General features: G+C 53.8%; 40 protein-coding genes. 30 read left to right on the top strand and 10 right to left on the bottom strand.

Features of this window, described 5'->3' with window-relative positions:
- Positions 1-246 precede the first annotated feature (246 nt).
- Entirely contained in the window at positions 247-1422 is a 1176-nt protein-coding gene (ubiF, locus tag APU11_RS19235) for a 3-demethoxyubiquinol 3-hydroxylase (protein ID WP_058650500.1), read from the bottom strand.
- A gap of 135 nt (positions 1423-1557) precedes the next feature.
- On the opposite strand from ubiF, the gene miaB reads away from it, so the two are divergent.
- From miaB to rihA, 10 genes are all read left to right on the top strand, one after another.
- The gene (miaB, locus tag APU11_RS19230) at positions 1558-2982 is read left to right on the top strand and encodes a tRNA (N6-isopentenyl adenosine(37)-C2)-methylthiotransferase MiaB (RefSeq protein ID WP_058650499.1); all 1425 of its coding nucleotides are present in this window, start codon (positions 1558-1560) and stop codon (positions 2980-2982) included.
- 163 nt (positions 2983-3145) lie between these two features.
- Positions 3146-4192 (top strand): PhoH family protein, encoded by a 1047-nt coding sequence (locus tag APU11_RS19225; RefSeq protein WP_020684942.1) that lies wholly within the window; start codon positions 3146-3148, stop codon positions 4190-4192.
- The gene (ybeY, locus tag APU11_RS19220; protein ID WP_003858677.1) at positions 4189-4656 is read left to right on the top strand and encodes an rRNA maturation RNase YbeY; all 468 of its coding nucleotides are present in this window, start codon (positions 4189-4191) and stop codon (positions 4654-4656) included. Before APU11_RS19225 ends, ybeY begins: the two co-directional genes overlap by 4 nt.
- 89 nt (positions 4657-4745) lie before the next feature.
- The gene (corC, locus tag APU11_RS19215; RefSeq protein WP_013097576.1) at positions 4746-5624 is read left to right on the top strand and encodes a CNNM family magnesium/cobalt transport protein CorC; all 879 of its coding nucleotides are present in this window, start codon (positions 4746-4748) and stop codon (positions 5622-5624) included.
- Positions 5625-5629: 5 nt separating this feature from the next.
- Positions 5630-7168, top strand: coding sequence for an apolipoprotein N-acyltransferase (gene lnt, locus APU11_RS19210; protein ID WP_058650498.1), 1539 nt, complete (start codon positions 5630-5632; stop codon positions 7166-7168).
- Positions 7169-7568: 400 nt separating this feature from the next.
- Entirely contained in the window at positions 7569-8474 is a 906-nt protein-coding gene (locus APU11_RS19205; RefSeq protein ID WP_014883004.1) for an amino acid ABC transporter substrate-binding protein, read from the top strand.
- 155 nt (positions 8475-8629) lie between these two features.
- Positions 8630-9370, top strand: a complete 741-nt coding sequence (locus tag APU11_RS19200; protein WP_013097579.1) for an amino acid ABC transporter permease — start codon at positions 8630-8632, stop codon at positions 9368-9370.
- A complete protein-coding gene (gene gltK / locus APU11_RS19195; protein WP_013097580.1) occupies positions 9370-10044 on the top strand; it encodes a glutamate/aspartate ABC transporter permease GltK in 675 nt (224 codons plus the stop codon). The genes APU11_RS19200 and gltK overlap by 1 nt, the downstream gene beginning before the upstream one ends.
- Entirely contained in the window at positions 10044-10769 is a 726-nt protein-coding gene (locus tag APU11_RS19190) for an amino acid ABC transporter ATP-binding protein (protein ID WP_014831084.1), read from the top strand. The genes gltK and APU11_RS19190 overlap by 1 nt, the downstream gene beginning before the upstream one ends.
- A gap of 120 nt (positions 10770-10889) precedes the next feature.
- The gene (gene rihA, locus APU11_RS19185; protein WP_029882138.1) at positions 10890-11831 is read left to right on the top strand and encodes a pyrimidine-specific ribonucleoside hydrolase RihA; all 942 of its coding nucleotides are present in this window, start codon (positions 10890-10892) and stop codon (positions 11829-11831) included.
- A 149-nt stretch (positions 11832-11980) separates the two neighbouring features.
- On the opposite strand, the gene APU11_RS19180 is transcribed toward rihA, so the two are convergent.
- A complete protein-coding gene (locus APU11_RS19180; RefSeq protein ID WP_014831082.1) occupies positions 11981-12463 on the bottom strand; it encodes a zinc ribbon-containing protein in 483 nt (160 codons plus the stop codon).
- A 214-nt stretch (positions 12464-12677) separates the two neighbouring features.
- Between APU11_RS19180 and leuS the strand changes: the two genes are divergently transcribed.
- The 14 genes from leuS (at position 12678) to lipA (ending at position 27638) form a co-directional block, all read left to right on the top strand.
- Positions 12678-15260 carry a leucine--tRNA ligase gene (leuS, locus tag APU11_RS19175; RefSeq protein ID WP_058650497.1) on the top strand — a complete coding sequence of 861 codons (2583 nt, stop codon included), beginning with the start codon at positions 12678-12680 and terminating at the stop codon, positions 15258-15260.
- Positions 15261-15274: 14 nt separating this feature from the next.
- On the top strand, positions 15275-15844 hold the full coding sequence (gene lptE, locus APU11_RS19170) for an LPS assembly lipoprotein LptE (RefSeq protein WP_028028133.1): 570 nt from the start codon (positions 15275-15277) through the stop codon (positions 15842-15844).
- On the top strand, positions 15844-16875 hold the full coding sequence (gene holA, locus APU11_RS19165) for a DNA polymerase III subunit delta (protein ID WP_020685665.1): 1032 nt from the start codon (positions 15844-15846) through the stop codon (positions 16873-16875). Before lptE ends, holA begins: the two co-directional genes overlap by 1 nt.
- Complete coding sequence (gene nadD, locus APU11_RS19160) at positions 16868-17533, top strand: nicotinate-nucleotide adenylyltransferase (protein ID WP_020685664.1); 666 nt, start codon at positions 16868-16870, stop codon at positions 17531-17533. The genes holA and nadD overlap by 8 nt, the downstream gene beginning before the upstream one ends.
- Positions 17534-17801: 268 nt before the next feature.
- Positions 17802-18119, top strand: coding sequence for a ribosome silencing factor (gene rsfS / locus APU11_RS19155; RefSeq protein ID WP_003858696.1), 318 nt, complete (start codon positions 17802-17804; stop codon positions 18117-18119).
- Positions 18120-18122: 3 nt separating this feature from the next.
- Positions 18123-18590: a 23S rRNA (pseudouridine(1915)-N(3))-methyltransferase RlmH gene (gene rlmH, locus APU11_RS19150; RefSeq protein ID WP_003858701.1), complete on the top strand. Its 468-nt coding sequence runs from the start codon at positions 18123-18125 to the stop codon at positions 18588-18590.
- Between the two features lie 28 nt (positions 18591-18618).
- Positions 18619-20520 carry a peptidoglycan DD-transpeptidase MrdA gene (mrdA, locus tag APU11_RS19145; protein WP_060578701.1) on the top strand — a complete coding sequence of 634 codons (1902 nt, stop codon included), beginning with the start codon at positions 18619-18621 and terminating at the stop codon, positions 20518-20520.
- 2 nt (positions 20521-20522) lie between these two features.
- On the top strand, positions 20523-21635 hold the full coding sequence (gene mrdB, locus APU11_RS19140; protein WP_013097590.1) for a peptidoglycan glycosyltransferase MrdB: 1113 nt from the start codon (positions 20523-20525) through the stop codon (positions 21633-21635).
- A 16-nt stretch (positions 21636-21651) separates the two neighbouring features.
- Positions 21652-22764: an endolytic peptidoglycan transglycosylase RlpA gene (gene rlpA / locus APU11_RS19135; protein WP_060578700.1), complete on the top strand. Its 1113-nt coding sequence runs from the start codon at positions 21652-21654 to the stop codon at positions 22762-22764.
- Between the two features lie 139 nt (positions 22765-22903).
- Positions 22904-24115, top strand: a complete 1212-nt coding sequence (gene dacA, locus APU11_RS19130; RefSeq protein ID WP_013097592.1) for a D-alanyl-D-alanine carboxypeptidase DacA — start codon at positions 22904-22906, stop codon at positions 24113-24115.
- Positions 24116-24220: 105 nt separating this feature from the next.
- A complete protein-coding gene (gene ybeD, locus APU11_RS19125; protein WP_003858718.1) occupies positions 24221-24484 on the top strand; it encodes a DUF493 family protein YbeD in 264 nt (87 codons plus the stop codon).
- 94 nt (positions 24485-24578) lie between these two features.
- Positions 24579-25220, top strand: coding sequence for a lipoyl(octanoyl) transferase LipB (gene lipB / locus APU11_RS19120; RefSeq protein ID WP_038418901.1), 642 nt, complete (start codon positions 24579-24581; stop codon positions 25218-25220).
- A gap of 291 nt (positions 25221-25511) precedes the next feature.
- A complete protein-coding gene (locus APU11_RS19115) occupies positions 25512-26465 on the top strand; it encodes a YbeF family transcriptional regulator (protein WP_013097594.1) in 954 nt (317 codons plus the stop codon).
- Between the two features lie 207 nt (positions 26466-26672).
- Entirely contained in the window at positions 26673-27638 is a 966-nt protein-coding gene (gene lipA, locus APU11_RS19110) for a lipoyl synthase (RefSeq protein ID WP_013097595.1), read from the top strand.
- An 81-nt stretch (positions 27639-27719) separates the two neighbouring features.
- Here the strand turns inward: lipA and tatE are convergent, their stop codons facing one another.
- Together tatE and APU11_RS19100 are read right to left on the bottom strand one after the other, a co-directional pair.
- Positions 27720-27923, bottom strand: coding sequence for a twin-arginine translocase subunit TatE (gene tatE, locus APU11_RS19105; RefSeq protein WP_013097596.1), 204 nt, complete (start codon positions 27921-27923; stop codon positions 27720-27722).
- Positions 27924-28048: 125 nt separating this feature from the next.
- Positions 28049-28837, bottom strand: a complete 789-nt coding sequence (locus tag APU11_RS19100) for a deaminated glutathione amidase (protein ID WP_058650495.1) — start codon at positions 28835-28837, stop codon at positions 28049-28051.
- Between the two features lie 67 nt (positions 28838-28904).
- On the opposite strand from APU11_RS19100, the gene crcB reads away from it, so the two are divergent.
- A complete protein-coding gene (crcB, locus tag APU11_RS19095) occupies positions 28905-29288 on the top strand; it encodes a fluoride efflux transporter CrcB (protein ID WP_029882131.1) in 384 nt (127 codons plus the stop codon).
- A gap of 219 nt (positions 29289-29507) precedes the next feature.
- Here the strand turns inward: crcB and cspE are convergent, their stop codons facing one another.
- Both cspE and pagP read right to left on the bottom strand, forming a co-directional pair.
- A complete protein-coding gene (gene cspE / locus APU11_RS19090; protein ID WP_002439184.1) occupies positions 29508-29717 on the bottom strand; it encodes a transcription antiterminator/RNA stability regulator CspE in 210 nt (69 codons plus the stop codon).
- Positions 29718-29907: 190 nt separating this feature from the next.
- Complete coding sequence (pagP, locus tag APU11_RS19085; RefSeq protein ID WP_038418898.1) at positions 29908-30483, bottom strand: lipid IV(A) palmitoyltransferase PagP; 576 nt, start codon at positions 30481-30483, stop codon at positions 29908-29910.
- A 645-nt stretch (positions 30484-31128) separates the two neighbouring features.
- On the opposite strand from pagP, the gene dcuC reads away from it, so the two are divergent.
- The gene (dcuC, locus tag APU11_RS19080; RefSeq protein WP_058650494.1) at positions 31129-32496 is read left to right on the top strand and encodes an anaerobic C4-dicarboxylate transporter DcuC; all 1368 of its coding nucleotides are present in this window, start codon (positions 31129-31131) and stop codon (positions 32494-32496) included.
- Between the two features lie 93 nt (positions 32497-32589).
- Positions 32590-33399: a ribonuclease I gene (rna, locus tag APU11_RS19075; RefSeq protein WP_038418897.1), complete on the top strand. Its 810-nt coding sequence runs from the start codon at positions 32590-32592 to the stop codon at positions 33397-33399.
- On the opposite strand, the gene APU11_RS19070 is transcribed toward rna, so the two are convergent.
- Positions 33393-34010 (bottom strand): flavin reductase family protein, encoded by a 618-nt coding sequence (locus tag APU11_RS19070; protein ID WP_038418896.1) that lies wholly within the window; start codon positions 34008-34010, stop codon positions 33393-33395. The two genes, rna and APU11_RS19070, sit on opposite strands and share 7 nt — an antisense overlap.
- A 267-nt stretch (positions 34011-34277) precedes the next feature.
- Here APU11_RS19070 and rnk point away from each other — a divergent pair, with 267 nt between their 5' ends.
- Positions 34278-34688, top strand: coding sequence for a nucleoside diphosphate kinase regulator (gene rnk, locus APU11_RS19065; RefSeq protein WP_013097604.1), 411 nt, complete (start codon positions 34278-34280; stop codon positions 34686-34688).
- 106 nt (positions 34689-34794) lie between these two features.
- On the opposite strand, the gene APU11_RS19060 is transcribed toward rnk, so the two are convergent.
- A complete protein-coding gene (locus tag APU11_RS19060) occupies positions 34795-36033 on the bottom strand; it encodes a zinc-dependent alcohol dehydrogenase (protein WP_013097605.1) in 1239 nt (412 codons plus the stop codon).
- Positions 36034-36212: 179 nt separating this feature from the next.
- On the opposite strand from APU11_RS19060, the gene uspG reads away from it, so the two are divergent.
- Complete coding sequence (gene uspG / locus APU11_RS19055) at positions 36213-36641, top strand: universal stress protein UspG (RefSeq protein ID WP_013097606.1); 429 nt, start codon at positions 36213-36215, stop codon at positions 36639-36641.
- A 60-nt stretch (positions 36642-36701) separates the two neighbouring features.
- Here the strand turns inward: uspG and ahpF are convergent, their stop codons facing one another.
- Both ahpF and ahpC read right to left on the bottom strand, forming a co-directional pair.
- Positions 36702-38267: an alkyl hydroperoxide reductase subunit F gene (gene ahpF / locus APU11_RS19050; protein ID WP_029882129.1), complete on the bottom strand. Its 1566-nt coding sequence runs from the start codon at positions 38265-38267 to the stop codon at positions 36702-36704.
- Positions 38268-38455: 188 nt separating this feature from the next.
- Positions 38456-39019: an alkyl hydroperoxide reductase subunit C gene (ahpC, locus tag APU11_RS19045; protein ID WP_008501015.1), complete on the bottom strand. Its 564-nt coding sequence runs from the start codon at positions 39017-39019 to the stop codon at positions 38456-38458.
- Positions 39020-39657: 638 nt separating this feature from the next.
- Here ahpC and APU11_RS19040 point away from each other — a divergent pair.
- Positions 39658-40557, top strand: a complete 900-nt coding sequence (locus APU11_RS19040; protein ID WP_029882128.1) for a LysR family transcriptional regulator — start codon at positions 39658-39660, stop codon at positions 40555-40557.
- Positions 40558-40672: the final 115 nt, after the last annotated feature.

Genomic DNA, 40672 nt, shown 5'->3' with positions numbered 1-40672 from the left:
ATGCCGGATGACTTCTTCTGCCAGAGTGTTTACACTGGCACTATCAGGCAAGCAGCATCAGGCACAGACGGGTTCTGTCATACCTGAGTCTGGCAGAAGAAGTCATCCGGCATGAGCCCGGGAAAGTGAGACGGCTGAATATAGTTAACGAGATGAAAAAGCTGGGAAAAGAGTACAGTAATATGGTCATGGTGGCATGACCATATTACTGGGGATCCCTCAGCCCACGGGGAGAGGGTAAAAGGATTAGAGTCCCAGAGCGTATTTAAGCGCCTGACGCTTCAAGCCGCCAGCGCGTTCCGCCGCCATCAATCCAATGTTTCGCAGAATACGCACCGGGGCCAGATCATTGCTGAAACCGGCATAGAACAGATCCATCCCAGACTGCATGATGAAGTTATCCGCCATACGTCGCGTCTGGTAGCGCTTGAGTACGTGATGGCTTGACCAGGCTTCCGCATGCGCGCGTGCATTGCCCAGCACATCCAGTAAAGCGTCAACGTCACGATACCCGAGGTTCACGCCCTGCCCCGCCAGAGGATGAATGGTGTGCGCCGCATCGCCCACCAGCGCCAGCCCTTCACGGGCATACTGCAGCGCATGGCGACGTGTAAGAGGAAACGCCCCTGCGGCAACCGGCGTGATATGTCCCAGACGGGCCGGGAAGTGTTGCAGAATTTCACGCTGCAACTGCTCCATTGAAAGTCCCTGTAGCTGGCGAATGCGCGCCGGTTTGTCGTACCACACCAGCGATGCCCAGTTATCGAACAGCGGTAAAAAGGCATGCGGACCATTCGGGGTAAAATGCTGCCAGGTACTCTCTCCCGGCGCATTTTCACACTGAACGGTGATCAGCATACAGGACTGCTCATACTGCCAGGCATGAACACCGATGCCCGCCATCTGTCTGACCTGCGAGTGAGCACCGTCAGCCCCAATGACCAGCTTCACAGCCAGTTCATCGCCGCTGTCGAGCGTCAGCGTGTAGCCGCTATTGTGATGATGCAGCGCCTTCAGCGACGCAGGAACACGCAGCGTCACCTTCGGATGCGCCTCCAGCGCCTGCCAGAGCGCCCGCTGGAGGACGTTGTTTTCCACCATATAGCCCAGACGCGGCAGCTTCAGCTCGGCGGCATCAAACGCGACGTGGGCATTTTCCCATTCCCAGGTTTCAAGGCGACTGTAAGGGTGAGCCCGCATATCGAGCACCGCCTCCCAGACGCCCAGCCCGCGAAGCAAATCAACAGAGGCCGCGCTGATGGCGGAAATGCGGACATCCGGCTTTGCCGTCGGGTCAAACTCAGCAGGTGCCGCCTGCTCAATAACCGTTACCTCAAATCCCTGCTGCGCCAGCCCCAGCGCCAGCGCGCCGCCGACCATACCGCCGCCGACAACGGCAATTTCGGTGTGTTGGAGTGTCATGGTCACTTTTCCTTATTGGAGAATCCCTTAAGTTTACCGGATTTTTGCAGTCCTGAGACGCATAACCTTCATACTGGTCACAACCCCACCAAAGCATTACAATACACGGCTTGCAATCCTGAGCTGAGCAAGTCGATGACTAAAAAACTCCATATAAAAACCTGGGGCTGTCAGATGAACGAATACGATTCATCCAAGATGGCCGATCTGCTGGATACCACCCACGGATACCAGCTGACTGAAAATGCGAAAGAAGCCGATGTGCTGCTGCTGAATACCTGCTCAATTCGTGAAAAAGCGCAGGAAAAAGTCTTTCACGTTTTAGGTCGCTGGAAACTTCTCAAACGAAAAAATCCGGACCTGATCATCGGTGTGGGTGGTTGCGTCGCGTCGCAGGAAGGTAAGCTGATTCGTCAGAGAGCCCCCTATGTGGATATTGTCTTTGGCCCCCAGACCCTGCACCGCCTGCCGGAAATGATCAACAAGGTGCGCGGCGATCGTAGTCCGGTCGTTGATGTCAGCTTCCCGGAGATCGAAAAATTTGACCGTCTGCCCGAGCCGCGTGCGGATGGCCCGACCGCATTCGTCTCAATCATGGAAGGCTGCAACAAATACTGCACTTATTGCGTGGTGCCTTATACCCGTGGTGAGGAAGTGAGCCGCCCGGCAGACGATATTCTGTTTGAAATCGCGCAGCTTGCCGCACAGGGCGTACGCGAGGTGAACCTGCTGGGGCAGAACGTTAACGCCTGGCGTGGTGAGAACTACGACGGCACCACCGGCAGCTTTGCTGAACTGCTGCGCCTGGTGGCCGCGATTGACGGTATCGACCGTATTCGCTTTACCACCAGCCATCCAATGGAATTCACCGACGATATTATCGACGTTTACCGCGATACGCCGGAGCTGGTGAGCTTCCTGCATTTGCCGATTCAGTGCGGCTCTGACCGCGTGCTGAACCTGATGGGGCGTCCGCATACGGTGCTGGAGTACAAATCCACCATTCGTAAGCTGCGTGAAGCGCGTCCGGATATCCAGATAAGTTCCGACTTTATCGTTGGCTTCCCTGGTGAAACCGCTGACGACTTCGAGCGCACCATGAAGCTCATCGGCGAAGTGAATTTTGACGTTAGCTACAGCTTTATTTTCTCTGCGCGCCCTGGCACACCGGCGGCCGATATGGTTGACGATGTCCCGGAAGAAGAGAAAAAACAGCGTCTGTATATTCTGCAGGAGCGTATCAACCAGCAGGCCAACGCCTTGAGCCGCCGCATGCTCGGCACCGTGCAGCGTATTCTGGTGGAAGGCACCTCCCGTAAGAGCATCATGGAACTCTCAGGCCGTACCGAAAACAACCGCGTGGTGAATTTCGAAGGCACCCCGGACATGATCGGTAAATTTGTGGACGTCGAGATTGTGGAAGTGCTGACCAACTCGCTGCGCGGAAAACTGGTGCGCACCGAAGATGAGATGGGGCTGCGCATTGCGCAATCTCCTGAATCCGTCATTTCCCGCACGCGTAAAGAAAACGATTCTGGCGTTCGGGTTTACCAGCCATAATCCTTCAGGCCTGCCTTCCCGGCAGGCCTTGTATTTCCTCTCAACGTCCCCAATATCTTCCGCAACGCTTGCGCCTTTTTTCCATGGCGTGAATAATTTCGGTAATGACCGTTTTATTACGCCTGAGGGCGCCGGGCCAGTTAACCAATCAAAGAGGAACAGTTTGAACATAGACACGCTTGAAATTAGCCTAACGCCCGCAGACAACGCTCGCCTGCTGAGCCTGTGCGGGCCGTTTGATGACAACATCAAACAACTGGAGCGACGTCTGGGTATCGAAATCAATCGTCGCGATAATCATTTCAAACTCACCGGACGCCCTATCTGCGTCAATGCGGCTGCGGACATCCTGCGTAACCTGTATGTTGATACCGCCCCGATGCGTGGCGAAATTCAGGATATCGAACCGGAACAAATTCACCTCGCCATTAAAGAGGCGCGCGTGCTTGAGCAGAGCGCAGAAAGCGTGCCGGACTATGGCAAAGCCATCAATATCAAGACCAAACGTGGCGTCATCAAGCCGCGTACACCGAACCAGGCGCAGTACATTGCCAACATTCTCGACCATGACATCACCTTCGGCGTGGGTCCGGCGGGTACAGGTAAAACCTATCTGGCCGTCGCCGCTGCGGTTGATGCGCTGGAGCGCCAGGAGATCCGCCGTATTCTGCTGACCCGCCCGGCGGTTGAAGCAGGTGAAAAACTCGGCTTCCTGCCGGGGGACCTGAGTCAGAAGGTGGATCCTTATCTGCGCCCACTGTACGACGCGCTGTTCGAAATGCTGGGCTTTGAGAAAGTTGAGAAGCTTATTGAGCGTAACGTGATTGAAGTCGCCCCGCTGGCCTACATGCGTGGCCGTACCCTTAACGATGCGTTCATTATTCTGGATGAGAGCCAGAACACCACCATCGAACAGATGAAGATGTTCCTGACGCGTATCGGCTTCAACTCGAAAGCGGTTATCACCGGTGACGTCACCCAGATTGACCTGCCGCGCAGCACCAAATCGGGCCTGCGCCACGCCATCGAAGTGCTGGCTGAGGTGGACGAAATCAGCTTTAACTTCTTCCACAGTGAAGACGTGGTACGCCACCCGGTGGTTGCGCGTATCGTTAACGCCTATGAAGCCTGGGAAGAGGCCGATCAGAAGCGTAAGGCCGAACTGGCCGCAGAACGTAAGCGCGAAGCGCAGGAGCAAGAACAGAAATGAGTCAGGTGATCCTCGATTTACAGCTGGCCTGTGAAGATAATTCCGGCATGCCAGAAGAGGCGCAGTTTCAGAAATGGCTGGATGCTGTTATCCCCCAGTTTCAGGAAGAGTCAGAAGTCACGATTCGCCTGGTGGATGAAGCAGAAAGCCATGAGCTTAACCTGACCTACCGCGGGAAAGATAAGCCAACCAACGTGCTCTCTTTCCCGTTCGAAGCCCCACCGGGTATTGAAATGCCGCTGCTCGGCGATCTGATCATCTGCCGTCAGGTGGTGGAACAGGAAGCCAAAGAGCAGCAAAAGCCGCTCGAGGCCCACTGGGCGCATATGGTTGTCCATGGAAGCCTGCACCTGCTGGGCTACGATCATATTGAAGATGACGAAGCGGAAGAGATGGAGTCCCTTGAGACAGAGATAATGCTTGCTCTGGGCTATGAGGATCCGTACATTGCCGAGAAAGAATAGTCAGACAACCGACTGACTAACATGCCGCCGCGTAAGGAAATAGCGCGGCGGTAAACATTGAACTGACGAGAGAACCCTTAACAAACGCCATGAGCGACGACAATTCACACAGTAGCGACACGACAAACAGTAAAAAGGGATTTTTCTCCCTCATTCTGAGCCAGCTTTTCCATGGTGAGCCCAAAAACCGTGATGAACTGCTGGAGCTGATTCGTGATTCCGGGCAAAACGATCTTATCGACGAAGATACGCGCGAAATGCTCGAAGGGGTAATGGACATCGCCGACCAGCGCGTTCGCGATATCATGATCCCCCGCTCGCAAATGATTACCCTGAAACGTAACCAGAGCCTCGATGAATGCCTCGATGTGATTATCGAATCCGCTCACTCCCGTTTCCCGGTCATCAGCGAAGACAAAGATCACATCGAAGGGATTTTGATGGCCAAAGATCTGCTGCCGTTTATGCGCAGCGATGCCGAAGCCTTCAGCATGGAAAAAGTGTTACGCCAGGCCGTGGTTGTGCCGGAAAGTAAACGTGTGGATCGGATGCTGAAAGAGTTTCGCTCCCAGCGTTACCACATGGCGATTGTGATTGATGAATTTGGCGGCGTGTCAGGCCTTGTCACGATCGAGGATATTCTTGAGCTGATCGTGGGCGAGATCGAAGACGAGTATGACGAAGAAGAAGATATCGACTTCCGTCAGCTTAGCCGCCATACGTGGACCGTTCGCGCTCTGGCCTCCATTGAGGATTTCAACGACGCCTTCGGCACCCACTTCAGCGATGAAGAGGTGGATACCATTGGTGGGCTGGTGATGCAGGCCTTTGGTCATCTTCCTGCCCGCGGCGAAACCGTTGACATCGATGGTTACCAGTTCAAAGTGGCGATGGCCGACAGCCGACGTATTATACAGGTTCATGTCAGAACGCCGGACGACTCACCGGTGCCAAAACTGGAAGATTAATGTAAATGGCATTTGCCCCACTGCTTGAACGCCAGCGCGTCCGTTTGCTGCTGGCGCTGTTACTTGGAGCCAGCGGTACGCTGGCTTTTTCTCCTTACGATATCTGGCCTGCAGCCATTCTCTCCCTGATGGGGTTACAGGGGTTAACCCTGAATCGTCGTCCCGTTCAAGCTGCAGCCATTGGCTACTTCTGGGGGCTGGGGCTGTTTGGATCCGGCATCAACTGGGTCTACGTCAGCATCGCCCAGTTTGGGGGTATGCCGGGGCCGGTTAACGTCTTCCTTGTGGTTCTGCTGGCCGCCTATCTCTCGCTCTACACCGGTCTGTTTGCGGGCATTCTTTCCCGCCTGTGGCCTAAAACCAGTTGGCTGCGCGTTGCCATTGCGGCTCCCGTGGTCTGGCAGATCACCGAGTTTCTGCGCGGCTGGGTGCTGACCGGCTTCCCGTGGCTGCAGTTTGGCTACAGCCAGATTGACGGCCCGCTGAAAGGTCTGGCGCCAGTAATGGGCGTTGAAGCCATTAACTTCCTGCTGATGGTGGTGAGCGGCCTGCTGGTGCTGGCGCTGGTCACGCGTAACTGGAAACCGCTGGTGGTGGCGCTGGTTCTTTTCGCTCTACCCTTCCCGCTGCGTTATATCCAGTGGTATACCTTGATGCCAGAGCGCGCCACACAGGTATCGATGGTGCAGGGAAATATTCCGCAGGCGATGAAGTGGGATGAAAAAGAGTTGCTGAACACGCTGAAAATTTACGCCAACGCTACTGAAGAGGTGATGGGTAAATCACAGCTGATCATCTGGCCTGAATCTGCCATTCCGGATCTGGAAATTAACCAGCAGCCGTTTCTCAACATGATGAACGATCTGCTGCGCGCGCGCGGCAGTACGCTGATCACCGGGATTGTGGATGCGCGTCTGAATCAGCAGAACCGCTACGATACCTACAACACCATCATTACGCTCGGCAAAGACAGCGAGTACAGCTACACCTCGACTGACCGGTATAACAAGAATCACCTTGTTCCGTTTGGCGAGTTTGTTCCGCTGGAATCGATACTGCGTCCGCTGGCACCGTTCTTTGACCTGCCAATGTCCTCCTTCAGTCGGGGGCCGTATGTGCAGCCGCAGCTGCATGCACACGGCTTTGCCCTGACGGCGGCCATTTGCTACGAGATCATCCTCGGTGAACAGGTGCGCGACAACTTCCGTCCGGATACGGACTTCCTGCTGACCATCTCTAATGATGCCTGGTTCGGTAAGTCGATTGGTCCGTGGCAGCACTTCCAGATGGCGCGGATGCGTTCACTGGAGCTGGCGCGTCCGCTGTTGCGCAGCACCAACAATGGCATCACCGCCGTGATTGGACCGCGGGGAGAAATTCAGGCCATGCTCCCGCAGTTTACGCGCGACGTGTTGACGGCTAAAGTCACGCCGACAAGCGGCCTGACGCCATATGCCCGCACCGGCAACTGGCCGCTGTGGATCCTGACCGCCCTGTTTGGCTTTGGGGCTGTGCTGATGAGCCTTCGTCAGCGTCGTCGCTAATCTTACCTTCTGTTGCCGGGTGGCGCTGACGCTTACCCGACCTACATTTCGCTTCGTCGGTCGGGTAAGGCGTAGCCGCCACCCGACAGTTCCCTCCCAAATTTCAATTCTGGCACGCCTATTGCTTTGTTTATTCAGGTAAACGCAGTTTGGCTTCGTGTGCAACCTTGTCGCACCAGCATAGATCGCCGGTAGCACCGAAACGGTGCAACGAGAGATTTCTGCCTCGGAATGGTGCGGCGCGCTTCGCAAAAATAAACAATAACGCAGCAAAATCTTTACATTAAGCCAGACTAAATGTTAACAAGCTTGCATAACACTGCACTCGCATAGCGCGAGATATAACAACATCACAATGGGTATCAATGCGTCACTGACGCTGATAAGAAAGGAGTTGGGTATGCAATTACGTAAACTGGCCACAGCAATGCTGGTAATGGGGATGTCCGCAGGCGTCGTTCACGCTGAAGACGCGCCGGCAGCCGGCAGCACTCTCGACAAGATTGCCAAAAACGGCGTGATCGTGGTCGGCCACCGTGAATCTTCTGTCCCGTTCTCTTACTACGACAACACGCAAAAAGTCGTGGGCTATTCACAGGACTACTCTAACGCCATCGTTGAGGCCGTGAAGAAAAAGCTGAACAAACCCGACCTGCAGGTAAAACTGATTCCAATCACCTCGCAGAACCGTATCCCACTGCTGCAAAACGGCACCTTCGATTTTGAGTGTGGCTCAACCACCAACAACCTTGAGCGTCAGAAACAGGCCGCCTTCTCCGACACCATCTTTGTGGTGGGGACCCGTCTGCTGACCAAAAAAGGCGGCGACATCAAAGATTTTGCTGACCTGAAAGGCAAAGCCGTTGTTGTGACCTCCGGGACAACCTCAGAAGTGCTGCTGCACAAGCTGAACGACGAGAAGAAAATGGATATGCGCATCATCAGCGCGAAAGACCATGGTGACTCCTTCCGTACGCTGGAAAGTGGCCGTGCCGTCGCGTTTATGATGGATGATGCTCTGCTGGCTGGCGAACGTGCAAAAGCGAAGAAACCGGACAACTGGGATATCGTTGGTACCGCCCAGTCGAAAGAAGCCTACGGCTGTATGCTGCGTAAAGACGATCCGCAATTCAAGAAGCTGATCGATGACACCATCGCCCAGGTGCAAACCTCCGGTGAAGCGGAAAAATGGTTCGACAAATGGTTCAAGAACCCAATTCCACCCAAAAATCTCAACATGAACTTTGAACTGTCTGACGACATGAAAGCACTGTTCAAATCACCAAATGACAAGGCTCTTAACTAATTAGAACTACAGGGGCGGGATCTCCTGCCCTCTCGATTGTCGGGAAGCATGGACAGACTATACGTTGAGTGGTCGTTCCCCACTCAGCGCGAAAAATGAGCTTCTCACCAATCTTCGAGGGTAGCGCTGCTACCCTTTTTTTTCTGGAGTTTATTATGTCAATAGACTGGAACTGGGGCATATTTCTGCAACAAGCCCCGTTCGGCAACACAACCTATCTTGGCTGGCTGTGGAGCGGCTTTCAGGTTACCGTTGCGTTATCGATAACGGCGTGGATTATTGCGTTCCTTGTCGGTTCACTGTTCGGTATTCTGCGCACCGTCCCTAACCGTTTTCTCTCTTCTATCGGCACGCTGTATGTGGAACTGTTCCGTAACGTTCCGCTGATCGTGCAGTTCTTTACCTGGTATCTGGTCGTTCCTGAACTGCTGCCGGAAAATATTGGCATGTGGTTCAAGTCGGAACTGGATCCTAACGTACAGTTCTTTGTCTCCTCGATGATGTGTCTGGGGCTGTTTACCGCCGCACGCGTGTGCGAGCAGGTACGCGCCGCTATTCAGTCGCTGCCGCGTGGACAAAAGAACGCGGGTCTGGCGATGGGGTTAACGCTGCCGCAAACCTACCGCTACGTCCTGCTGCCTAACGCCTACCGCGTCATTGTTCCACCGATGACCTCAGAGATGATGAACCTGGTCAAAAACTCGGCCATCGCCTCCACGATCGGTCTGGTCGATATGGCGGCGCAGGCGGGTAAACTGCTGGATTATTCCGCCCACGCGTGGGAATCCTTCACGGCAATTACGCTCGCGTATGTTCTGATTAACGCTTTCATCATGCTGGTGATGAACCTGGTTGAACGCAAAATTCGCCTGCCGGGCAATCTGGGGGGCAAATAATGTACGAATTTGACTGGAGTTCCATTGTTCCTTCCATGCCGTACCTGCTGGATGGCCTAGTGATCACCTTAAAAATCACGGCGATCGCCATCATCGTCGGTATCGTCTGGGGCACCCTGCTGGCGGTAATGCGCCTGTCGAGCTTCAAACCGCTCGCCTGGTTTGCCACTGCCTACGTTAACGTTTTCCGTTCTATTCCGCTGGTAATGGTGCTGCTGTGGTTTTACCTGATTGTTCCCGGATTCCTGCAAAACGTTCTGGGACTATCACCGAAAACCGATATCCGCCTGATTTCCGCGATGGTTGCGTTCTCCATGTTTGAGGCCGCTTACTATTCCGAGATCATCCGTGCGGGCATACAGAGTATCTCACGCGGGCAGTCCAGCGCGGCGCTGGCGCTGGGGATGACCCACTGGCAGTCCATGCAACTCATTATTCTGCCGCAGGCGTTTCGCGCCATGGTTCCCCTCCTGCTGACCCAGGGCATCGTGCTGTTCCAGGATACCTCTCTGGTATATGTCCTGAGCCTGGCAGACTTCTTCCGTACCGCGTCCACCATCGGTGAGCGCGATGGTACGCAGGTTGAGATGGTGCTCTTCGCAGGTGCGGTCTATTTTGTGATTAGTTTAAGCGCGTCGCTGTTGGTCAGTTGGCTGAAGAAAAGGACGGTATAATGATTTCCCTGAAAAATGTTTCTAAATGGTATGGGCACTTTCAGGTGCTGACCGACTGCTCCACCGAAGTCAAAAAAGGTGATGTGGTGGTAGTGTGCGGGCCGTCCGGTTCCGGTAAATCGACGCTGATCAAAACGGTTAATGGTCTGGAGCCTGTGCAGCAGGGTGAAATTGTTGTTAACGGCACCAAAGTGAACGACAAGAAAACCAACCTTGCCCAGCTTCGCTCCCACGTGGGGATGGTGTTCCAGCATTTTGAACTGTTCCCTCACCTCTCCATCATCGAGAACCTGACGCTGGCGCAGGTGAAAGTGCTTAAGCGTGACAAAAAAGCGGCGCGTGAGAAAGGGCTGAAGCTTCTGGATCGCGTGGGGCTTTCTGCGCACGCCGATAAGTTCCCGGCACAGCTTTCCGGCGGCCAACAGCAGCGTGTGGCGATTGCTCGCGCACTGTGTATGGATCCGGTGGCAATGCTGTTCGACGAACCGACCTCCGCACTCGATCCCGAAATGATCAACGAAGTGCTGGACGTCATGGTTGAACTGGCCCACGAAGGGATGACCATGATGGTGGTGACCCACGAAATGGGCTTCGCCCGCAAAGTGGCAAACCGCGTGATCTTTATGGATGAAGGCAAGATCGTTGAAGACTCGCCGAAAGAAGAGTTCTTCGCCAACCCGAAATCCGAACGCGCTAAAGACTTCCTGGCTAAAATCCTGCATTAATCTTCTCAGTGCGCAATCTGCGGATTGCGCACTGTCTCACGCTTTCAATCTCTGCTTCTCGTCGGCGTCACATTGCAGCGTTAACCCTGTCACAAAATAACGCTACGTATGGAGAACGCTATGGCACAGCCTATTATTTTCGATTGCGATCCGGGTCATGATGACGCGATTGCCCTCGTCCTTGCACTTGCCTCCCCTGAACTTGAAGTCAAAGCTGTCACCTCATCTGCCGGCAACCAGACGCCGGATAAAACCCTGCGCAACGTCCTGCGTATGCTGACCTTGCTAAAGCGCCCCGATATTCCCGTGGCCGGTGGCGCGGTCAAACCGCTGATGCGTGAACTGATCATTGCCGACAACGTACACGGAGAAAGCGGCCTGGACGGCCCGGCACTGCCGGAACCGGGTTTCGCCCCGCAATCCTGTACCGCCGTGGAGCTGATGGCAAAGGTACTACGCGAGAGTGCTGAACCCGTCACGCTGGTAGCAACGGGCCCGCAAACCAACGTTGCGCTGCTGCTGAACAGCCATCCTGAACTGCACAGCAAAATTGCCCGTATCGTGATTATGGGCGGAGCAATGGGGCTGGGTAACTGGACGCCTGCGGCGGAGTTCAACATCTTTGTTGACCCGGAAGCGGCGGAGATCGTCTTCCAGTCGGGTTTGCCGATTGTGATGGCCGGACTGGATGTTACCCACCGGGCGCAGATTATGGCGAATGACATCGAGCGTTTTCGTGCGATTGGCAACCCGGTTGCCACGACCGTGGCCGAGCTGCTCGACTTCTTTATGGAATATCACAAAGCCGAGAAATGGGGCTTCCACGGCGCGCCGCTGCATGACCCGTGCACCATTGCCTGGCTGCTGAAGCCTGAGATGTTTACCACGGTAGAGCGCTGGGTTGGTGTGGAGACCCAGGGGAAATACACCCAGGGGATGACGGTGGTGGATTACTATTCGCTGACGGGCAATAAACCGAATACCACGCTAATGGTGGATATCGATCGGCAGGCGTTTGTGGATTTGCTGGCGGAGAGGCTCGCATACTATAGTGCGGCCTGATGCCCTCACCCCAACCCTCTCCCACGGGGAGAGGGAGCAAACACTAAAAACGGCAACGTGGTTGCCGTTTTGCTTTTACCTTTTGCGGCCTGATGCCCTCTCCCCGGCCCTCTCCCACAGGGAGAGGGCGCAAACAGTTTTGCTTTTATTTAGGGCTCAAACGGCCGACGCTGGAATTGATCGTGCCCGCACTTCGGACACAGGGACAGCACCTCCGGCGTATAAACGGCAATATGGTGATGGCATTTCTCACAGACCAGATTTCCCAGCCCCACCACTTCACCGCTGTGGTACACGCCGTGATGATTCAGATCCTGAAAGACTTCACGCCACTCCAGCTGTGTTTTATCGGTAATATCCGCCAGTTCCTGCCAGAGGCTCTCCTTGATCACCCGCATAAATACGCTGTCGGTCACCTCGTCCTGGCTCTCCTGGTAACTGCGCGCGAACTCTTCGAGGTCACGACGCACGGCGCGCGTCACCTCTTCCACTTCGGTTCGCGTTAACTCACCCGTTTGCGTCACGCGCGCACGCGCCTGTTCCACCAGCGCGTCGATATCACGCTCGCCGTTACGCAGCCGTTCCGTCAGTGTTGCCACCAGTTCGCGGTAAAATTGAGCAACCTTGTTCATCATTTTGCCTCCCGGGTAAGTAACTATTTCTAATAATAGACCTTATTTCATCGCCGCTTTGTCAGGTGAACCACAGACCCGGTAAATTCCTGCAAAGCGCATTTGTGCGAAAGGCTGTTTTGACGCGGACGTTTGGGCTATGCTATGCGGATCTGAAATACCACATCCATTGGCTACATTTGTAGCTGTATTGAAAACAGGACCACTGGCTGCCATGCAAGAGCAATACCGCCCGGAAGAGATAGAATCAAAAGTCCAGCAACACTGGGACGAGAAGCGTACCTTTGAAGTAACCGAAGACGAGAGCAAAGAGAAGTATTACTGCCTGTCGATGCTTCCCTATCCTTCTGGTCGACTACACATGGGCCACGTGCGTAACTACACCATCGGTGATGTGATTGCACGCTACCAGCGTATGCTGGGCAAAAACGTGCTGCAGCCAATCGGCTGGGATGCATTCGGTCTGCCTGCAGAAGGCGCGGCGGTCAAAAACAATACGGCGCCAGCGCCGTGGACGTACGACAACATCGCGTACATGAAAAACCAGCTCAAAATGCTGGGCTTTGGCTATGACTGGAGCCGCGAGCTGGCGACCTGTACCCCGGAATACTATCGCTGGGAACAGAAGTTCTTCACCGAGCTGTACAAAAAAGGCCTGGTCTATAAGAAGACGTCCGCCGTTAACTGGTGCCCGAACGACCAGACCGTTCTCGCGAACGAACAGGTTATCGACGGCTGCTGCTGGCGCTGCGACACCAAAGTTGAGCGTAAAGAGATCCCACAGTGGTTTATCAAAATCACCGCTTACGCTGACGAACTGCTGAACGATCTGGACACGCTGGACCACTGGCCGGATACCGTTAAGACCATGCAGCGCAACTGGATCGGCCGTTCTGAAGGCGTGGAGATCACCTTCAACGTTGAGAACTACGATCAGACTCTGACCGTCTACACCACCCGTCCTGATACCTTCATGGGCGCGACCTATCTGGCCGTGGCCGCAGGTCACCCGCTGGCGCAGAAAGCTGCCGAAAATAACCCAGAGCTGGCTACCTTTATCGACGAATGCCGCAACACGAAAGTGGCAGAAGCCGACATGGCGACCATGGAGAAGAAAGGCGTTGCCACGGGCTTCTATGCGAAGCACCCACTGACTGGCGAAGCGATTCCGGTCTGGGCAGCAAACTTCGTGCTGATGGAATACGGTACCGGTGCCGTGATGGCTGTTCCGGGTCACGACCAGCGCGACTATGAATTTGCCACCAAATACAACCTGCCGATCAAAGCCGTTATTCTGGCGGCTGACGGCTCTGAACCTGACCTGTCTGAGCAAGCACTGACGGAAAAAGGCACGCTGTTTAACTCTGGTGAGTTCAGCGGCCTGAGCTTCGAAGAGGGTTTCAACGCCATCGCCGACAAACTGGCATCGCTGGGCGTGGGCGAGCGTAAAGTAAACTACCGCCTGCGCGACTGGGGCGTTTCCCGTCAGCGTTACTGGGGTGCGCCAATCCCGATGGTCACGCTGGAAGACGGCACCGTAATGCCAACCCCGGAAGATCAGCTCCCGGTGATCCTGCCGGAAGATGTGGTCATGGATGGCATCACCAGCCCGATCAAAGCCGATCCTGAGTGGGCAAAAACCACCGTTAACGGTCAGCCTGCGCTGCGTGAAACCGACACCTTTGACACCTTTATGGAGTCTTCCTGGTACTACGCCCGCTACACCTGCCCGCAGTATCAGGAAGGGATGCTGGATTCCGACGCGGCAAACTACTGGCTGCCGGTAGACATCTACATCGGTGGTATTGAACATGCCATCATGCACCTGCTCTACTTCCGCTTCTTCCACAAGCTGATGCGTGACGCAGGCATGGTGAACTCTGACGAGCCAGCGAAACAGCTGCTGTGTCAGGGCATGGTACTGGCAGATGCGTTCTACTATGTGGGTGCGAACGGCGAACGTAACTGGGTCTCTCCGGTTGATGCGATTGTTGAGCGCGACGAGAAAGGCCGTATCGTGAAGGCGAAAGACGCCGAAGGTCATGAACTGGTTTATACCGGCATGAGCAAGATGTCCAAGTCCAAAAACAACGGCATCGACCCGCAGGTGATGGTTGAGCGCTACGGCGCGGATACCGTGCGTCTGTTCATGATGTTTGCCTCACCGGCAGACATGACCCTGGAGTGGCAGGAGTCCGGCGTTGAAGGGGCGAACCGCTTCCTGAAGCGCGTCTGGAAACTGGTTTACGAACACACCGCTCACGGCGACGCACCGGCACTGAACGTTGCTGCCCTGACTGAAGACCAGCAGGCGCTGCGTCGTGATGTTCATAAAACGATTGCAAAAGTGACCGATGATATTGGTCGTCGTCAGACCTTCAATACCGCAATTGCGGCTATTATGGAACTGATGAACAAGCTGGCGAAAGCACCGCAGGAAGGCGAGCAGGATCGTGCCTTAATGCGTGAAGCACTGTTGGCCGTCGTGCGCATGTTGAACCCGTTCACCCCGCATGTCAGCTTCACCCTGTGGCAGGAGCTGAAAGGCGAAGGCGATATCGACAACGCGCCGTGGCCGGTTGCTGATGAATCCGCCATGGTGGAAAACACCACGCTGGTGGTGGTACAGGTCAACGGTAAAGTACGCGGTAAAATTACCGTCGCCGTTGATGCAACCGAAGAACAGGTTCGTGAGCGTGCTGGCCAGGAACATCTGGTGGCGAAATATCTTGAGGGCGTTACCGTACGTAAAGTGATCTACGTACCGGGTAAACTGCTGAATCTGGTCGTTGGCTAAGCGCGGGAGGAAACGTGCGACAACTGGCAACAATACTCTTATCTCTGGCGGTGCTGGTCACCGCGGGGTGTGGCTGGCACCTGCGCAATACCACGGCGGTGCCCGCTGAGATGAAAACGATGATTTTCGACTCAGGGGATCCGAATGGTCCACTCAGCCGGGCAGTGCGTAACCAGCTGCGTTTGAACGATGTTCAACTGATCGAAAAAGGCACCCTGCGCCAGGATGTACCGTCATTACGTATCTTAAGCTCATCGCTGGCTAAAGATACCGCGTCGATCTTCCAGGATGGACGTACTGCGGAATATCAGATGGTGCTGACGGTGAACGCGGCAGTATTGATCCCGGGTAAAGACATTTTCCCTATCAATACCAAAGTGTACCGCTCGTTCTTTGATAACCCGCAAACGGCGCTGGCAAAAGATGCTGAGCAGCAGATTATCATTAACGAAATGTACGACAAGGCCGCAGAACAGCTGATCCGTAAGCTGCCAGGCATTGCCGCAACGACAAGACAGGGTTCTGACATCATCGACAAACCGGATGCCAACACGCCTCCTGTTTCTACCTCCATGGGTAACTGATGATCAGGCTGTATCCTGAACAACTCCGCGCGCAGCTCAATGAAGGGCTGCGCGCGGCGTATCTGCTACTGGGTAACGACCCGCTCTTGCTTCAGGAAAGCCTGGATGCCGTGCGACATGCCGCCGCCGCTCAGGGCTTTGATGAACACCACACCGTCCAGTTGGATAACAATACCGACTGGAATGCCCTTTTCTCCCTTTGCCAGGCGATGAGTCTCTTTGCATCACGCCAGACCATCCAGATCCTGCTGCCAGAGAATGGTCCGAACGCGGCCATCAATGAACAGCTGGCGACGCTGGTCAGCCTGTTGCACAGCGATCTGCTGTTAATCGTGCGTGGCAACAAGCTCACCAAAGCGCAGGAAAACGCCGCGTGGTTTACCCAACTCGCCACTCATGCCGTGCTGGTCACCTGCCAGACGCCTGAGCAGGCCCATTTGCCGAAATGGGTGGCGGCAAGAGCGAAGCAGAATAACCTGCAACTGGACGACGCAGCGAATCAGCTGCTGTGCTACTGCTATGAAGGCAACCTGCTGGCATTGGCCCAGGCGCTGGACCGGCTCGCCCTCCTCTGGCCCGATGGCAAGCTGACTCTGCCGCGCGTGGAGCAGGCGGTTAACGACGCTGCACACTTCACGCCGTTCCACTGGGTTGATGCGCTGCTGATGGCAAAGAGCAAGCGTGCCCTGCATATTTTGCAGCAGCTACGCCTTGAGGGTAGCGAACCGGTTATATTGCTGCGTACGCTGCAGCGTGAACTGCTGCTGCTCATCACGCTCAAGCGCCAGTCTGCTCATACGCCATTGCGTTCGTTGTTCGACAAACACCGTGTCTGGCAAAACCGTCGGGCGATGACCACCGAGGCCATTAATCGTCTGAGCCATGAACAGCTGCGCCAGGCGGTACAGCTTTTGATGCGCGCAGAGCTCACGTTAAAACAAGATTACGGCCAGTCCGTCTGGGCGGAACTGGAAAGCCTTTCTCTGCTGCTCTGCCACAAGGCGCTGGCAGATGTATTTATCGATGGATAGCATGCACTCTCTACAGGCCCTGTACGGTGGCACCTTTGACCCGGTCCATTACGGTCATCTGAAACCGGTTGAAATTCTGGCGAATCTGATTGGTCTTCAGCGCGTGATTATCATGCCCAATAACGTTCCGCCACATCGGCCTCAGCCTGAGGCCACCAGCGAGCAGCGAAAAGAGATGCTCGCCCTGGCCATTGCGGATAAACCGCTCTTCAGCCTGGACGAGCGTGAACTCCGTCGCGACACCCCGTCCTGGACCTCGCAAACCCTACAGGAGTGGCGGGCCGAACAGGGGCCGGACAAACCGCTGGCCTTTATCATCGGCCAGGATTCTCTGCTCAACTTCCCCACATGGCACCAGTATGAAACCATTCTGGAGAACAGCCATCTCCTCGTCTGCCGCCGTCCGGGCTATCCGCTGACCATGCGTGAAGAGCAGTATCAGCAGTGGCTAGAGGCTCATCTGACCGACAATGTGGAAGATCTGCATAATCAACCTGCCGGGAAGATCTATCTGGCGGAGACGCCGTGGTTTGATATTTCTGCGACAATCATTCGCGACCGGCTTCAGCACGGTTTAGCCTGTGACGATCTCCTGCCATCGTCAGTGCTGGACTATATCCACGCGCACGGGTTGTATCAGAAAAGCGCAGACGCATAATCCGGGCGCACAAAAAGCGCCTTATTGATTATCCTGCCTTGACAGAGTAAGCCATACTGTTATCCTCCGCTGCCAGACTTTCCTGCCGCTCATTGCTTTACAGAAATTGTTTTACAAAAATGGCGATGCAATCTCCGGCGGAGGGTGGGATGATACCCGCCTTCAAAAGCCCGGCCGGTGACATTTGTCCCGACAGGGGCGTCAGTTCAGGTATACTGTCTGGCTACGAATTCATAGTTGCACAATCTCATTCACCCAGGGGGAAAACTTGCAGGGTAAAGCACTCCAGGATTTTGTTATCGACAAAATTGATGACCTGAAAGGTCAGGACATCATCGCTATCGACGTTAAGGGTAAATCCAGCATCACCGACTGCATGATCATCTGCACCGGTACGTCTACTCGCCATGTGGTTTCAATTGCCGATCATGTTGTGCAGGAATCACGTGCAGCAGGGCTGTTACCGCTCGGTGTTGAAGGTGAAGCAACCGCTGACTGGGTGGTTGTCGATCTTGGCGATGTGATTGTCCACGTCATGCAGGAAGAGAGCCGTCGCCTGTATGAGCTGGAAAAACTCTGGGGTTAATGCGTGAAGTTGCAGCTGGTCGCCGTCGGCACCAAAATGCCGGACTGGGTACAAACCGGTTTTACTGAATATCTGCGTCGTTTCCCTAAAGATATGCCGTTCGAGCTGGTGGAGATCCCCGCCGGAAAGCGCGGCAAGAACGCGGATATCAAACGCATTCTTGATAAAGAGGGAGAACTGATGCTGGCTGCCGCAGGCAAAAACCGCATCGTTACCCTCGATATTCCAGGCAAGCCCTGGGATACGCCGCAGCTGGCGCACGAACTGGAGCGCTGGAAGCAGGATGGTCGTGACGTCAGTCTGTTGATTGGCGGGCCTGAAGGGTTGTCCCCTGCCTGTAAAGCGGCGGCAGAACAAAGTTGGTCTCTCTCCGCGCTGACGCTTCCCCACCCGCTCGTTCGGGTACTGGTGGCAGAAAGCCTGTACCGCGCGTGGAGCATTACTACCAACCACCCCTATCACCGCGAGTAATGACTGACCAGGGTAGATTAAGCAGCGGATGAAACTACAGAATTCTTTTCGCGACTATACGGCTGAGTCCGCGCTGTTTGTGCGCCGGGCGCTGGTCGCCTTTACGGGGATTTTGCTGCTTACCGGCGTGCTGATCGCCAACCTTTATAATCTGCAAATTGTCCGCTATACCGATTACCAGACGCGCTCAAACGAAAACCGCATCAAGCTGGTGCCTATCGCCCCCAGCCGCGGCATTATTTACGACCGTAACGGCACCCCGCTGGCCTTAAACCGCACCATCTACCAGATTGAGATGATGCCGGAAAAAGTCGACAACGTGCAGGATACGCTGGAAGCATTGCGAAGCGTTGTCGATCTTAACGATGACGATATCGCTGCCTTCAAGAAAGAGCGCGCCCGTTCTCACCGCTTTACCTCCATTCCGGTTAAAACCAACCTGACGGAAGTCCAGGTCGCCCGCTTTGCCGTCAACCAGTACCGTTTCCCCGGTGTGGAAGTGAAAGGCTACAAGCGTCGCTACTACCCTTACGGTTCCGCACTGACGCACGTAATCGGCTACGTCTCCAAGATCAACGATAAAGACGTTGAGCGTCTCGATAAAGACGGCAAGCTGGCAAACTACGCCGCGACGCACGATATCGGTAAGCTGGGAATTGAACGCTATTACGAAGATGTCCTGCACGGGCAGACCGGCTATGAAGAGGTGGAAGTTAACAACCGTGGCCGCGTTATTCGTCAGCTGAAAGAGGTGCCGCCGCAGGCAGGACATGACGTCTACCTGACGCTCGACCTGAAACTCCAGCAGTATATTGAAACCTTACTGGCGGGCAGCCGTGCGGCAGTTGTCGTGACCGATCCGCGTACCGGCGGCATACTGGCGATGGTCTCCATGCCAAGCTACGACCCTAACCTCTTTGTCGATGGAATTTCCAGTAAGGACTACTCCGGCCTGCTTAATGACCCGAACACGCCGCTGGTCAACCGCGCCACGCAGGGGGTCTATCCGCCGGCGTCCACGGTGAAACCTTACGTCGCCGTCTCGGCGTTGAGCGCGGGTGTCATCAACCGCAACACCAGCCTGTTTGACCCGGGCTGGTGGCAGTTACCGGGTTCAGAGAAACGCTATCGCGACTGGAAAAAATGGGGCCACGGTCATCTGAACGTGACGAAATCGCTGGAAGAGTCTGCGGATACCTTCTTCTACCAGGTGGCGTACGACATGGGTATTGACCGCCTGTCAGAGTGGATGAGCAAATTTGGCTACGGCCATTACACCGGGGTCGATCTCGCCGAAGAACGCTCCGGCAACATGCCAACCCGCGAGTGGAAGCTAAAGCGCTTTAAGAAACCGTGGTACCAGGGTGATACCATTCCGGTGGGTATCGGCCAGGGCTACTGGACCGCAACCCCGCTGCAGATGAACAAAGCGATGATGATCCTCATCAACGATGGTGTGGTGAAAGTCCCGCACCTGCTGCAAAGTACCGTTGAAGAGGGCAAAAAAGTGCCGTGGATCCAGCCGCATGAACCGCCGGTGGGGGATATTCACTCCGGCTTCTGGGAGATCGCCAAAGACGGGATGTACGGGGTGGCAAACCGCCCGAACGGTACCGCGCATAAGTATTTCGCCGGTGCGCCGTATAAAGTGGCCGCCAAATCCGGTACGGCGCAGGTCTTCGGCCTGAAGGCCAACGAAACCTATAACGCGCACCGCATTGCCGAACGACTGCGTGACCATAATCTCATGACGGCATTTGCACCCTATGATAACCCGCAGGTGGCGGTGGCAATGATTCTGGAAAACGGTGGCGCAGGGCCAGCCGTGGGCACCATCATGCGCCAAATCCTCGACCACATCATGCTGGGTGATAACAACACCGAACTGCCGGCTGAAAACCCGGCGGCCGCTGCGGCGGAGGACCAATAATCATGACGGATAATCCAAATAAAAAATCGCTGTGGGATAAAATCCACATCGACCCAGCCATGCTGCTGATCCTGCTGGCTCTGCTGGTCTACAGCGCTCTGGTTATCTGGAGCGCCAGCGGCCAGGACATCGGCATGATGGAGCGCAAGATTGGCCAGATCGCGATGGGGCTGGTCATTATGGTCGTCATGGCGCAGATCCCGCCACGCGTCTACGAAGGCTGGGCCCCCTATCTCTACATCTTCTGTATTATTTTGCTGGTTGCGGTAGATGCCTTTGGAGCCATCTCCAAAGGCGCACAGCGCTGGCTGGATCTGGGCGTAGTTCGCTTCCAGCCCTCGGAAATTGCCAAAATCGCCGTTCCACTGATGGTGGCACGCTTTATCAACCGCGATGTCTGTCCGCCATCACTGAAAAACACGGCCATCGCGCTGGTATTGATTTTCCTGCCAACGTTGCTGGTGGCGGCGCAGCCTGACCTTGGTACCTCTATCCTCATCGCACTCTCCGGCCTGTTTGTTCTCTTCTTGTCGGGCCTGAGCTGGCGTCTGATTGGTATTGCGGTGGTGCTGGTTGCCGCGTTCATCCCTATTCTCTGGTTCTTCCTGATGCATGATTATCAGCGCCAGCGCGTGATGATGCTGCTCGATCCGGAAACCGATCCGCTGGGTGCGGGCTATCATATTATTCAGTCCAAGATCGCGATTGGCTCCGGTGGCCTGCGCGGTAAAGGATGGCTGCACGGCACCCAGTCGCAGCTGGAGTTCTTACCAGAGCGCCATACCGACTTTATCTTTGCGGTCCTGGCGGAAGAGCTTGGGCTGGTCGGCATCTTGATCTTACTCGCGCTGTATGTACTGTTAATCATGCGCGGGTTGTGGATTGCCGCGCGCGCGCAAACCACCTTTGGCCGCGTCATGGCGGGCGGGTTAATGTTGATTTTGTTCGTTTATGTCTTCGTAAATATTGGTATGGTGAGTGGTATTCTGCCGGTTGTAGGCGTTCCGCTTCCGCTGGTGAGTTACGGAGGCTCGGCACTGATCGTGTTGATGGCCGGGTTTGGTATCGTGATGTCGATCCATACCCACAGAAAAATGTTGTCAAAAAGCGTATAAAAATAAGGGGATCGGAATGCGTAAGCAGTGGCTGGGGATCTGCATTGCGGCAAGTTTACTTGCGGCGTGCACAAGTGATGATGGTCAGCAACAGGCAACCGTCGCGCCGCCGCAGCCTGCGGTGTGTAATGGCCCAATCGTTGAAATCAGCGGCGCCGATCCCGTTTATGAACCGCTCAACGCCAGCGCGAATCAGGATTATGAGCGCGACGGCAAAAGCTACAAAATCGTTCAGGACCCTTCCCGTTTCAGCCAGGCGGGTTTCGCCGCCATTTATGATGCGGAACCCGGGAGCAACCTGACGGCATCAGGAGAAGCGTTCGACCCGACGCAACTCACTGCGGCACACCCGACGCTGCCTATCCCAAGCTACGCGCGTATCACCAACCTGGCGAATGACCGTATGATCGTAGTCCGCATTAACGATCGCGGTCCGTACGGTAACGACCGTGTGATTTCGCTGTCGCGCGCCTCCGCCGACCGCCTGAACACCTCGAACAATACCAAGGTTCGTATCGACCCCATTATCGTGGCACCGGATGGCTCGCTCTCCGGGCCGGGTACCGCGTGTACGACAGTGGCGAAACAGACCTACGCCCTTCCCGATCGTCCGAATCTTGACGGTGGCATGGGGAGCGTCTCATCGCCGGCCGAGCCTTCTCAGCCAGCAGGCGAAGTGCGTCCTATCAGTAACGATACGCTGCAAAGCGATGACAGCACTGGCGCACCGGTAAAGAGTAGCGGTTTCCTGGGGGCTCCAACGACCCTGGCCTCCGGCGTGCTGGAAGGCAGTGAACCTGCCCCGGCGCCTGTTGCCGCCCCCGTCGCGCAGCAGCCTGCCCCCGTCACCGCTCCGACAACGACCCAGAGCGCAGCGGTAGCAGCGCCTGCTGCCGCCTCCAGCGGCGGCTTTGTCGTTCAGGTGGGCGCCGTCAGCGATCAGGCCCGCGCGCAGCAATATCAACAGCGCCTGAGCCAGCAGTTTGGCGTTCCAGGCCGCGTTGAGCAAAACGGGGCTGTGTGGCGTATTCAGATGGGACCGTTTGCCAGCAAATCGCAGGCAGCGACCCTGCAGCAGCGTCTGCAAAATGAAGCGCAACTCCAGTCATTTATCGCTGTAGCGAAGTAATGTATCGGCGGCATCCGAATTGTCAGTTTGTGTAAAAGTCATTCACAAACTCATGCTTAAAGTCGGATGCCTGCCTGAATAGCATTTGCTATAGTAAGGCACTTTTTTTAATTCCATCACGGATGTCGTAGTTCTGACCATGAAGACCACTTTTTCTGCTCGTTTTGTGCAGCGCATGGCGCTGACCACGGCCCTTTGCGCTGCTGCGCTCTCCGCAGCTCACGCCGATGACCTGAACATCAAGACCATGATCCCTGGCGTTCCGCAAATCGATGCGGAATCCTACATCCTGATCGATTACAACTCTGGCAAAGTTCTGGCAGAACAGAATGCCGATGCCCGCCGCGATCCGGCCAGCCTGACGAAAATGATGACCAGCTACGTTATCGGCCAGGCGATGAAGGCAGGTAAATTTAAAGAAACAGACCTGGTCACCATCGGTAACGATGCGTGGGCAACCGGCAACCCGGTCTTTAAAGGCTCTTCTTTAATGTTCCTGAAACCGGGTATGCAGGTTCCTGTCTCTCAGCTGATTCGTGGTATCAACCTGCAGTCCGGTAACGACGCCTGTGTCGCCATGGCCGATTTCGCTGCGGGCAGCCAGGATGCGTTTGTGGGCCTGATGAACAGCTACGTTTCTGCGCTGGGCCTGAAAAACAGCCACTTCCAGACCGTTCACGGCCTGGATGCGGAGGGTCAGTACAGTTCTGCGCGCGATATGGCGCTGATTGGCCAGGCGCTGATCCGCGATGTACCGAACGAATACGCCATCTATAAAGAGAAAGAGTTTACCTTCAACGGTATTCGCCAGACCAACCGTAACGGCCTGCTGTGGGATAACAGCCTGAACGTTGACGGCATCAAAACCGGTCATACCGACAAAGCGGGTTACAACCTGGTCGCCTCTGCTACCGAAGGTCAGATGCGCCTGATCTCTGCCGTGATGGGCGGTCGTACCTTTAAAGGCCGTGAGACAGAAAGCAAAAAACTGCTGACCTGGGGCTTCCGTTTCTTCGAAACCGTGAACCCACTGAAAGCAGGTAAAGAGTTTGCCTCTGAGCCGGTCTGGTTCGGTGATAACGATCGCGCCTCCCTGGGCGTGGACAAAGATCTGTACCTGACCATTCCACGCGGACGCATGAAAGATCTGAAAGCCAGCTACGTGCTGAACACCACCGAGCTGCATGCACCGCTGCAGAAAAACCAGGTTGTAGGCACCATCAACTTCCAGCTGGATGGCAAAACTATCGATCAGCGCCCGCTGGTTGTCCTGCAGGAAATTCCTGAAGGCAATTTCTTCGGCAAAATCATTGATTACATTAAATTGATGTTCCATCACTGGTTTGGCTAAAAATCGAACACTTGAAAGTGTGATTTTGATCCCCATATACTAAGTATCCTGATAACTCCCACCTGACGTGGGAGTTATTCTTTTTGACGTTACGCCGGAGCTGACATGAAAACCAAACTTAACGAACTGCTTGAATTCCCTACCCCATTTACTTACAAAGTAATGGGTCTGGCGAAACCTGAGCTGGTTGATCAGGTGGTTGAAGTGGTACAGCGCCATGCGCCGGGTGACTACTCTCCGTCAGTAAAACCAAGCAGCAAGGGCAACTACCACTCGGTATCGATTACCATTACCGCAACACACATTGAGCAGGTTGAGACGCTGTACGAAGAGCTCGGCAATATCGAAATTGTTCGTATGGTGCTGTAGTCCCTCTGCGGTTACCCGGTTTGCCGGGTAACCCCTCTCCCCGCTGTGATATACTCCCCCTCATCTTTTGTCCCTCGTCTTCGGAGACGTCGTTTTGTATCAGGATAAAATTCTTGTCCGTCATCTCGGGCTGCAACCTTATGAGCCTGTCTCCCAGGCTATGCATGACTTCACCGACTCACGCGATGACACCACCCCTGATGAAATCTGGCTGGTAGAACACCTGCCAGTGTTTACGCAGGGGCAAGCGGGAAAAGCGGAACATTTATTGATGACGGGCGATATCCCGGTTATTCAGAGCGACCGCGGCGGGCAGGTTACGTACCATGGCCCAGGGCAACAGGTGATGTACGTTCTCCTGAACCTCAAACGCAGAAAGCTGGGCGTACGTGAACTGGTCACTCTGCTTGAGCAAACGGTCGTCAACACACTGGCGGAATACGGTATTGATGCGCATCCGCGGGCCGACGCGCCGGGAGTCTACGTGGGCGAGATGAAGATCTGCTCGCTGGGGCTGCGTATCCGTAAAGGCTGCTCGTTTCACGGGCTGGCTTTGAACATTAATATGGATTTGAAGCCCTTCCAGCGCATCAACCCCTGCGGCTATGCCGGGATGGAAATGACGCAAATGTGCCAGTGGGTTGATACGGCAACAACAGAAAATATCCGTCCTGTGCTTTTAGCTAATATGTTAGCACTACTTAACAATCCCCCGCACGAATATATCACTACTTAATATATTATACATTGTGGCTCGATAATTTGACGGGCCACGATTTAATTGCCGCTTTTACACTTTACAATAATCCGCAGATTCTATATTTTCGAAGCGCTCGAATATTACCGATCCATATTATTTAGCCTCCCGTCAGCGCTGCGTGCAGGACCTAAGTAACTTGCGTGATAATCACTCAACTGGTTGTTTTTGATAAACAAGTGAAACAAAACCAACACTTTACGAATCTCTACAAGCATAATAAATAAATTCAACTATCATTCATGTTGTGAATGTGTACGGAGTAAAAGCGTGGAGTATAATAATTTACCAGCCAAACGCCTGAATGAACCCGGTGGGGAAGACAAGCCGCAAATTTTTCGGACTTTACGTAATATTGATCTCAATTTATTGACTATTTTTGAGGCGGTATATGTCCATAAGGGTATCGTTAACGCTGCGAAAATTCTTAATCTCACGCCCTCTGCAATAAGCCAGTCAATTCAAAAGCTGCGCGCTATATTTCCGGACCCGTTATTTATTCGTAAGGGACAGGGTGTTACCCCCACGGCTTACGCCACGCATCTGCATGAGTACATCAGCCAGGGGCTGGAGTCGATTCTGGGCGCGCTGGATTTAACCGGAAGCTACGACAAACAGCGAACCATCACCATCGGCTGCTCTCCCTCTGTGGGGGTGTTGGTTATGCCTGCAATTTACCAGGCCGTAAAAGAGCATGCGCCGCAGTTGCTGCTGCGTAATGTACCGATCAGCGAACCTGACGTGCAGCTTGCCCAGTTCCAGACCGATTTAATTATCGACAGCGGCAGCTTCAGCGCCCGCGCGTTGGGGCAGAATGTCCTCTATGCCGACAACCTGGTGCTGGTCTGTCGCCAGCAGCATCCGGTGCTCAGCGAGCCGCTCACCATAGAAAATCTGCGTAACTACGATCACTCGTCATTTATGACGGAAGGACAGTCTCATCATGCGCTGCGCCAGCGTATCGATGACATTTTCCCGGAGCGACAGATAAGCTTCAGCAGTTACAATATGTTCACTACTGCATCCCTGATTGGCAGCAGTGACATGCTCTGCATCATGCCTTCGCGCCTGTATCATCTGCTGCGGAAATGCTGGCCGCTGGAGAGTATTCCGCTCAGCCAGTTGAATGCAGAATCTATTGAGATTTCACTGCATTACAATAAGCTCAGTCTGCGCGATCCGGTACTTGAAAATGTGATCCGCATCATCCGCCAGGCCTTCTGACAGGTTGACACAGCACAAGCCCCTGCCGCACGCAGGGCAAAAGGCACAAAACAACAACTATTTTACAAATTGGCGACCTGGCAGGCTGCTTTAACGACCGTTTCAATGATATACTGCCTGTCGTTCGTTCAAAAATAGTTGATAAATACAACATTCCCTTGAATTGAAACGCTTTCCTTCGATATTCGCAACTGGAACACGCACGCTATGAGTAAACCCATTGTGATGGAACGCGGTGTTAAATACCGCGATGCCGATAAAATGGCCCTTATCCCGGTTAAAAACGTGGCTACAGAGCGCGAGGCGCTGTTAAGAAAACCGGAATGGATGAAAATCAAACTTCCGGCCGACTCTTCGCGTATCCAGGGGATCAAAGCGGCGATGCGTAAGAATGGCCTTCACTCTGTATGTGAAGAAGCCTCTTGCCCGAACCTTGCTGAGTGTTTCAACCACGGCACCGCGACGTTTATGATTCTGGGTGCTATCTGTACCCGTCGTTGCCCGTTCTGCGATGTTGCTCATGGCCGCCCGGTGGCACCAGATGCAAACGAACCTCAAAAACTGGCGCAGACCATCGCTGATATGGCGCTGCGTTATGTGGTCATTACCTCCGTTGACCGTGATGACCTGCGTGATGGGGGTGCTCAGCACTTTGCTGACTGCATTACTGCCATTCGCGAGAAAAGCCCGAACATTAAGATTGAGACGCTGGTGCCGGATTTCCGTGGTCGTATGGACCGCGCGCTGGATATCCTGACCGCAACGCCACCAGACGTCTTTAACCACAACCTGGAGAACGTACCGCGTCTCTACCGTCAGGTGCGTCCGGGTGCTGACTACAACTGGTCCCTGAAGCTGCTGGAGCGTTTTAAAGAAGCGCATCCACATATTCCTACCAAGTCAGGTCTGATGGTTGGTCTTGGTGAGACCAATGACGAAATCATCGAAGTGATGCGCGATCTGCGTCGCCACGGCGTGACCATGCTGACGCTGGGCCAGTATCTGCAGCCAAGCCGTCATCACCTGCCGGTGCAGCGCTACGTTAGCCCGGATGAATTTGATGAGATGAAAGCGGAAGCGATGGCGATGGGCTTCACCCATGCTGCCTGCGGTCCGTTTGTGCGTTCCTCTTACCATGCCGATATGCAGGCAAAAGGCGAAGAAGTTAAATAACCCTGTAATATTCACTTACAGGAATACAAAAAAACCGGCCTGTTGAGCCGGTTTTTTTTCGCAAGCCTTAAGGCATTGCCGTTACTCTTTGTGAGAGAGCTTTTCAGCCGGAACGGTATCCTCGGCGCTTTTCTTCGCTGCCGCGTCATCGTCGTTCATCGCTTTCTTAAAGCCTTTGATGGCGGCACCCAGGTCACCACCCAGCGTGCGTAACTTCTTGGTACCAAACAGCAGGACGACCAGTGCGGCAACCACCAGCAGTTTGGTAATACTAATCTCACCCATAGATACCTTCTTTACTTAAAACAGGCTGCATTCAGCGTCAAAACCGGATCATATTAACGGTCATTTGGCGCGTGCACACAATAGCAACCTGTAACAAGGTGAATCAAGCATTGTTGAAAAAAACATCACAATAATTGCGGTGGCGCAAAACGTCGGTTGCGAAGAACAGGTAATTGCTGCCGTGCAAGCGCTATCCTTTCTGAAATTATCTCCGCCATCAGTAAAACCGGACCTTCCGCTGCGGCGGCAATCGTGACGCCCAGCGGGTCAATCACCCTGCTCTGCCCGATATTTTTATTGCCGCACTCCCCTGCCGCGACCACATAACAGGTGGTATCCAGCGCGCGCGCCGTAAGCAACGTGGCCCAGTGATGCTCTTTCAGCGGCCCTTTAACCCACGCGGCAGGCAGAACAAGCACATCCGCTCCCTGTAATGCCAGGCTCAACGCCAGCTCAGGAAAGCGCAAATCGTAGCAGGTCATCAGCCCAATATTTAAACCATCAACCGCGATCAGGGGCGGAACGCACTCCCCCGGGTCAACCAGGCGCGACTCCTGGATACTGAACGCATCATAGAGATGAAGCTTGGCATAGCTGGCGATGATGACGCCGCCACGGATGGCTACCAGTGTGTTAACTGCCCGGCCGGGCGTAGACGGCACATGGAGCGTCAACATTGTGGTCATGTCATTACCCGCACTCTCGGCCAGTAATTGCTGTAAAAACGCGCCATCCAGCGGCTGCGCGGATTTCACCGACAAATCCGGGTCGTTATCATCGCGAGCCAGCAAGGCCTCTGGCAGCACCAGCAACGACGCTCCCTTCTGTTGTGCCTGTTTCATCAGCGAGACACACTGCGCCGCATTCTCATGCCAGCGAGGCGTGACCGCAAACTGCCCTACCGCAACATACATATTTGTCCCCTGATTATAAACAGCGTTAAACTCGCCACTCTTACACATCAAATAGCAGGTATTTACAGTGTTACAACTCCTTTTAGCTGTTTTTATTGGTGGGGGGACGGGGAGCGTTGCGCGGTGGTTCCTGAGTATGCGGTTTAATCCACTGCATCAGGCGATTCCAATGGGAACACTGGCCGCAAACCTGATTGGTGCGTTTATCATTGGCATGGGTCTGGCCTGGTTTAACCGTATGACGCACATCGATCCCATGTGGAAAGTATTGATTACCACCGGGTTCTGCGGCGGTTTAACCACCTTCTCCACCTTTTCTGCGGAAACGGTGTTTTTGTTTCAGGAAGGCCGTATCGGCTGGGCGTTGCTGAACGTTGCGATAAATATGCTCGGCTCTTTTGCGATGACCGGGATCGCATTCTGGCTATTTTCTTCCGCCAGCCCTCACTAACTGCCGAAGCGTTAATGTTGGCTTAATTTTTCTCTGTCACTCTGGTGCCAATACAGAACGAGGGTGACAGAATGAAAGAGAGTTTGATGAGCGCAGGCGTGGTGTTGTTGAGTGTGCTGATCGTTGCCAGCTTCCTGAAGATGTATCTGCTTGGCTGATGCAAAACGAAAAAAACCCGCTCAGTGAGCGGGTTTTGAAATTCTTGCTGACGCGTCTGAATTACAGAGCGATTACGTTAGCAGCAGAAGGGCCTTTGGCACCGTTAGTGATTTCAAACTCTACACGCTGACCTTCAGCCAGAGTTTTGAAACCATTAGACTGGATTGCAGAGAAGTGTACGAACACGTCTTTGCTGCCATCTTCAGGAGTAATGAAACCGAATCCTTTGGACTCATTAAACCACTTAACGTTACCTTTAATCTTAGACATCAAAATTACCTTTACATTAAAAAACGACACAAATGCTGTGTCGGTTACCAGTACAACAATTGTGGGACCTTTTGTCCAGCGGATCTTTGATAAAAAGTGACTAAAGTCGCGTTAATTTTCACTGGCGGATTTTTATCCCATATGAATCAACGACTGCGCATTTTTTCACCGCTTTGTCAGCTTTTTTCAGTTAAAACTGAAAACGCATCCAGGCGAAGTAAACGTTACCGTTGTTGTACGTACCGGGAATGTAGGTCATCTGGAACGTTGCAGGGCCATAACCAATTGAGGCCAGCGGCAGCAGAACCGGAATGGGGATATAGTTCCAGTTGTCGCGTGCAGTCACCCCGGCGGTATAGCCCAGGCCAACGTGGAAGTTGTCGTCAGCTAACGGACGCCAGGTTTTCTCCCAGCCATAGCCACCGATCGGTTCCCATTTGTTAAAGGAGTCTTTAAAGGCCATCAGATAAATACCGTGCCAGTTGCCCTTTTCGTCCCAGCGCGACTGACCAAAACCTGCCCCCCACGGGCGCTCGTTATATTTATCGGTCTTTTCTTTGTCGTAGGCAAAGCGTGCATGCCAGGTGATGGCCGGCACGTAGAGATCATAGTGCTCTGGCGCATTCCAGGTCTGCGAAACATTATCCGTAAAGGTGGAGAACCAGCCCTTATCCGTCGCGTTCTCTTCAGCCTGTGCCACAGAAGAGAGCGTTAACTGTGCAAAAATAAACAGAAAAATGAAGAAAAATTTATTACGTACGATCACAATGCAATTACCATTCTTAGTATTCGAGGCAAAGTTTACCATACAATAGTTGAATGGAGCCTTAACGGCATCGGCATTACTCCTAATTAATCAGCCACTTTGCGAGAATATTCTGAGAGCGGCACGGCGGCCTGTTGAATAATCATCTCACGGGCGCGTTCAAACCTTTTTTAATAATGCCTACCGGTAAAAATAACCCTTCAGTTAATATGGCTTTCAGGACAAACATAACGCCCTGTCTGCAAGGTATAAAGATTATCATTAGCCTCTACAGCCAGTGTTTTCGTGCTGCTCAGCCCCTTTCTCACGAAACGCTGTACTGACCCACTCACCAACGCGCACCGGCAGGAAAAGTCTTTTCCCCTCTTATTCAAGAACGTGTTAATACTTATTCAAGAACGTGTTAATATAGAATCAATAAATTAACAACTCATTAGCATTTAAATGACATACTCCACTGTTGTCACCGGTCAATACCCATATGTCATTATTGCCATCACCATGGCAAAAATATCGCTAACATCTGCTTTAGTAGTATATTTATTGATTTTAATCAGCAAGGACTGGCCATTAATTCGGCAAATTCTCATCCTTCTTTTTTATTGATTATTTGTGCTCTCGGGCAGCAAGGATACAGGGGAAATCATGCTTACGTTTTTCGAGCTCCTTATCGGAATCGTCGTCATTGTCGGTGTAGCACGCTACATCATTAAGGGGTATTCCGCCACGGGCGTGTTATTTGTCGGCGGCCTGGCCTTGCTGATCGTTAGCGCCCTGATGGGTCACCAGGTCTTACCCGCCAGCGCAGCCAGCACCGGGTATACCGCCACAGACATTGTTGAATACATTAAAATTCTGCTCATGAGCCGTGGTGGCGATCTGGGCATGATGATCATGATGCTGTGCGGTTTTGCCGCCTACATGACCCATATTGGTGCCAACGATATGGTCGTGAAGCTGGCCTCCAGGCCGCTGCAGTACATCAACTCCCCGTATCTGCTGATGGTGGCAGCCTACTTCCTCGCCTGTCTGATGTCGCTGGCCGTGTCATCCGCTACTGGCCTGGGGGTGTTGTTAATGGCTACCCTGTTCCCGGTGATGGTTAACGTCGGCATTAGCCGTGGTGCAGCGGCGGCTATCTGCGCCTCTCCGGCGGCCATTATTCTCTCCCCTACCTCTGGCGACGTCGTACTGGCGGCGAAAGCCGCAGAAATGTCACTCATCGATTTCGCCTTTAAAACCACGCTGCCGATTTCCATTGTGGCTATCGTGGGCATGGGGATCGCGCATTTCTTCTGGCAGCGTTATCTCGATAAAAAAGAGCACATCAGCCACGAAATGATGGACGTGAATGAAATCACCACCACCGCCCCGGCGTTCTATTCCATTCTGCCGTTCACGCCTATCATCGGCGTGCTGATTTTTGACGGTAAATGGGGACCACAGCTGCACATCATTACCATTCTGGTTATCTGTATGCTGCTGGCCGCCATGCTGGAATTTATTCGCGGTTTCAACACTCAGAAGGTATTTTCTGGCCTGGAAGTGGCGTATCGCGGTATGGCCGATGCGTTTGCAGGCGTTGTGATGCTGTTGGTGGCGGCGGGCGTCTTCGCGCAGGGTCTGAGCACTATCGGCTTTATTCAGAGCCTCATCTCCATCGCCACGTCGTTCGGCTCTGCCAGCATTATCCTGATGCTGGTACTGGTGGTGCTGACCATGCTGGCAGCGATGACCACCGGTTCAGGCAACGCGCCGTTCTACGCCTTCGTTGAGATGATCCCAAAACTGGCACATTCTTCCGGTATTAACCCGGCTTACCTCTCCATTCCCATGCTGCAGGCGTCTAACCTCGGTCGTACCATTTCGCCGGTATCGGGTGTCGTAGTTGCGGTCGCCGGGATGGCAAAAATCTCGCCGTTCGAAGTGGTAAAACGCACGTCGGTCCCGGTGCTTGTGGGCCTGATCATCGTGATTATCGCAACCGAAGTGCTGGTTCCTGGCGCAGCCTGAGTAAAATGACCGATATCCAAAAAGCGCCTGAGGGCGCTTTTTGTGCTTTAATAACTTCCAGAAATCTATCGCGTTAACCCATCAGGAAATCACATGTTCAGGAAGGATATCGTTATCCCGTCTGGCGCCATGGCGCTTGCACTCTGTGTCTTCTCCGCGCAGGCGGATCCGCTCAAAGCCACGCAGTATGGCGATTTCGATCGCTACGTTCTGGCGCTTTCCTGGCAAACCGGGTTCTGCCAGAGCATGGCTGAACGTAACCGTAACGAACCCGAAGAGTGCCGTCTGCAAAAAGAGAGCAATAACAAGACCGATTATCTAACCGTACACGGATTATGGCCTGGCCTGCCAAAATCCATCGCCGCACGCGGCGTGGATGAACGCCGCTGGATGCGTTTTGGCTGCGCGACCCGCCCAATCCCGAACATGCCGGAAGCCAAAGCCAGCCGCAAATGCTCAGCCGCCGAAACCGGGCTATCACTGTCGGGTGCCGCAAAGCTGAACAGCGTCATGCCCGGTGCTGGCGGTAACTCCTGCCTGGAACGCTATGAGTACGCCAAACACGGCGTCTGCTTCGGCTTTGATCCTGACGCCTATTTCGGCACCATGGTGCGGATGAATCAGGAGATAAAAAGCAGCGCGGTGGGTAAATTCCTGGCGGATAACTACGGTAAAACGGTAAGCCGTAAAGATTTTGATAACGCCGTGGCGAGAAGCTGGAGCAAAGACAACGTCAAAGCATTCAAACTGACCTGCAATGGTAATCCGGCCTATCTGACCGAAATGCAGATCTCGCTTAAGGCCAGCACCATTAATAACCCGCTGTCTGCCGGCTCTTTTGCGCCACAGCCACATCCGGGTAACTGTGGCAAACAGTTTGTTATCGATAAAGTGGGTTACTGATCCACAATCGGGCGCACCATATCGAAGCGGTGTTCATCACTGATGCCATAATAGGCCGTCGGCCCACCCGCACGCAGGATGGGCTGCGCTTTCGCCGTCTGGTAGATCCCCTCTTCCAGCAGCGATTCGGCAATATGAATCCCCACCACTTCGCCCAGCACCAGCCATGTGTCAACCAGCGTGCCGTCGGCGCCGGTCAGCTGAATACACTGCGACAGGCGGCACTCAAAGTTCACCGGACTCTCGGCCACGCGTGGCGCCTTTACAAGCTGGCTTGCCGCTGGCGTCAATCCGGAAAAAGAGAACTCGTCTTGATCGTGAGGCAGCGTAGCGGAGGTGAGATTCATCGCCTCAGCCAGATCGCGCGTGGCAAGGTTCCAGACAAACTCACCCGTTTCGTTAATATTACGCACGCTGTCTTTCCAGCCGTTGCTGGAAAAGCCAATAATCGGCGGGCGGTAGTTAAAGCAGTTAAAGAAGCTATACGGTGCCAGGTTGATCTGTCCTGCCTGGTCGCAGGAGGAGATCCAGCCAATCGGACGCGGACCAATAATGGCATTCAGCGGGTCATGCGGCAGGCCATGCCCCTGTGACGGTTGATAAAAGTACATAGCGCTCTCTTAATGAGGGTCAGACGCGAACTGCGTTTACCCACTATCCTGATTCAGAACGTTCAGCGTAACGCAATCCGCCAGAAATGCAGACTGAATAAATTTCAGCGAAAATTCATATGGCCCATGAATGTGACCTCTATCACTTCAAAGTTGCGTGCGCAGACAGTATCATCGGGAGAGTTAAACCCTCGCTGCCAGACGGCGAGGGTTTTCTTTTGGATTGGTTTCTGCGTTACACGCAGCATTAACGACATGGAGTAAAAAATGTCCAGACCCACCATCATTATCAATGAACTTGACGCAGAACGTATTGACCGACTTCTGGAAAAACCAGAATTCGCCTCGCTCCCGGTAGCCGATGCCCTGAATGAAGAGCTCGACCGGGCACAGATGTGTACCCCAGAGTCCATGCCGCATGACGTGGTCACCATGAACAGCCAGGTCAAATTCCGCAACCTGACAACGGGCGAAGAGTTAACCCGCACGCTGGTCTACCCGGCGCAAATGACCGACAGCAGCGCTCAGCTTTCCGTGCTGGCACCGGTCGGCGCGGCCCTGCTGGGCCTGCGTACGGGGGATACCATTCACTGGGAATTGCCGGGCGGTGCCTCGACCCATCTGGAAGTGCTGGCGTTGCTCTACCAGCCAGAAGCGGCAGGCGATTACCTGCGTTAATCCCATCGAACAAGCGCGACCCGCGTTGCACAGAGGATGCCTGCGCATCCTCTTTCCGCAGATTCACCTGGACGTCCTATATCGTGCCGCAGGTAAGGGAACCGTCTTAAACCACCCCACCCGGAAACGCATTCACCAGCCCTTTAACCTGCTGTTCCGCCGCTTCCGGCGTTTCTGCACCGGGCACCAGAATCACCTTGCGGCACGCCTCCTCCCGTTTTTCAAAGATCCGGTAGGCGCGTTCGGCATCGTCCAGCGGCAGATAGTGGGTGACAATCTCCTCCGGCGTCAGCAGCCCTTTTTCGATCAGCGGTAACAACTCGCCAAGCCAGGCGTGGACGTGGGTCTGGCCCATCTTAAAACTGAGCCCCTTATCGAAGGCATCACCAAACAGGAAGCCATGGATAAAGCCCGCATACACGCCGGGCACGCTCACCACCCCGCCCCGTCGAACAGCAGCAATACACTGACGCAGCGCTTTACCGCTGCTGCCCTCAATTTTAAGGTTGCTGAGGATGGTTTCCGTGGTGCTGCCTTTGGCTTCAAACCCCACGGCATCAATGACGGCATCCACGCCGCGCTGGCCTGCGGTTTGCTCAATGATTTTTTCCGCTGCGTCGTTGTCTTCATCAAAGTTGATGGGGATAGCGCCGTAGCGCTCTGCGGCAAAACGCAGACGATACGGGTGATGGTCAACCACAAAGATCTGTTCGGCACCTAACAGCCGCGCGCAGGCGATGGTCAGTAACCCCACCGGTCCTGCACCAAAAACGGCGACGCTGGAGCCTTTTTCAATCTGGGCATTTTTCGCCGCCTGCCAGGCGGTAGGCAAGATATCGGAGAGGAACAGCGCTTTATCATCGGAGAGCAGCTGAGGCACTTTGAACGGCCCGACGTTACCTTTGGGCACCCGAACGTATTCCGCTTGTCCACCGGGCACGCCGCCATAAAGATGGCTGTAGCCAAACAGCGCGGCGGGCGCGGGAATTTGCTTTTTATTCAGCGCGGCGCCCTGCCCGGCGTTGGTGCTCTCGCAGGCCGCGTACTGCTGCAGGCGGCAAAAGAAGCAGTCACCACAGGCGATGACAAACGGGATCACCACCCGGTCGCCTTTTTGCAGCGTCTTCACTTCCCTGCCCGTCTCCACCACTTCGCCCATGAATTCGTGGCCAAAAATATCGCCGTGCTCAACTTTGGGGATCTTCCCGCGGTAGAGATGCAGATCCGATCCGCAGATCGCCGTGGCCGTTACGCGCAGGATAATATCGTCAGGTTGTTCAATAACAGGATCGGGGACATTCTCGACACGAACATGATGTGGACCGTGGTACGTGAGTGCTTTCATGCGACCTCCGAAAGGATCCGGGTAAGTATTTAAGGGTAGCGTTCCCTGACGAACTGCCCGGGATTAGCGGGCTTTTGAGATTTATCCTGGGAAAACAGAAAAGTGCCGCAGCGCTTACAAAAACCATATTCATTTTATGGTTGAATGATTCCAGCGTTTATAAACAAGGAGAAACGGGTATGTATCAGAGAATTATTATGCCGGTTGATGTTTTTGAGATGGAGCTGAGCGACAAGGCCGTACGCCATGCGGAATTTCTGGCGCAGCAGGACGGGATTATTCATCTTCTACACGTGCTGCCGGGTTCTGCCAGCCTGAGTCTGCATCGCTTTGCCGCCGATGTACGCCGCTTTGAAGAGCATCTGCAGCATGAGGCGGAAAATCGCCTGCAAACGATGGTCGGGCACTTCACCATCGATCCTTCCCGCATTAAAACGCATGTCCGGTTTGGCAGCGTGCGCGATGCCGTTAACGAGCTGGCGAGCGAGCTGAACGCCGACGTGGTGGTTATCGGTTCACGCAATCCGTCCATTACCACGCATCTGCTGGGTTCAAACGCCTCCAGCGTTATCCGTCACACCCACATTCCGGTGATGGTCGTGAGATAAAAAAAAGAGGCCACCTTCTGGTGGCCTCTCCTGGTGCAGGTGCAGTCTTACTGACTTTTATTATGCTGTTTTGGTGCGAATCAGGTAGTCGAACGCGCTCAGAGACGCTTTCGCCCCTTCACCGGTCGCGATGATGATCTGCTTGTACGGCACGGTAGTACAGTCGCCTGCCGCAAATACGCCCTTCACGCTGGTTTCACATTTGGCATCGATGATAATCTCGCCCATGCGGTTACGCTCAATGGCGCCTTCCAGCCAGGTGGTGTTTGGCAGCAGACCAATCTGCACGAAGATCCCCGAAAGCGGAACGCTGTGCACATCGCCACTGACGCGGTCGCGGTACTCCAGACCGGTGACTTTACTGCCGTCGCCCTTCACTTCCGTGGTCTGCGCATTCAGCACGATGTCGACGTTTTTCAGGCTGCGTACTTTATCCTGCAGAACCTGGTCTGCCTTCATCTCTGGTGCAAATTCCAGCAGGGTAACGTGTTCAACAATGCCCGCCAGGTCGATAGCCGCTTCGACACCGGAGTTACCGCCGCCAATCACCGCCACGCGTTTGCCTTTAAACAGCGGACCATCGCAGTGCGGGCAGTAGGTCACGCCTTTGGTGCGATACTGATCTTCACCCGGCACGTTCATGTTGCGCCATTTGGCACCGGTGGCAATGATAATACTGCGGGCTTTCAGCACCGCGCCGGAAGCGGTTTCAATCTGGTGTAAGCCACCTTCGACTGCGGCAGGAACCAGCTTGCTGGCGCTCTGGCTGTCGATCACATCCACTGCGTAATCATTGACGTGCGCTTTAAGTGCGCCAGCCAGTTTCTGGCCTTCGGTCTTCGGCACAGAGATGTAGTTTTCGATATCCACGGTATCCAGCACCTGGCCGCCAAAGCGTTCGCCCATCAGACCGGTACGAATACCTTTACGTGCGGAATAGACCGCTGCCGCGGCGCCCGCCGGGCCAGAGCCGACAATCAGTACATCATACGCATCGCGCTTGTTCAGCTCTTCTGCGGCACGTTTTTCGGCGCCGGTATCCACTTTGGCCACAATTTCGGACAAGGTCATACGGCCCTGGCCAAACTCCTGACCATTCAGGAACACTGCCGGAACCCCCATCACGTTGCGATCGGTGATTTCGTTCTGGAAAGTGCCGCCATCAATTGCGGTGTGTTTAATACGCGGGTTCAGGACTGACATCAGGTTCAGCGCCTGCACCACGTCCGGGCAGTTGTGGCAGGAGAGCGAATAGTAAGTTTCAAAGGTGAAATCCCCGTCGATATCGCGGATCTGCTCCAGCAGCGCCTGCGCCTCTTTCGACGGATGCCCACCGGTCCACAGCAGAGCCAGCACCAGTGAGGTAAATTCGTGGCCCAGCGGTGAGCCGGCAAAACGCGGCCCCTGATCAGAGCCCGGGTTGGTGATCAGGAAAGATGGCTTACGCACCGCCAGATCGTTCGCTTCTTTGAAGGTCACTTTCGGTGACAGTTCGGCGATCTCCGCCAGCAGTTCCTTGATTTCTGCCGATTTAGCGCTGTCGTCCAGCGTGGCAATCAGCTCAACAGGTTTGGTCAGTTTCTCAAGGTATGCCTTGAGCTGGGTTTTCATTGTAGTGTCGAGCATTGTTCTTCCCTCTCTTAAAACGTCATCATGCAAGCTGCCTTATACGGGCGGCCTGAATGCAACTTGCATCATGGTGCTAGAATGAAATGGGCGCGGGGGGCGCCCATGGGTTGCCGGGTGGCACGTCGTTTACCTGGCCTACGATACTGTAGGCCTGTGCAAGCGCAGCGCCGCCAGACTTTACAGACTTAGATCTTGCCGACCAGGTCCAGAGATGGAGCCAGCGTCGCTTCGCCTTCTTTCCATTTCGCCGGGCACACTTCGCCTGGGTGAGACGCCACGTACTGAGCGGCTTTCACTTTACGCAGCAGGTCAGATGCATCACGGCCGATACCTTCAGCGGTAACTTCGATAGCCTGGATAATGCCCTGCGGGTCAACAACGAAGGTCGCACGGTCTGCCAGACCTTCATCTTCACGCATGTTGTCGAAGTTACGGGTCAGGGCGCCAGTCGGGTCACCGATCATCGCGTATTTGATTTTCGCGATGGTTTCAGAGCTGCTGTGCCACGCTTTGTGGGTGAAGTGGGTGTCGGTAGAGACAGAGTACACGTCTACGCCCAGCTTCTGCAGTTCATCGTAGTGATCGGCTACGTCACCCAGTTCGGTCGGGCAAACGAAAGTGAAGTCAGCCGGATAGAAGAAGAACACGCTCCAGCGGCCTTCGGTATCTTTCTCAGTCACTTCAATGAATTCGCCGTTTTTGAACGCCTGGTTTTTGAAAGGTTTAATTTTGGTGTTAATCAAAGACATCTGTACTTCCTCCGTGTTTTCGTTGAGATGTAAGGTAACGAACTTTCGCTACATGGGCTAATGCGTTTGCTTTATCAAATCAATCAGCCATACCTAACAACCCGAACAAGACAACGTTGTGAACCCAATGAATAAAAGCCCGAAAGTAAAAAGGCCGCCCTGGTGGGCGGCCCTGATACCTGAACTTTCCACAGGAACTTTCAGTGCCAGTGAGACTGGCGTTGCGTTGCGCTCTACATACCTTTATATCAAGGTCGTTACAGCCCCTCGATTACAGCACTCGTGTCGGGACAGGGCAATGGATTGAAGGGATAATCATATCTATGGCTGTGATAGGTTTTACCAAACTAAGCATTCCCCATCGCCGCTAATGCTCACGCCAGTAAAAATAAAAATGAGTGATAATTACTTGTCCATATATAGATCTGACTATTTTTATTCAGTTCTGTTTTCTATTTTAAAGGTAAAAATATCTTAACCATTATTGAAGTTCTATTTCATTAATCTACGTTCGTGATATATTAAGTTGGTTTTCAATCATAATTAAGCGAACTAACCATCAAGGATGGTAAATGGTTACGTTCCTTCTATAGTTATCAGTGATGTGATAACGCAACGCAGCACACTCAGGATGAAACATGGCAAATCTTTACGACTTAAAAAAATTCGATCTCAATCTGCTGGTCATTTTCGAATGCATCTACCAACACCTGAGCATCAGCAAGGCAGCAGAAACGCTCTACATAACGCCTTCCGCGGTCAGTCAATCCCTGCAGCGGCTGCGTAACCAGCTGAACGATCCGCTGTTTATCCGTTCGGGAAAAGGGATCACTCCCACCACCGTTGGGGCAAATTTGCATCATCATCTTGAGCAAAACCTCAATCAGCTTGAGCAGACCATCAACATCATGCATGGCTCATCGCTCAAAAAGAATTTTGTCATCTACTGCCCGCAGGTTCTGACAACCGACAATCTGCTCAGCCCCATGAAGCTATTGATGCGAGAGCACAATTATGAAATAGAGCTTCATGACATGCTGCTGTCCGCGGATTCCGCAGAAGACCTGCTTGCCTACCGCAAAGCAGACTTAATTTTCTCCATTGCGCCTATCAACAATCGCTCAATGGTGTGCGTTCCCTATGTTAATTACCGAATGATTCTGGTGTGCAGCCAGGATCACCCCCGTCTGCAGGAGACCGCTACCCTGGAAGAGCTGCAGAAAGAGAAATTTACGATCTTCCTGAGCGATGAAGCGGGTGTGAAACACTATCAGTCAAAGACTGAGGAAGTGCATGCCGACAGGACAATCGGTTTTCGCTGCGACTCTCTCTTTTCAATCATAAACATGATCAGCGCATCGCATTTAGTGGGATATATCCCGGAAGTCCTGTATGAAAAATACCGTGACGTATTGCGACTGAAAAAAGTGGACGCCCCCTTCATGCTGCCACAAATGGAAGTCTTCATGGTTTATAACCGCTCAGCGCTTAACAGCTCGGTTTTCTCGAAGTTTGTTGAGCAGATCGCGCAAAAATAAATCCGAATGGCTGTGATATTTACAGCCATTTCTCTCTTCAAAATATAACCCTCATTTATAGATAATAAAAAATCTGCCTTTTTTGATTTACCTGCCTTTATTTTCACTACTATTA

This window comes from Enterobacter sp. 50793107, from assembly GCF_001463365.1.
GTDB lineage: Bacteria > Pseudomonadota > Gammaproteobacteria > Enterobacterales > Enterobacteriaceae > Enterobacter > Enterobacter cloacae.
This window is presented reverse-complemented; position numbering and strand designations above follow the sequence as displayed.

Coding starts and splice junctions, on each gene's coding strand:
- ubiF (WP_058650500.1), bottom strand. CDS start 1,422: ATGACACTCCAACACACCGAAATTGCCGTTGTCGGCGGCGGTATGGTC.
- miaB (WP_058650499.1), top strand. CDS start 1,558: ATGACTAAAAAACTCCATATAAAAACCTGGGGCTGTCAGATGAACGAA.
- ybeY (WP_003858677.1), top strand. CDS start 4,189: ATGAGTCAGGTGATCCTCGATTTACAGCTGGCCTGTGAAGATAATTCC.
- corC (WP_013097576.1), top strand. CDS start 4,746: ATGAGCGACGACAATTCACACAGTAGCGACACGACAAACAGTAAAAAG.
- lnt (WP_058650498.1), top strand. CDS start 5,630: ATGGCATTTGCCCCACTGCTTGAACGCCAGCGCGTCCGTTTGCTGCTG.
- APU11_RS19205 (WP_014883004.1), top strand. CDS start 7,569: ATGCAATTACGTAAACTGGCCACAGCAATGCTGGTAATGGGGATGTCC.
- APU11_RS19200 (WP_013097579.1), top strand. CDS start 8,630: ATGTCAATAGACTGGAACTGGGGCATATTTCTGCAACAAGCCCCGTTC.
- gltK (WP_013097580.1), top strand. CDS start 9,370: ATGTACGAATTTGACTGGAGTTCCATTGTTCCTTCCATGCCGTACCTG.
- APU11_RS19190 (WP_014831084.1), top strand. CDS start 10,044: ATGATTTCCCTGAAAAATGTTTCTAAATGGTATGGGCACTTTCAGGTG.
- rihA (WP_029882138.1), top strand. CDS start 10,890: ATGGCACAGCCTATTATTTTCGATTGCGATCCGGGTCATGATGACGCG.
- APU11_RS19180 (WP_014831082.1), bottom strand. CDS start 12,463: ATGAACAAGGTTGCTCAATTTTACCGCGAACTGGTGGCAACACTGACG.
- leuS (WP_058650497.1), top strand. CDS start 12,678: ATGCAAGAGCAATACCGCCCGGAAGAGATAGAATCAAAAGTCCAGCAA.
- holA (WP_020685665.1), top strand. CDS start 15,844: ATGATCAGGCTGTATCCTGAACAACTCCGCGCGCAGCTCAATGAAGGG.
- nadD (WP_020685664.1), top strand. CDS start 16,868: ATGGATAGCATGCACTCTCTACAGGCCCTGTACGGTGGCACCTTTGAC.
- mrdA (WP_060578701.1), top strand. CDS start 18,619: ATGAAACTACAGAATTCTTTTCGCGACTATACGGCTGAGTCCGCGCTG.
- mrdB (WP_013097590.1), top strand. CDS start 20,523: ATGACGGATAATCCAAATAAAAAATCGCTGTGGGATAAAATCCACATC.
- rlpA (WP_060578700.1), top strand. CDS start 21,652: ATGCGTAAGCAGTGGCTGGGGATCTGCATTGCGGCAAGTTTACTTGCG.
- dacA (WP_013097592.1), top strand. CDS start 22,904: ATGAAGACCACTTTTTCTGCTCGTTTTGTGCAGCGCATGGCGCTGACC.
- ybeD (WP_003858718.1), top strand. CDS start 24,221: ATGAAAACCAAACTTAACGAACTGCTTGAATTCCCTACCCCATTTACT.
- lipA (WP_013097595.1), top strand. CDS start 26,673: ATGAGTAAACCCATTGTGATGGAACGCGGTGTTAAATACCGCGATGCC.
- tatE (WP_013097596.1), bottom strand. CDS start 27,923: ATGGGTGAGATTAGTATTACCAAACTGCTGGTGGTTGCCGCACTGGTC.
- APU11_RS19100 (WP_058650495.1), bottom strand. CDS start 28,837: ATGTATGTTGCGGTAGGGCAGTTTGCGGTCACGCCTCGCTGGCATGAG.
- cspE (WP_002439184.1), bottom strand. CDS start 29,717: ATGTCTAAGATTAAAGGTAACGTTAAGTGGTTTAATGAGTCCAAAGGA.
- dcuC (WP_058650494.1), top strand. CDS start 31,129: ATGCTTACGTTTTTCGAGCTCCTTATCGGAATCGTCGTCATTGTCGGT.
- rna (WP_038418897.1), top strand. CDS start 32,590: ATGTTCAGGAAGGATATCGTTATCCCGTCTGGCGCCATGGCGCTTGCA.
- APU11_RS19070 (WP_038418896.1), bottom strand. CDS start 34,010: ATGTACTTTTATCAACCGTCACAGGGGCATGGCCTGCCGCATGACCCG.
- rnk (WP_013097604.1), top strand. CDS start 34,278: ATGTCCAGACCCACCATCATTATCAATGAACTTGACGCAGAACGTATT.
- APU11_RS19060 (WP_013097605.1), bottom strand. CDS start 36,033: ATGAAAGCACTCACGTACCACGGTCCACATCATGTTCGTGTCGAGAAT.
- uspG (WP_013097606.1), top strand. CDS start 36,213: ATGTATCAGAGAATTATTATGCCGGTTGATGTTTTTGAGATGGAGCTG.
- ahpF (WP_029882129.1), bottom strand. CDS start 38,267: ATGCTCGACACTACAATGAAAACCCAGCTCAAGGCATACCTTGAGAAA.
- ahpC (WP_008501015.1), bottom strand. CDS start 39,019: ATGTCTTTGATTAACACCAAAATTAAACCTTTCAAAAACCAGGCGTTC.
- APU11_RS19040 (WP_029882128.1), top strand. CDS start 39,658: ATGGCAAATCTTTACGACTTAAAAAAATTCGATCTCAATCTGCTGGTC.